Source organism: Lacrimispora sp. (genome assembly GCF_032078915.1).
In the GTDB taxonomy this organism is placed as follows: domain Bacteria; phylum Bacillota; class Clostridia; order Lachnospirales; family Lachnospiraceae; genus Lacrimispora.
The window spans coordinates 1-53,721 of sequence record NZ_DAMAUN010000038.1; the positions used below are offsets into that span (position 1 = coordinate 1).

General features: G+C 46.1%; 43 protein-coding genes, 1 pseudogene and 1 riboswitch. Of the genes and pseudogenes, 2 read left to right on the forward strand and 42 right to left on the reverse strand.

The features are described 5' to 3' along the window. From RT269_RS15550 to RT269_RS15605, 12 genes are all read right to left on the reverse strand, one after another. On the reverse strand, positions 1 to 708 hold a 708-nt coding region (locus tag RT269_RS15550; RefSeq protein WP_313183881.1), incomplete at its 3' end, for a glycerophosphodiester phosphodiesterase. Positions 709 to 884: 176 nt separating this feature from the next. Then, on the reverse strand, positions 885 to 1,247 hold the full coding sequence (locus RT269_RS15555; protein WP_313183883.1) for a DUF1667 domain-containing protein: 363 nt from the start codon (positions 1,245 to 1,247) through the stop codon (positions 885 to 887). A 1-nt stretch (position 1,248) separates the two neighbouring features. Beyond that, on the reverse strand, positions 1,249 to 2,514 hold the full coding sequence (locus RT269_RS15560) for an NAD(P)/FAD-dependent oxidoreductase (RefSeq protein WP_313183884.1): 1,266 nt from the start codon (positions 2,512 to 2,514) through the stop codon (positions 1,249 to 1,251). A gap of 13 nt (positions 2,515 to 2,527) precedes the next feature. Next, entirely contained in the window at positions 2,528 to 3,964 is a 1,437-nt protein-coding gene (locus tag RT269_RS15565) for an NAD(P)/FAD-dependent oxidoreductase (RefSeq protein WP_313183886.1), read from the reverse strand. A 195-nt stretch (positions 3,965 to 4,159) separates the two neighbouring features. Continuing rightward, complete coding sequence (locus RT269_RS15570; RefSeq protein WP_313183888.1) at positions 4,160 to 4,852, reverse strand: MgtC/SapB family protein; 693 nt, start codon at positions 4,850 to 4,852, stop codon at positions 4,160 to 4,162. A gap of 32 nt (positions 4,853 to 4,884) precedes the next feature. Continuing rightward, entirely contained in the window at positions 4,885 to 6,384 is a 1,500-nt protein-coding gene (gene glpK / locus RT269_RS15575) for a glycerol kinase GlpK (protein ID WP_313183890.1), read from the reverse strand. A 246-nt stretch (positions 6,385 to 6,630) separates the two neighbouring features. After that, on the reverse strand, positions 6,631 to 9,315 hold the full coding sequence (locus RT269_RS15580; RefSeq protein WP_313183891.1) for a calcium-translocating P-type ATPase, PMCA-type: 2,685 nt from the start codon (positions 9,313 to 9,315) through the stop codon (positions 6,631 to 6,633). 431 nt (positions 9,316 to 9,746) lie between these two features. Further along, a complete protein-coding gene (locus tag RT269_RS15585) occupies positions 9,747 to 12,353 on the reverse strand; it encodes a cation-translocating P-type ATPase (protein ID WP_313183893.1) in 2,607 nt (868 codons plus the stop codon). Positions 12,354 to 12,457: 104 nt separating this feature from the next. Beyond that, the gene (locus RT269_RS15590) at positions 12,458 to 13,207 is read right to left on the reverse strand and encodes an iron ABC transporter ATP-binding protein (protein ID WP_313183895.1); all 750 of its coding nucleotides are present in this window, start codon (positions 13,205 to 13,207) and stop codon (positions 12,458 to 12,460) included. Continuing rightward, a complete protein-coding gene (locus RT269_RS15595) occupies positions 13,204 to 14,244 on the reverse strand; it encodes an iron chelate uptake ABC transporter family permease subunit (protein ID WP_313183897.1) in 1,041 nt (346 codons plus the stop codon). The genes RT269_RS15590 and RT269_RS15595 overlap by 4 nt, the downstream gene beginning before the upstream one ends. Next, a complete protein-coding gene (locus RT269_RS15600; protein WP_331664171.1) occupies positions 14,241 to 15,251 on the reverse strand; it encodes an ABC transporter permease in 1,011 nt (336 codons plus the stop codon). The genes RT269_RS15595 and RT269_RS15600 overlap by 4 nt, the downstream gene beginning before the upstream one ends. A 22-nt stretch (positions 15,252 to 15,273) precedes the next feature. After that, positions 15,274 to 16,326 carry a siderophore ABC transporter substrate-binding protein gene (locus tag RT269_RS15605; RefSeq protein WP_313183899.1) on the reverse strand — a complete coding sequence of 351 codons (1,053 nt, stop codon included), beginning with the start codon at positions 16,324 to 16,326 and terminating at the stop codon, positions 15,274 to 15,276. A 326-nt stretch (positions 16,327 to 16,652) separates the two neighbouring features. Here RT269_RS15605 and RT269_RS15610 point away from each other — a divergent pair, with 326 nt between their 5' ends. Beyond that, positions 16,653 to 17,135, forward strand: a complete 483-nt coding sequence (locus RT269_RS15610; RefSeq protein ID WP_313183901.1) for an S-ribosylhomocysteine lyase — start codon at positions 16,653 to 16,655, stop codon at positions 17,133 to 17,135. 92 nt (positions 17,136 to 17,227) lie between these two features. Here RT269_RS15610 and RT269_RS15615 read toward each other — a convergent pair whose 3' ends face one another. From RT269_RS15615 to RT269_RS15680, 14 genes and pseudogenes are all read right to left on the reverse strand, one after another. After that, complete coding sequence (locus RT269_RS15615; protein ID WP_313183903.1) at positions 17,228 to 17,893, reverse strand: DedA family protein; 666 nt, start codon at positions 17,891 to 17,893, stop codon at positions 17,228 to 17,230. A gap of 214 nt (positions 17,894 to 18,107) precedes the next feature. Further along, positions 18,108 to 18,818, reverse strand: a complete 711-nt coding sequence (locus RT269_RS15620; protein ID WP_313183904.1) for a response regulator transcription factor — start codon at positions 18,816 to 18,818, stop codon at positions 18,108 to 18,110. A 2-nt stretch (positions 18,819 to 18,820) separates the two neighbouring features. Beyond that, on the reverse strand, positions 18,821 to 21,514 hold the full coding sequence (locus tag RT269_RS15625) for a sensor histidine kinase KdpD (protein WP_313183906.1): 2,694 nt from the start codon (positions 21,512 to 21,514) through the stop codon (positions 18,821 to 18,823). Between the two features lie 29 nt (positions 21,515 to 21,543). Next, positions 21,544 to 22,122, reverse strand: coding sequence for a K(+)-transporting ATPase subunit C (gene kdpC / locus RT269_RS15630; protein ID WP_313183908.1), 579 nt, complete (start codon positions 22,120 to 22,122; stop codon positions 21,544 to 21,546). A gap of 11 nt (positions 22,123 to 22,133) precedes the next feature. Continuing rightward, entirely contained in the window at positions 22,134 to 24,191 is a 2,058-nt protein-coding gene (gene kdpB, locus RT269_RS15635; RefSeq protein ID WP_313183909.1) for a potassium-transporting ATPase subunit KdpB, read from the reverse strand. A 15-nt stretch (positions 24,192 to 24,206) separates the two neighbouring features. Further along, positions 24,207 to 25,892 (reverse strand): potassium-transporting ATPase subunit KdpA, encoded by a 1,686-nt coding sequence (gene kdpA, locus RT269_RS15640; protein WP_313183911.1) that lies wholly within the window; start codon positions 25,890 to 25,892, stop codon positions 24,207 to 24,209. 317 nt (positions 25,893 to 26,209) lie between these two features. Further along, on the reverse strand, positions 26,210 to 27,157 hold the full coding sequence (locus tag RT269_RS15645) for a transketolase family protein (protein ID WP_313183912.1): 948 nt from the start codon (positions 27,155 to 27,157) through the stop codon (positions 26,210 to 26,212). Further along, positions 27,142 to 27,981, reverse strand: a complete 840-nt coding sequence (locus tag RT269_RS15650; RefSeq protein WP_313183947.1) for a transketolase — start codon at positions 27,979 to 27,981, stop codon at positions 27,142 to 27,144. Before RT269_RS15650 ends, RT269_RS15645 begins: the two co-directional genes overlap by 16 nt. Before the next feature lie 108 nt (positions 27,982 to 28,089). Further along, positions 28,090 to 29,442 (reverse strand): PTS ascorbate transporter subunit IIC, encoded by a 1,353-nt coding sequence (locus RT269_RS15655; protein WP_313183914.1) that lies wholly within the window; start codon positions 29,440 to 29,442, stop codon positions 28,090 to 28,092. Between the two features lie 23 nt (positions 29,443 to 29,465). Next, complete coding sequence (locus RT269_RS15660; RefSeq protein WP_025230422.1) at positions 29,466 to 29,747, reverse strand: PTS sugar transporter subunit IIB; 282 nt, start codon at positions 29,745 to 29,747, stop codon at positions 29,466 to 29,468. Positions 29,748 to 29,767: 20 nt separating this feature from the next. Then, positions 29,768 to 31,840: a BglG family transcription antiterminator gene (locus RT269_RS15665; RefSeq protein ID WP_313183915.1), complete on the reverse strand. Its 2,073-nt coding sequence runs from the start codon at positions 31,838 to 31,840 to the stop codon at positions 29,768 to 29,770. 204 nt (positions 31,841 to 32,044) lie between these two features. Next, positions 32,045 to 33,880 (reverse strand): alpha amylase C-terminal domain-containing protein, encoded by a 1,836-nt coding sequence (locus RT269_RS15670; protein ID WP_313183916.1) that lies wholly within the window; start codon positions 33,878 to 33,880, stop codon positions 32,045 to 32,047. A 65-nt stretch (positions 33,881 to 33,945) separates the two neighbouring features. Next, positions 33,946 to 35,805 (reverse strand): annotated as a pseudogene (gene abc-f / locus RT269_RS15675) (ribosomal protection-like ABC-F family protein). Positions 35,806 to 35,835: 30 nt separating this feature from the next. Beyond that, positions 35,836 to 36,591, reverse strand: coding sequence for an exodeoxyribonuclease III (locus tag RT269_RS15680; protein WP_313183917.1), 756 nt, complete (start codon positions 36,589 to 36,591; stop codon positions 35,836 to 35,838). Between the two features lie 157 nt (positions 36,592 to 36,748). On the opposite strand from RT269_RS15680, the gene RT269_RS15685 reads away from it, so the two are divergent. Then, a complete protein-coding gene (locus RT269_RS15685) occupies positions 36,749 to 37,651 on the forward strand; it encodes an ROK family protein (protein WP_313183919.1) in 903 nt (300 codons plus the stop codon). A gap of 88 nt (positions 37,652 to 37,739) precedes the next feature. Here the strand turns inward: RT269_RS15685 and RT269_RS15690 are convergent, their stop codons facing one another. From RT269_RS15690 to RT269_RS15765, 16 genes are all read right to left on the reverse strand, one after another. After that, positions 37,740 to 38,057 (reverse strand): energy-coupling factor ABC transporter substrate-binding protein, encoded by a 318-nt coding sequence (locus tag RT269_RS15690; protein ID WP_313183920.1) that lies wholly within the window; start codon positions 38,055 to 38,057, stop codon positions 37,740 to 37,742. A gap of 1 nt (position 38,058) precedes the next feature. After that, a complete protein-coding gene (locus RT269_RS15695; protein ID WP_313183921.1) occupies positions 38,059 to 38,808 on the reverse strand; it encodes an energy-coupling factor ABC transporter permease in 750 nt (249 codons plus the stop codon). A gap of 282 nt (positions 38,809 to 39,090) precedes the next feature. Next, positions 39,091 to 39,276, reverse strand: a riboswitch (cobalamin riboswitch). A 26-nt stretch (positions 39,277 to 39,302) separates the two neighbouring features. After that, a complete protein-coding gene (locus RT269_RS15700) occupies positions 39,303 to 40,139 on the reverse strand; it encodes an energy-coupling factor ABC transporter ATP-binding protein (RefSeq protein ID WP_313183922.1) in 837 nt (278 codons plus the stop codon). Positions 40,140 to 40,182: 43 nt separating this feature from the next. Next, positions 40,183 to 40,956 carry a cobalt ECF transporter T component CbiQ gene (cbiQ, locus tag RT269_RS15705; RefSeq protein WP_313183923.1) on the reverse strand — a complete coding sequence of 258 codons (774 nt, stop codon included), beginning with the start codon at positions 40,954 to 40,956 and terminating at the stop codon, positions 40,183 to 40,185. Positions 40,957 to 41,190: 234 nt separating this feature from the next. After that, entirely contained in the window at positions 41,191 to 42,831 is a 1,641-nt protein-coding gene (locus RT269_RS15710; protein WP_313183925.1) for an ABC-F family ATP-binding cassette domain-containing protein, read from the reverse strand. A 219-nt stretch (positions 42,832 to 43,050) separates the two neighbouring features. After that, positions 43,051 to 43,698 carry a hypothetical protein gene (locus RT269_RS15715; RefSeq protein WP_313183927.1) on the reverse strand — a complete coding sequence of 216 codons (648 nt, stop codon included), beginning with the start codon at positions 43,696 to 43,698 and terminating at the stop codon, positions 43,051 to 43,053. A 443-nt stretch (positions 43,699 to 44,141) separates the two neighbouring features. Next, a complete protein-coding gene (locus tag RT269_RS15720; RefSeq protein ID WP_313183929.1) occupies positions 44,142 to 44,693 on the reverse strand; it encodes a DUF3877 family protein in 552 nt (183 codons plus the stop codon). 466 nt (positions 44,694 to 45,159) lie between these two features. Further along, the gene (locus tag RT269_RS15725; protein WP_313183931.1) at positions 45,160 to 45,921 is read right to left on the reverse strand and encodes an amino acid ABC transporter ATP-binding protein; all 762 of its coding nucleotides are present in this window, start codon (positions 45,919 to 45,921) and stop codon (positions 45,160 to 45,162) included. Between the two features lie 12 nt (positions 45,922 to 45,933). Then, the gene (locus RT269_RS15730; protein WP_313183932.1) at positions 45,934 to 46,584 is read right to left on the reverse strand and encodes an amino acid ABC transporter permease; all 651 of its coding nucleotides are present in this window, start codon (positions 46,582 to 46,584) and stop codon (positions 45,934 to 45,936) included. A gap of 173 nt (positions 46,585 to 46,757) precedes the next feature. Then, positions 46,758 to 47,600, reverse strand: coding sequence for an amino acid ABC transporter substrate-binding protein (locus RT269_RS15735; RefSeq protein ID WP_313183934.1), 843 nt, complete (start codon positions 47,598 to 47,600; stop codon positions 46,758 to 46,760). Positions 47,601 to 47,690: 90 nt separating this feature from the next. Next, entirely contained in the window at positions 47,691 to 49,298 is a 1,608-nt protein-coding gene (locus RT269_RS15740) for a hypothetical protein (RefSeq protein ID WP_313183936.1), read from the reverse strand. Positions 49,299 to 49,331: 33 nt separating this feature from the next. Next, positions 49,332 to 50,621, reverse strand: coding sequence for a dihydroorotase (locus RT269_RS15745; protein WP_313183937.1), 1,290 nt, complete (start codon positions 50,619 to 50,621; stop codon positions 49,332 to 49,334). Between the two features lie 22 nt (positions 50,622 to 50,643). Beyond that, positions 50,644 to 51,099, reverse strand: a complete 456-nt coding sequence (locus RT269_RS15750) for a threonine/serine exporter family protein (protein WP_313183939.1) — start codon at positions 51,097 to 51,099, stop codon at positions 50,644 to 50,646. Then, entirely contained in the window at positions 51,096 to 51,908 is an 813-nt protein-coding gene (locus RT269_RS15755) for a threonine/serine ThrE exporter family protein (RefSeq protein ID WP_313183941.1), read from the reverse strand. Before RT269_RS15755 ends, RT269_RS15750 begins: the two co-directional genes overlap by 4 nt. A gap of 13 nt (positions 51,909 to 51,921) precedes the next feature. Next, the gene (locus RT269_RS15760) at positions 51,922 to 52,668 is read right to left on the reverse strand and encodes an MBL fold metallo-hydrolase (RefSeq protein WP_313183942.1); all 747 of its coding nucleotides are present in this window, start codon (positions 52,666 to 52,668) and stop codon (positions 51,922 to 51,924) included. A 275-nt stretch (positions 52,669 to 52,943) separates the two neighbouring features. Next, positions 52,944 to 53,721, reverse strand: a 778-nt coding sequence (locus RT269_RS15765; protein ID WP_313183944.1) for an S-layer homology domain-containing protein, incomplete at its 5' end; no start/stop codon positions are given.

Sequence of the window (53,721 nt, forward strand, 5' to 3'; positions counted from 1 at the left end):
CCGCTTGCAGATCTCCGGAAAGTTGCTGATGACACCGTCACAGCCCCATTCATAGACCTGCTCCAATGCGGCCATGTCATTCACCGTCCAAACATTCACCTGAATTCCGTATTTTATGCAGTTGTCCACTGCCTCTTTTGTTAATCCCTTTACTCCTGGGTGGTAGCACTCAACATGATACCGGTCACAATAGTATCCTGCATTTCCAAGGCCCGGATGATCAAGCAGCGCGCCGCAGAGGATCCCGGGAGCCAGCTCCTTTAAGCGGATTATGGAAGTATGGTTAAAGGAAGAAAAGATGACCTTTTTTTCAAGCCCGTATTTACGTACAAGTTCCAGAGTCTTCTCTTCCAGGCCTTCATAATAATATACGCCTGTCTTGATTTCGATATTTGTAACAAGTTCCTGATCCTTTGCCCATATACAGTATTCTTCAAAGTTCGGAACAGGCACAAATCCATGAATCCCACCGCAGACAGCATCTGCATTGAATTCTTTCAGTTCCTCATAGGTAAGATCCTTCACAAAGCCGGTTCCATCCGTGGTCCGGTCAATGCTTTCGTCGTGGATCACCACCACCGTTCCATCCTTTGTAAGCTGTACATCCAGCTCGATCCCGTCACAGCCGGTCTCTGCTGCCTTTTGAAAGGCCAGCATGGTATTTTCCGGATACCTTCCGCTGTAACCCCTGTGTGCAAATACCTTCATATCAACCCCTCTTTCCTTTCAGCCTTTCTAAAATATCTTTATTTCAGTATATCATCTCCTGGATAAATTTTCTATAGGTTGTCCCTGTTTTATGCAAAATAACCTCGTAAATCCGCAGGCTTCCAATAGGGCTTCCGTCTGCTTACGGCAATTACGAGGTTTTTTGTGAAATTATTTTACACTTTTTCAACATTCCTTGTCGCAACGATGGAAACACCGGTTCCTGCACAGTCAGGAATGATCACATCTCCAATGGAAACAGGTGCGGAAACTTCCATCTTTCGGATTTCCTCCATGCAGGCAAAAATCTTGTCCTTAGGTATGTCCTGCTTTGTTTTAACCGGCACCATTTCCAAGTCACCGCCCAGGACATGGACCGAGGATGTCACCACTCTGGTAGGGCTTAAAACCTCTTTTTTTCCGTATTCCTCCCCGCGGCCGCAAGAATTCCCTGTTACTCCCACCTGGTCCCCTTCTATGCGCACCGTCAACGGGCAGCCTAGAGGGCATCGGATACAGATCAGTTCTCTTACCTCCATATCATTCCACCTCCGTACAGACAACAATTCTCTTTAGCTCCGGATATTCCTTAAAGCTGTCCTTCTTTAATACAACCTGCTCCATCTCACCGGGAGCCAGGACTTTTTTCTTTTTGTGGGAAACCCTTACATCATCATAATAAACACTGATGAAGCGGTCCTTGTATACATCGGCCACGCGGAAACGGACTGTAACCTTATCTTTCATGTTCTCTACGTCAATCTTCTGAGGCACCGTATAGCGTACTCCGTTCTCAGCTGCCAGTTCTACTGCGCGAGCCGTCTCTTTTTCTCCATCTGCTTTTACATAGGCGGCAGCGTTTGCTCCTGCCAAGGAGGCTTCCTCAGATACATAATCAACCAGGTCATGAACATGAAGCACATTACCACAGGCAAAGATCCCAGGACTGCTGGTTTCCAGCTGGTCGCCTACCTCGGGTCCAAACGTCACCTGGTTCATCTTTACGCCTGCCCCTTTGGAAAGCTCATTTTCCGGAATCAGGCCTACGGAAAGAAGAAGGGTATCACAGCTGTAATATTCCTCTGTACCTGGAATCGGCTTTCTGTTTTCATCGACCTGGGCAAGGGTAATGCCTGTCAACCGTTCCTTTCCCTCAATGTTTATTACCGTATGGCTGAGCTTTAAGGGAATCCCATAGTCATCCAGGCATTGGACGATATTTCTCTTTAAGCCGCCGGAATAAGGCATAAGCTCTGCCAACACCTTCACCTTAGCTCCTTCTAGGGTCATACGCCTTGCCATGATGAGCCCGATGTCTCCGGAGCCTAAGATCACCACTTCTTTCCCCACGCTGAAGCCTTCGATATTCATTAATCTCTGGGCAGTGCCTGCGGAATAGATTCCTGCCGGGCGGTAGCCCGGTATGTTAAGGGCACCTCTGGGGCGCTCCCTGCAGCCCATGGCCAGGATAATGGCTTTTGCCTTTATAACTGCCAGGCCATCTTCCCTGTTGATGACCGTCACTTCTTTCTCTTTGTTAATATCAAGAACCATGGTATTTAATTTATACGGTATATGTTCCGACTCCGCCATCTCTATGTAACGGGCCGCATATTCCGGGCCTGTTAATTCTTCTTTAAAGGTGTGCAGGCCAAAACCGTTATGGATGCACTGGTTTAGGATGCCGCCAAGGCAAGCTTCTCTTTCCAGGATCAATATATCTGTAATGCCCGCCTTTTTTGCCGCTACTGCCGCAGCAAGACCAGCCGGACCGCCTCCGATTATCACTATATCATGCTCTGCCATGTTGCTGTCCTCCTTATTTATGACCGGTCACTATATTGGAGCCGGGTCTGTTCTTGCAGATATCTTCCAACTTCCTGTCTGTTTCCCTTGCCAGGATCTCCATGGTCTTAGGGGCACAGAAGCCGGCCTGACACCGTCCCATGCCGGCACGGACACGGCGTTTGATCCCGTCTAAGGAAACCGCACCAAGAGTCCTTGTAATGGCATCCACGATCTCTCCCTCACTGACCCCTTCGCAGCGGCAGATGATGGTGCCATACTGAGGATTCTTCTTAATAAGCTCTGCCCGTTCCTCAAAAGACAGCTTCTGGGGATCCAGGATTCCCCTTCGGGTGACCTTAAAATTCTCCTTTCGGGAAGCCTTTGCCTTTTCTGCAACCAGATCTGCTATATAAACACCAATGGCAGGAGCGCTTGTAAGACCCGGTGATTCAATGCCTGCCGCATCAAAGAAGCCGGCGGCATCGGAAATCTCGCCCAGAATAAAGTCATCCCCATCCTCATGAGCGCGAAGGCCTGAAAAGGAGGTGATGATCTGCCGGAGCGGAATGTTCTTTACTCCCCAGGCAGACTTTTCCATGATGTCAGACAGTTCCTTTGCGGTTGTCTGGACGCCTTCCTTATCCTCCACATTGATTGCCGTAGGCCCGATTAACAGGTTGCCGTGGACCGTAGGGGTCACCAGAACACCCTTTCCCATCTTTCCGGGAAGCTGGAAGATGGTATGGGACACATGGGTTCCTGCCTCCTTATCCAGCAGGCAGTAATCGCCTTTTCTCGTCGTGATGTGGATCTTCTCCCCGCTTATCATATTATGGAATACGTCGGCATAAACACCGGCTGCGTTGATCACATAAGTGGTATGGATGATCCCCTCTCCGGTTTTTAGGTCATAGCCTTTTTCCGTCTTTTCAATTTCTTTCACCTCAGAGTTAAATAAAAATTCTACACCGTTGTCACAGGCATTCTCCGCCAGTGCAATGGTTAAACCAAAGGGGCATACGATCCCCCCGGTAGGCGCATACAAAGCTTTCACTACCGTCTCTGTCACATTGGGCTCCATGGCTCTCACTTCATCGCCGGAAAGGATGGATAAGCCGGGGACTCCGTTTTTTATGCCCTTCTCATAAAGTTCCTTAAGAGCGGGCACATCTTCCTCTGAAAAACAGAGTACCAGAGAGCCATTTCGGACCATCTGGAAATCAAGTTCCTCTGAAAGCTCTCCCATTAAATGATTGCCTTCTACATTGAATCTCGCCTTTAAGGACCCAGGTACCGCATCGTATCCTGCATGGACAATGGCGCTGTTAGACTTTGACGTACCGGAACAGACATCTTCCTCCCGCTCAATAACACAAATGCTAAGGTCATAGCGGGCCAGTTCTCTTGCAATTGCACAGCCGATTACGCCGCCGCCAATAATCGCTGCATCGTAATTCATTTCCTTCATGTTCTTTTCCTCCATATCCGTAATGGTCACCCTATTTAATGGAATTCATACAAAAAAAGAGTAAGGAAAATAAACGGATCAGTCCGTTCAATTCCCTTACTCTTTCGTCTCAAAGGTTTTTCTATTTTATTAATTTAATGCTAGCACAATCCTGTCCGGATTGTCAAGATTTTTCTGACAGGGCATCCCCTTCCTCTATTCGCTGACTGCCATGACGGAATTCTCTTCTGCCAGTTTGGAAAGCAGGGCTCCCTTGTCAAAACCCGGCGGATAAATGACTTCAAATTCCAGTTTGATCTCATCTTTTTTATTCTTATTAATCTTCACAGAAGCGATCTCAACCTTTTCCTTTTCCAGAAATTCTTCCATGTTTTTAACCGCTCCGGATTTTTGTGCTATGGTCATCTTTAAGCAGCCGCAGGAAGGCGCCTGAGCAAAATAACTGATCCGGTGGGTCATGGTCTGCATGACGATGATGAGAATCGCAGACAATATGCCCACAATGTACTGGCCCGCCCCAAGAGCCAGCCCGACTCCTGCGGTCGCCCATATTCCGGCTGCCGTCGTCAGTCCGTTTACCAGATTGTTCCGCACAAATATAACCCCTGCACCTAAAAATCCTATTCCGCTGACCACCTGGGCCGCGACTCTGGATCCGTCGCTGTTTTGAATGTCCGGAAACCCATATTTTGATACCACCATCATGAGAGCGGAACCGATCGCCACGATGGCGTGGGTCCGGATTCCAGCCGATTTGTTCCGGTTTTTTCTCTCACTGCCGATCAAAAACCCTAACAGCCCAGCCGTTATAATACGCAGCATATATTCCAGCTGGATCATGACGTATGATAAGGTAATTCCCCCAAACAATAAATATGTACCCTCCAAATCTTACCCCTCCAAATCTACCCCTTCAAATTTTACTCCTCTTCTTCTGACCAGTAGAGCGAGCATTTTACCGCCCTCTTCCAGCCTTTTACCAGCTTCTTCCGGTGTTCCTCCTCCATCTGGCTTTCAAAGGCCCTGGATACCTTCCAGTTTGCCTTGATTTCTTCCCGGCTCTTCCAATAGCCCACCGCAAGTCCGGCCAGGTATGCGGCTCCAAGAGCAGTCGTCTCAATACATTCCGGTCTTACGATCTCTGTGTTTAACAAATCAGACTGGAACTGCATGAGGAAATTATTGGCACAGGCGCCCCCATCCACCTTTAACTGCTTTAAATGAATATCAGAATCCTGTTCCATGGCCTCAATGAGATCGTTGACCTGATAAGCCATGGATTCCACCGTAGCGCGGATAAACTGCTCCTTGCTGGTTCCTCTGGTCACTCCCACAATAGTCCCTCTTGCGTACTGGTCCCAATAAGGTGCCCCAAGCCCTGCAAAGGCCGGTACTACATAAACGCCCCCCGTATTCTCCGCAGCGCTGCAGTATTCCTCTGTCTGGGCGGCAGAACGGACCATCCGCATCTCATCCCTTAACCACTGAACGGCAGCTCCTGCCACAAATACGCTTCCTTCCAGGGCATACTGGATGTTTTCCTGGTCACTGGCAGCTATGGTGGTCAAAAGCCCATGCCCGGACTTTACCGCCCTTTCTCCGGTATTCATAAGAAGGAAACAACCGGTTCCATAGGTGTTCTTCACTTCCCCCGCTTCAAAGCAGCACTGGCCGAACAAAGCGGCCTGCTGGTCGCCTGCTGCTCCTGCAATGGGAATCTTTCCTCCCATGACATCCGAAGATGTATAGCCATAAACACAGCTTGATGGCTTTACCTCCGGCAGCATGCATCTGGGAATGCGGAAATAGTTAAGAATCTCTTCATCCCAACACTTTCTGTGTATATCAAAAAGCATGGTTCTTGATGCATTGGTATAATCTGTCACATGGATGCAGCCCTTGGTTAAGTTCCAGATCAGCCAGGTATCCACGGTGCCAAACAGAAGTTCCCCTCGTTCTGCCCGTTCCCGTGCCCCTTCAACATGATCCAGGATCCATTCGATCTTGCTTCCTGAAAAGTAAGCATCAGGGATCAGTCCCGTCCTTTCAGCAATAAGCCCCTCCAGGCCGTCATGCTTTAGTTTCTCGATTCTGTCCGCGGTCCTGCGGCACTGCCACACGATTGCATGATAGACCGGCTCCCCTGTTTCCTTATCCCAGACTACCGTCGTCTCCCTCTGATTCGTGATCCCGATTGCGGCTATATCGCTGTAATGGGCCCCGATCTTTCCCATGGCCTCCATGGTCACGGAAAGCTGTGAGGACCAGATCTCCATAGGGTCATGCTCCACCCAGCCCGGCTCCGGAAAAATCTGAGTAAACTCCTTTTGTGCTGCACTGCAGATGTTCCCCTGCTCATCGAACAGGATACATCTGGAACTTGTCGTGCCCTGATCCAGGGCAATGACGTATCTTCCCATAGTTCCTTCCCCTTCCAGTAAACGCCCCGGATTTTATTCCTTGTTAAATTTTTCTCAAGGGATAAAGAAAGAGCCATGGAAATGAACGGTTACCCGCACTCATTACCTGGCTCTGTCATCTCTTAGGCTAACTATTTATGTATACTTTTATGTATACTTAATAGTACCACGGAGCAAAAATTATGTCAAGATTTCCTGCATTTATTCAATCTTTATTCAGGTCTTGGAAGACACAGCTTCCTGCTGCTACTTCATTCTTTTTGTAATAAGCTTTGCAAGCTCCCCGCCCAGAGTAGGAACTACCGCAAAGCCGATTGCCTCGCTTAGCTGTGTGAGAGTAAGAGGCGCCGTGCTGAAAATTGTGTTTAAGAACGGCACATAAACCACAACCACTAAAAATGCAAAGGAAGCGATTACGCATTTATTCAAGAAGGAGTTTGATAAAAGCCGGATTCCAAATATAGACCTCTTTTCGCTTCTGTTTGAGTATGCACGGAAAAGTTCTCCTAAAATAAGGGCTACAAAGCACATGGTACGGGCGATGGTCTCTCCGCCTTCGACGCTTCTGTAGCTGATATGCCCGATATAAAATGCGGTCAGAGCGCCGATACCAAGGAAAAGACTCTGCATGGCAACAGCTACCCGCATCTTCTTATCAATAATGGATTCATTGGGATCTCTTGGCTTCTGGTCCATGATCCCCGGCTCCCTCTCCTCCATTCCCAGGGCAAAGGCCGGAAATGCATCGGTGATTAAGTTGATGGAAAGCAGGTGAATGGGCATCAACGGCATGGGCAGGTTAAAGAGCATCGCCAAAAATATGAGAAGTATCTCACCAATGTTGCAGGAGAGAAGGTAGCCAACCACCTTTCGGATGTTGTTATAAATGGTTCTTCCTTCCTCTACGGCATGAACAATGCTCACAAAGTTGTCGTCCGTAAGGATCATATCGGCCGCTTCCTTGGAAACATCTGTTCCAGTGATGCCCATGGCAACGCCGATATCCGCTCTCTTAAGGCTTGGCGCATCGTTTACGCCGTCTCCAGTCATAGCGACAATCTCTCCGTTTGCCTTGCATGCGGATACAAGCCGTACCTTGTGCTCTGGAGAAACCCGGGCAAATACGTTGACGGTTTTCACCTTTTCTCTCAGCTCTTCATCGGAAAGAAGCTGTATTTCAGCTCCTTCTAAAGCCTCTTCTCCAGGAGACATGATTCCCAGATCCCCGGCAATAGCGCTGGCCGTAATCTTGTGGTCCCCTGTGATCATCTTCACACGGATTCCGGCTTTTCTGCATTCTTCTACGGCCGGCTTCACTTCCTCTCTGGGCGGATCAATCATGCACATGAGCCCAAGATAGGTAAGAGAGTTTTCCTGGCTGTCAAAGTCATCGAGCGTTTCCACTGCCTTACTTGCAACGCCAAGCACGCGCAAAGCGCTTTTTGCAAAGCTTGAATTGGCTTCCAGGATTTTTCTCCGGTCAGCCTCTGTAATTTCTGAAACCACTCCATCCTTATATATGTGGGTACACCGTTTTAAAATTTCATCGGGAGCACCCTTTGTATAAAGGGTCAGTTCTCCGTCTTTTTCATGGAACGTGGACATAAGCTTTCTGTCGGAATCAAAGGGTATTTCCTGAACCCTCCGGTATTCTTCATTCAACCGGTCTTTGCTGAGACCGGTTTTTTCTCCTAAAACCAGCATAGCGCCTTCCGTAGGATCTCCGATGATTTGGCTTTTCTCTATGTCATAGACCGCGTCATTACAAAGTACGGCGCCCTTTATGAGTTCCGTAATATTGGACGATAGCCTGCCGCCTTCTTCTACGGTGACGGAGCCTTCCCTGCTGTAGCCTGTCCCTGTCACATCATAAGCTTTCTCATGGTCAAATACCTTGACCACGGTCATCTTATTCTGAGTGAGAGTTCCCGTCTTATCGGAACAGATAACCGTTGTGCTTCCCAGCGTTTCGACAGCGGAAAGCTTCTTTATGATGGCGTGGGACTTCACCATCTGCTGCATGCCCAATGCAAGAATTACGGTAACGACTACCGTAAGCCCTTCCGGTATGGCGGCCACGGCCAGAGAAACGGAAACCATGAAAATTTCCATTAGCTCATCCCCCTGGAGCAGTCCCAGGACAAAAATTATGGCGCATACGGCGATGCAGACAATTCCCAAAACCTTACCCAGGCTGTCAAGCTTCTTTTGAAGTGGGGTTGTCTCCTCTTCAGATTCATTTAACATGGCGGCAATATTGCCCATTTGGGTTTCCATTCCGGTCGCGGATACGATGCCCTTGCCTCTTCCATAGGTGATCACAGTTCCCATAAAGGCGGAATTGACACGGTCGCCCAGAGGCGCATCATCTGGAAGAATGCTTTCGCAGTTCTTTTCCACCGGAACTGATTCACCGGTAAGCGCCGCCTCATCGATCTTTAAGTTAAAGCTCTCTACAAGCCTTATATCCGCCGGTATATAATCTCCCGCATCGAGGATTACCACATCGCCTGTTACAAGCTCGTCGGAAGGCATCCTTACGATGTCTCCGTTTCGGATGACTTTTGCCTGCGGGCTTGACATTTCCTTAAGAGCCTTTAGCGCATTGTTCGCTTTTGTTTCCTGATTTACACCGATAACCGCATTGACAATGACGATCGCAATGATGACGAGACTGTCAAAAATCCCTTCTCCCTGCACGATTCCCACAACCATGGAAATGATGGCTGCAACAATCAGAATAATTACGAGAAAATCCTTAAATTGTTCGGCAAACAACTGTAACAGGGTCCGTTTTTCCACCCCCTGCAGACGGTTGTGGCCGTTTTCCTCAAGCCTTTTTTGGGCTTCCTGCCCGGATAATCCTTGAAGGAGGTCGGTTTTTAACTCCCTGACAGACTCCTGGATCCCCTTACTGAAATAATCCTTCATATAATATCCTCCATTTAATTGTGCTATGCAGATCTTCATGATCTGGCTGAATGCATGGGAGAAAATAAAACAATAAGTTTATGTTAAATCTTTTTGCCGCTTCTGTCAATAAACTCATTTGGGGTTATCGTTCACTCCGGACAAGAAACAGGTAAATATTATCTTTTTCCCGCATCAGACATACCCAAAGGGGCCGGAAGTTTATATCTTCCAGCCCCTCTGCCTTGTTGTGTAAACATTTCTGATTGTCCATAAAAAGATTAAGCCACCCGAATCCATGCAAGTAAATCACTGCATGCTTTGATTAGATACTTTGATTGGATTTCTGCGAAAAAGTTTTCTTTTATTACACTTCTTTTTCGCAGAAAGTCTTGTTCTTTATGTAAAATTCGTTGGTAAAATTTTCACCCTTCATTGCCGGCTTTATGTTCCTAATGAAAACTCTCTCTTATGGTCTTAAATGCCTGGATTACAAGCGTAGGAATCATTGCAAATATGAAAATGGTGATAAACTGCCTTGCGGTCAAATCTGCCACGTAAAAAAAGGTATGAAGCCTTGGTATGAACAGAACCGCCGCCAAAAGAATGGCTCCTGCCTCAAAGGCCATAATGCTCCATAAATTGCTTTTAAATCCTATCTTCAAGATGGAATGACCGCTTCTGCAGTTAAAGCCGTGGAACAGCCTTGCAAGGGTCAGGGTGGAAAATGCCATGGTGCTGGCGGCAGCCTCGCTTCCGGTCACCATGCCTGTGTGGTAGGAGGTCATGGTACAGCCCGCTATGAGGGCCCCCTGAAGCAGGATCTGAAGTACAAAACGCTTTGTTAAGATTCCTTCCTTGGGATTCCTGGGCTTTTGGGCCAATAAGTCCGCCTCCGCCTTTTCCATGCCAATGGCAATGGCTGGAAGAGAGTCGGTCAGAAGGTTGATAAACAGTAAGTGAACCGGCGCAAAGGGAGGGGGCAGAGCCAGAAAGGATGTATACAATACACATAGTATCCCAGCCATATTTCCTGATAAAAGAAATTTAATGGCATTCCGGATGTTCCGGTAAACATTACGGCCATTGGCAACCGCCTTAATAATGGTTGCAAAGTTATCATCCGTCAGGATCATGGCAGAGGCATCCTTTGACACTTCTGTCCCCATTTTTCCCATGGCAACCCCGATGTCGGCCTGTTTTAAGGCCGGAGCGTCATTGACCCCGTCTCCTGTCATGGCTACGATGTGGCCTTTTTTCTGCCAGGAGCGGACGATCCGTATTTTATGCTCCGGCGAAACCCTGGCATAGACGCTGATGTGCTCCAGCTTTCGGTTCAATTCCTCCTCCGGCATATCATCAAGCTCCGGTCCGCTGATTGCCATATCATCGTCTCCCAGAATGCCTATTTTCTCCGCTATGGCAGATGCAGTGATCTTATGGTCTCCTGTAATCATAACCGTGCGGATGCCCGCTCTTTTGGCGTTTAACACCGCATTCCTTGTTTCCGGACGGGGTGGATCCATCATCGCCACCATTCCAAGAAAGGTATAGCCGGCCTCTGATTTTTCCGTCAGCCTTTCATCTTCATTCATTTCCCGGCAGGCAAAGGTCAAAACCCTGAGCCCCTGTTTGGAAAATTCCATATTCTGCTCCATTAGGTTCTGACGGTCTCCCTCCCTCATGTGGCGGATCCCTTCCCCTGTCCAAATATGGCTGATCCTGGGAAGCAGCACATCCACCGCTCCCTTTGTGAACAGAACCCTTTTTCCTTCGATCCTGTGCATGGTGCTCATAAGCTTTCTCTGGGAATCAAAGGGGATCTCCCCTGCTCTGGGGTAATAGGATTTCATGGCTTCCTCGTTCATTCCCGCCCTTTCGGCCATCTGTACCAGTGCCGCTTCCGTCGGATCCCCCAACAGCTTTCCTTCTATGTAAGCGGAATCATTATTTAAAACAGCATCATACAACAGATATTTATGTACGGGAACCTCTTTGTTTAGAAGCTCCGGAGGATAAAGACGGCTGTTTACGTAGATTTGCTGCACGGTCATGCGGTTTTGGGTCAGGGTTCCCGTCTTATCGGAGCAGACGACTGAAACACAGCCAAGGCTTTCCACTGCCTTTAAATCCTTTATGATGGCATTCTCTCCTGCCATTTTCTGTGTACCCATTGCCTGAACGATGGTGACAATGGAACTTAACGCTTCCGGTATCGCTGCAACCGCCAGGGCTACGGCAAACATCAGGGAATCTAAAACCGGCATCCTCCGGTAAATGCTAAGGCCGAAAACCACTGCACATATAAACAGGATCGCTGCCGCCAGCCTGCTTCCGAACTGGTCTAAGCTTACCTGGAGAGGTGTCTTTTTTTCCCCGGTGTCATTCATAAGGGAAGCGATCCTGCCGATTTCCGTATCCATTCCGGTACCTGTGATCAGTATCTTTGCCCTGCCTGCTGCAACCAGGGAGCCGGAAAACACCATGTTCGTCTGCTCGGCCAAAGGTACCTTCTTTTCCTGGATCCTTCCCGTTAGTTTCTCCACATTAATGGATTCTCCGGTCAAGGAGCTTTCATTGACCAAAAGGGAATAATTTTCCAGGATTCGGCCGTCTGCCGATACCATATCCCCTGCTTCCAAGAGCAGGATGTCCCCAGGAACGATCTCCTTGGATAGAATCTCCTGCTTTTTTCCCTCTCTTATCACCTTTGCTACCGGTGACGACAAGGCCATAAGACTGTCTAAGGACTTCTCTGCTTTCTGGTGCTCCACGGTCCCCAACACCGCATTCAGCAGAAGCACTGCAAAAATCACTCCTGTGCTTTCCACGTCACCGGATATCATAGAAATCACTGCTGCTATAATCAGGATGATGACCAACAGGTCTTTAAACTGGTCCAAAAATACCTGGAAAGCGCTTTTGCGTTCCGCCTTCTTTAGTGTATTTGGACCATATATCTGCCTGCGCTTCAGGACCTCCCTGGAATCCAGGCCGTTCCTGCCTGCGCCGAGCTTAGCAAGGGCCTCATCCTCTGATAAACGAAACCATTCTTCCATTCTGACGCTCCTTCCTGTTTCTCATACTATGGTATGAGACAGGTAGTGAATTTCATGAATGATTTTAGCTTGCTGTTAACATGGACCAGATATCAGGCACTTACTCAATAAATTGCGATTGGCCCATACGGCCCATCAATAATTTCTATTTTCGTTTCAAAAATATCGGTTAAAACGTTTGAATCCATAATCTGATCTACCGTTCCAAAAGCGGCAATTCGTCCGTCTTTCATCGCACAAATCCGATCAGAATATTTGGCCGCAAAATTAATATCATGCATAACAGCCACAATTGTTCTTCCAAATTCATTGGCCGCATGCTTCAAATGCTCCATCATCTGAACAGAACGGGCAACGTCAAGATTGTTCAAAGGTTCGTCCAAAAGTACATATTCCGTCTCCTGACACAAAACCATTGCCACATATGCCCTTTGCCTTTGGCCGCCGGAAAGCTCATCCAAATATCTGTTTTCCAAATCAGTCAACTCTAAAAAATCAATATATTTAGAAATAATGGCCTCATCCTCTTTCGTTAATCTTCCTTTTGAATAAGGAAAACGGCCAAATCCAGCCAGCTGCCTGACAGTAAGCCTTGTTACAAAATGATTTTCCTGCCGCAAAATAGTCAAAACTTTTGCCAAGTCCTCTGATTTTGATTCAGTAACATCCATATCTGCCACCTTAATATGGCCTTCTTCCATATCCAAAAGCCTTCCAATCATCAAAAGTGTGGTGGATTTTCCTGCACCATTGGGTCCGATCAAAGAAGTGAGACCTGCTTTTGGTATTTTAATATTCAAAGGTCCTATTTCAACCTCATCATACGACTTTCTGGCATTATCGATTATTATCATAAAGTACCTTTCCTTAAAATCACGATTAAAAATGCTATTCCACCAAACATCTCAATAATAACTGAAACTACACCTTGAGCCCTGAATATATGGTACATAAAAAAGTATGAACCTGTTATTATCAAAAATCCAATCGCAAGAGCCATTGGAAAAATATATCTGTGATCATAGGTTGGCGCCGCTTGATAACTTAAAGTTGCAACTAAAAATCCATAAAAAGTAAGCGGCCCAACCAAAGCCGTAGAAATTGACATTAAAACTGATACTAAAATCAGGGCATAAATCACGTGAGCTTGATGTTTGACGCCCAATGAAGTAGAGCAATCCTTTCCAAGTGACACAACATTTAACTTCCTGGAATAAGCAAGAAGAAGCAGTGCTGCAATTATTACAACCGGAATTGCAATAGGAAAATATTCCGAATCCGCATTGTTGACAGAGCCAAACAATCTTGCCTGTAAAATATCAAACTCTGACGGTGCAAGAAGTCTTCTCATAAAAGATGATAAAGACTTCAGCCCGGTTCCCATAATAACGCCAACTAAAAGCATAAGCTGTAAATTTCCATACTTTCCGGAAAGCAGCCAGCCATAAAGGATCAGGCACATCAAGACCATAACAACCACTTGAAATACAAAGGATCCAATCCCACTAAAATTAATAAAGGCACTGGCACCAAAGAAAAATATGGTACTGGTATGAATGGTTGAGTAAAGTGCTTCAAAGCCTAAAAGGGAAGGGGTTATAATCCTGTTACTCGTAATCGATTGGAAAGTGACTGTCGATAAACTCTGACAAACTGCAGAAATGATCATTGCCGTAAGAGCGAATGTCCTTCTTCTGACAACCGGGAGAAAAGAAGGAGAATCAATTGGAACCGGATTATTATAAACCAAGAGTCCATAGGAAGCAAGAACGCCCAAAACAATCAATGTTATCAGCAAAATCCAATATTTTTTTTCTTCTTTCTTAGAACGAAAAGCTCTCGCTGATCTGTGTTCATGATGAAGACCGGTATTGTATTCTATTCCGTTCATCTTAGCCTCCTTTGCCTCAACAAGATAACAATAAATACGATTGACCCCACTGTTCCAAGAATCAAAGAGACAGGTACTTCAAAAGGCATTATAATCGTTCGGGAAATAATGTCACAAAGAGTTATTACACCCATTCCCAACACACATACCCAAGGCAAATTACTCCTAAGATTATCTCCTCTGTACATGGAAACAATATTGGGTACAATTAAACCTAAGAAAGGTAAATTTCCAATAACAGCTGTAACAATTCCAACTGCAAAAGAAATAAGGCCAGTCCCCAAAATAATTATCATATTATAGTTTACTCCAAGACTTGTAGCAACATCTTCCCCCAGACCGGCTAACGTCAGCTTATCAGCGCAAATAAAAATAAGGCCGGTAACTATGATAATCAGCCATAAATATTCGTATCTTCCGACTTGAACGGCTGCAAACGAACCTACAAACCAGCTTTCAATATTTTGCGTCATTTGAAAGGTAAGTCCTAGAAACGTAGAAAATGCAGAAATAACCGCTCCAAGCATCATCCCAATGATCGGTACAATCAAAGATGAACGAAGTTTCACTCTTCTTAAAAATAAAAAGAAAATCATAGTTCCTATAAAAGAAAACATGATTGCCCCGGTCATTCTTAGAACCAAAGTTGGCGCCGGAAATAATAGATAGACAATAAGAAGTCCCAAACCCGACCATTCAATCGTCCCTGTTGTAGTAGGTTCAACCAAACGGTTTTGTGTAATAAGCTGCATGACAAGTCCTGACATTGACATTGCAGCTCCAGTAAGCATGAGTGCAGCTGTTCTAGGTACCCGTGTTATGAAAAACATATCCCTTCCATCCACTTGACCCTGTATATCATAAACTCCGGTAAACAGTGATATAATACCTAAAATAATAACAACGATAATCGCTGATATAAAAGGTTTTGTCCATTTCTTATTGTTATAATAACGTTGGGGCTGAGAATTCCCAGCCCCAATCATTTTTTTTGCTGTATTTTTCAACTCTAAGCTATACTCCTATATACTATTCAGCCAAAGCCTTTGCAAGGTCTCCAAATAACTCCAGATAGGTTTGTATGGATTCATTTGTGTAAGTATCAGCTGGTGCATAAACGATATGTCCTTCAGAAACAGCAGTTACGTTTTGAAGAGCAGGTGATTGATCGATAACGTCCTGAGCAGGAACCGCATCCGTTGTAGAAGATACTGCGGCATCACGGTCTAATACGAAAATCCAATCCGGATTACTTTGTGCAATTGCTTCAACAGAAATATCATCCCCTTGATGATCGGAGGTCGTATTGTCAATTTCTAATGCCGGAACCCATCCGAACACTTCATACATGGGTCCCCAAACTCGTCCGGAATGAGGCGCTGAAAAGCCAATATTTCCACCGGAAACCACAACACTCATAATGGTATCCGTTCCGTTATATGCAGATTTAACAGCTTCGATCGCCTGATCAAAGTCAGCTGTCAATTGTTCAGCTTCTTTATTTTTATCAAAAATTTTTCCAAGTGCAACAGTGGAATCCTTAAGTCCGTTTACTAAGTTTTCTCCAGGTGTATCCGCTTCCTCAGAAACATCAAAATTTAAATCAATCACAACTGCATTTGGCACTAATTTTTTTATTTCTTCATAATAGGACGCAAATCTTTGACCGACTATTACGAGGTCAGGGTCTGCAGCTGCTATAATCTCAAGATTCGGTTCGCGGTGATTTCCGATATCCAGAACAGACTCATCGGCAACATATGGGGAATCCGCCGGCATTACACCCTTTGGAGCTGCGACTAATTCAATTCCCCAGTCTGATAATGTTTCATAAGTTCTGTTATCCAGAGAAATTACCTTTTGAGGATTTACAGGAACTGTAACCAGACCATGAATATCTTTGATTTCAACCGTTAAAGCTTCCTCACTCTTAGCAGCTTCAGTGGTTTCAGCAGCTTGAGTCGCTTCAGTGGTCTCAATGGTTTCAGTTGTTTTTGAATTGCTTGGACTTGAGCAGGCTGTCATCATTAAAACAGCCGCTGCCATAATGGCAGTTGTTTTTAATACATTATTTTTTTTCATTTCATCTCCTCATTAAATAAATATATTAAGTTAGTTAACACTAACTTTTTTCATTATATTATTATAAATGGTTATTGTCAACAGCATTACTGATTTTTCCGTGACAAACGCATGAATGTTTTCTATCAGACCGGTATTCAGACCAGTTAAGCGGAGGGCAGCGGCAGATGGCAGATATTACCGTAAGGCCCTTATGAAATACAGCTGCAAGCTTAAGAATATCCATGATTCCTATTGCATGGGACCGTTTTATTTATTATAATTTTACCATGGGATAAGCAACCCGCAAATCGTAAGCAACCATGTTAAGAAAGGACATGATAACCATGGAAAAAATAACAAGCTTTACCATCGACCATTTAAAACTTCTTCCAGGCATCTATGTCTCCCGCAGGGATCAGGCCGGGGACTCTGTCATTACCACCTTTGATATCCGCATGACCCGCCCCAATTTTGAGCCTGTTATGAATACAGCGGAAATCCACACCATTGAGCATCTGGGAGCCACTTTCCTGCGCAACCATGAATTTTTTTCTTCCCGGATCCTGTACTTTGGCCCTATGGGCTGCCGCACCGGCTTTTACCTTCTGCTGTCCGGTGATTACAAGTCCAGAGATATTGTTCCATTGATCACGGAAATGTATGAATTCATCCGGGATTTTGAAGGCGAGGTACCAGGCGCAGCCGCAAAAGACTGCGGCAATTACCTGGACATGAATCTTGGAATGGCAAAATACCTGGCTGGAAAATTCCTTGATTCTGTGCTGTACGGAATCGATGACGACCAGCTTATTTATCCTGAGGACTAAGGGACGTTTATACCTGGAAGCCGCGCTTCTTTATGAAAAAGGCACCCTGCCTGACAATATTAAAATGTCAGGCAGAGCGCCTTTTTCCATAATCATATTCGTTCTTCTCTTCGGTCTTCTCTTTGCTTCATTTTCTCTTTCAGTAATCCCAAAACTGCTGGTATGACGGATATAAATATGATGCCAAATATAACAAATGTAAAATTATGCTTTACCGCAGGCAGGTTTCCAAAGTAATAACCGCCCAAAGTAAACAGTGTGACCCAGGCCAGTCCGCCGACTATATTATATGAAATGAATCTCATATACCTCATTTCACCTATTCCGGCTACAAATGGAGCAAAGGTACGGATAATGGGTATGAACCTTGCAATGATAATAGTTGCGGCACCGTATTTTTCATAGAAGCTGCGGGTTTTTATGAGATGCTCTCTCTTTATGAATCTCAAATTCTCTTTTTCATATATCCTGCGTCCAATGGTTCTCCCAAGCGTATAATTCATAGTATCTCCAAGTACTGCTGCTAAACCATTGATCAGAAGCAATAGCTTAATATCAAGGAAACCCAGGGCAGCAAAAGCACCAGACGCAAATAACAGGGAATCGCCTGGAAGAAACGGAGTCACAACCAGTCCTGTTTCACAGAAAATAATAAAAAATAAAATCAAATAGGTTCCAGCCCCGAAATGTTGGATTATCAAGTTCATATAGTTGTCTAAATGAAGAATTACATCAATACAGTATTTCATAATATTCATTATTTTTCCGCCTTAAGTTTCGTATTCTTTTTTATTTGACTTGCCTGTTCATGTTTTTGACTTCCAAATAGTCAATTGGATGTTCCCAATCCATTTCGCTGCCTGATGAGGGTCTATCCTTTATTCGTCAAAATTCTCCTCATTTAGAAACATTAGAATTTTATCACAAAATCATTTGCAAATCAAACCATTTAGACTCAAACGATATGTCTTTTTACCCTTCCTCCAATTCCTCCACCATCCGGTACCCGACGCCCATTTCCGTTAGAATATACTGGGGCGCTCCTGGATTTTCCTCTATCTTACGCCTTATATTCGCCATGTTGACGCGAAGGGTATGGCTTTCATCGGTATAGACTCCCCATATTTCCCGTATGATGAAATCATGGGTAAGCACCTTTCCGGCATTTTTAGAAAGTAAAACCAACAGCTTATATTCAATAGGTGTTAAATGGATTTTTTCTCCATCTTTGTATACGACCCGTTTGTTATAATCGATTTCCAGCTTCCCAGTGGTAAACATTTCATCCCCCACAGCTCCCGCTGCAGCCGATTGAGGGCTGTGCCGCATTGCCGTCCGGATACGGGCAAGGAGTTCTGAGGTTCCAAATGGTTTTACAATATAGTCATCAGCGCCAAAGTCAAGGGCAGCCACCTTCTCACGTTCGTGGCCACGGGCGGAAACCACAATCACAGGAGTCTTTGACCATTGACGTATCGTTTTAAGGATCTCTATACCATCAATATCCGGCAGGCCAAGATCCAGAAGGATGATATCAGGAACACGGGAGGTAAACAGGGAAAGCCCTTCCTTCCCTGTTTTGGCTTTAACCACCTGATAACCATTTGAGGTCAGAATGGCAGATATAAAATTGCAAATCGCATCTTCATCTTCAATGATCAGCACCATTGGTTTTATATCCATATTTATTCACTTCCTTTCAAAGGCAGAGTGAAGCAAAATACCGTTCCTCCGTCCTTTCTGTTTTCAGCCTCTAAGTTTCCCTGATGAGCATTGACAATGGTTTTGCAGATGGACAGGCCGATCCCCATTCCTCTTGAGGAATCCGCGCTCCTGCTTTCGTTTGGCTTATAACCTGCAAACAGACGGGGAAGATCTTCACTTAGAATTCCCCTCCCCCTGTCCAGCACTTCGAATCTTGCCCATGTTCCTTCCCTCTCCAAACGGACCTCAATGGAAGAATCGGCCGGAGAATATTTTATAGCGTTCTCAAGAAGGTTTATCAGCACCTGCACTATTAAGGTTCCATCCATTGGGACCTCTAAAAATTCCTCCGGGACATGAACATGAATTTTACTCTGGGGAAATCTTCGTTTGATACGGCTGACAGCCTCCCCTACGACCTCCTCCGCTGCCTCCGGGCTTTTCTTAAGATTGGAAGCATCTTCACTGATCCGTGTCACGGAAAGCAGATTTTCCACCATCCGTATGAGCCATTGTGATTCCTCCTGTATGTTGGCGATCAGGCTGTCCTTAGTATTTTCATCAAGCATCTTTCCGTTTTCCCGAATCACGGAGCTGGCACCCAGGATGCCTGCAAGAGGCGTGCGCAGATCATGGGATATTGCCCGCAAAAGGGTGCTTCGCATCTTTTCCTTTTCCGACTCCACCATCATGTTCCGCTGCTCATCGGAAAGGCGCTGCCGCTCCAGGGCCATAGCCACCTGGGATGCGATCATGCGTAAAAACAGGCGGGTATTATGGTCAAGGTTTCCTTTCCCACAGGAAATTCCCCAGACGGCAAGAACCTTTCCCTGAGAGATCACCGGCATATAAAACGCTGCCGCTCCCATCAGGGTATCGGTCCCTGCCCCTGCCCGCTTCTGGTTTAAAAATACCCAATGTGCAACCGCCTTCTCACCGGCGGAGTTTAAGACATCGGAACCGATATCATCTGCCGCCTGCACTGCTTCACCATTCGCCCCATGTTCAGGATCCGTGGTAAAAAAAATGATCGAACGTTCAAACAGCTTGACCACATAGTCGTTTGTAAGAGCCACGATCCGGTCAAGTCCCCTTGTGGCAAGAAGCTTCTTATTGATCTCATACAGGATTTCAGTGCGGTGTTCTCTTTTCACGGCCAGCCGGGCTTCCGCTTTCATGCGCACGGTCAAAGCGCTGGTAATTAAAGCGACTAACAGCATAATGACAAAGGTCAGGGGGTAGCCGGATTGAATCGCGTCTAAAGTGAAATAAGGCTCTGTAAAAAAGAAGTTAAAGGTCAGTACGCTTACTGCAGAAGCAAAAATTCCGTACCAATACCCTTCCGTCATTCGGGAAACCAGCAAAACGGAGAAGATATAAACCATAATAATATTCTGGTTCATAATATTGAGTCTGTTAAGCCAAAGAGACAGCAGGGTGGCACCGCCCAGAATAGAGAGTGTTTTCACGGTGTCCGTCCAGGAAAAATGAAAACTGTCATGTTTCACTTTTTTTCTTGGTTCCTTATAGTTGCGTTTGGCGACGCTCCCTGGTATGATGTGGATTTCTATGTTGGGTAAAAGAGAGATAAGCTTATCTTCAAAATCCATGTCAAACAGATTTTTCAGCGTTTTCTTATTTCTGCTTTTGCCCACCACGATGTTTGTGATACCGGAAAGCTTGGCATATTCCGATACGGTGGCAGCAATATCATGTCCGCTTAAGTTGACGATCTCAGCCCCAAGCTTCTCTGCCAGGTCCAGGTTCGCCCGGATGGTCTTTTGCTGTTCAGCGCTAAGGCCCTCGCTTTCCGTACTCTCCACGTATAAGGCGGCCCAGCTGGCGTGAAATGCTTCCGCCGCCCGCGCTGTCCAACGGATGCATTTTGCCGATGAAGGAGAAGCGCCGATGCAGACAAGCAGCTTGGTGTTAGCCATTTTATCGGATAAGCTCCGCTCACTCTGATTCTCCGAGCTGATCTTATCCGCAGCGTAGCGCAGGGCGATCTCCCGCAAGAGCCGCAGGTTATCCTGTGTAAAAAAGTTCTGCATGGCCGTTTCCGCCCGGTCAGTGCGGTAAATCTTACCTCCTTCCAGGCGGCGCAGCAGCTCGTCCGGTTCAATATCCACCAGTTCGATTTTCTCCGCCCGGTCAAAGATATAATCCGGTACCGTTTCCCGGACCCTTACCTTTGTGATGTTCTCGATCACATCATTCAGGCTTTCCATGTGCTGAACATTCACGGTTGTATAAACATCGATCCCTGCTCCCAGAAGCTCTTCAATGTCCTGATAACGCTTTTTATTCCTCCCTCCCTCTGCATTGGTATGGGCCAGCTCATCCACAAGAATCAATTCCGGTTTAAGTTCCAGAGCCTTGTCTAAGTCGAATTCCTTTAGCTCCATATTGCGGTATGATACGGTTTCAGGCGGAAGCACCGGCAGACCATGCAGTTTCTGCATGGTCTCAGGACGGGTATGAGGCTCGATATAGCCGACTAAAACGTCGATCCCGCTTTTTAGGCGTTCCTTTGCGTCGTCAAGCATTGCATAGGTTTTTCCCACACCGGCAGCATATCCAAAAAATATTTTTAACCTGCCCGGCCTTTGATCCCGGTGCGTCTGAATATCCTCTAAAATCGCGTCAGGGTCAGGTCTGTAATCAAATGCTTCCATCCATATGCCACCACCTTACTTTTTAGATATCATACCACTTTTTTTATCTGCAGCAAACCATCAAGAGCCAAATTCACCTTTAAAACATTGACGCCCGGTTCCCCGATAAATCCAAGAAAGCTCCCCTTTGTACAGGTCTTGATAATGCCTCTCACTTCATCCTCTGTCAAATTCCTGGCGGCTGCAATCCTTTTCACCTGGTATTCTGCCGCTTCAGGGGAGATATGAGGATCAACGCCGCTTCCTGATGCCGTAACCAGATCCACGGGAATATCTTCCTGATTACCGAGGTCAAAGGAATGCCACCAGTTTATGCGCTCTAAAACAAGGGTTTGCTGCTCTTTGCTGACAGGGGAGAGGTTTGACACGCCGGAGGGCCTTCCAACAAGATATTGGGGCTTTGTAAACTCCTGGGCCAGCAGCTGGGATCCATATATCTTTTGTGTTCCGTCCTCTTGGGTGACAACGATCATGCTGCCGTTTGCCTGATCCGGAAACAGCAGCTGGGCAGCCCCCGTAACTGCAGCCGTATAAATGATACCGCACAATATGGTCATTATGCCAAAGCATACAACAGCGGTTCTGAATAATTCTATGATTTTTATCATTCTTATTTACCTCACGCAAGACCGCAAGCGGTCAGAATCATATCTATCAGCTTGATTGCGAGAAAAGGCGCGCAGATTCCGCCCAGGCCATAGACCAGCAGGTTTCTTGTCAGCAGCTTTTCAGCCGGCAGCTCCCGGTATTTAACTCCTTTAAGAGCCAGGGGAATCAGTGCAATAATGATCAGCGCATTATAAATGATCGCTGAAAGCATGGCACTTTTGGCGCTGGTCAGGCTCATAAAATTCAGGGCTTCCAGCTGAGGATAAATGCCAAAAAACAGTACAGGAATGATGGCAAAATACTTTGCCACATCGTTTGCCACACTAAAGGTCGTCAAAGAGCCTCTAGTCATCAAAAGCTGTTTGCCGATCCGGACAATATCGATGAGCTTGGTAGGACTGGAATCCAAATCCACCATGTTTCCTGCCTCCTTGGCAGCCTGGGTTCCTGAATTCATAGCCACCGCAACATCTGCCTGAGCCAGGGCAGGAGCATCATTTGTGCCGTCTCCGGTCATTGCGACCAGATGGCCTTTGGCCTGGTAATCACGGATGAGGGCCAGTTTTGCTTCCGGCGTAGCCTCCGCAAGAAAGTCATCAACGCCTGCCTCTGCAGCGATCGCTGCCGCTGTCATGGGATTGTCGCCGGTGATCATAATGGTCTTGATGCCCATTTTACGCAGATCCTCAAAACGTTCTTTTACGCCGTTTTTTACGATGTCCTTTAAATAGACCACGCCCATCACCTGATTGTTTTTTGCCACCACAAGAGGAGTACCTCCTGCCTCGGCGACACGCTTTACAAGCTTTTCACATTCCTCCTGGTAATTGCCTCCCTTTTCCAGCACATAGGCTTTGATGGTATCAGCAGCACCTTTCCGGATCTCGTTTCCCTGATAGTCGATGCCGCTCATCCTTGTTTTTGCTGTAAATTCCACAAAGCTTGCCCCCAGGGACGAAAGCTCCCTGCCCCGTATCCCAAACCGTTCCTTTGCCAGGACCACAATGCTTCTTCCTTCCGCCGTCTGGTCTGCAAGAGAGGAAAGCTGGGCCGCATCGGCAAGCTCCTGCTCTGTGACGCCGGCCACTGGCAGAAATTCGCTGGCCTGGCGGTTTCCAAGGGTAATGGTCCCGGTCTTATCAAGCAGCAGTACATCCACATCCCCGGCTGCTTCAATGGCCCGCCCGCTCATTGCCAGAACATTGGCCTGATTTAAGCGGCTCATGCCCGCAATGCCGATGGAGGATAGAAGCGCACCAATGGTAGTAGGCGCGAGGCATACCAAAAGGGCAATGACATTGGTGATGGAGATGGCGGAGCCAGACCCTGCCTGGAGGCTTGCAAAGCCGGTAAAAGGCCGCAAGGCTGCCGTAACCACAAGAAAAATGATGGTAAGGGTTATGAGCAAAATCTGCAAAGCCACTTCATTAGGTGTTTTCTTTCTGGCCGCACCTTCCACCATGGATATCATTTTATCGAGAAAGCTTTCTCCTGCTTCCGCCGTTACTTCGATGATCAGCCAGTCAGAAACCAGGGTGGTTCCCCCTGTTACAGCACTTCGGTCTCCGCCGGATTCCCGGATGACCGGCGCAGATTCCCCGGTAATGGCACTTTCGTCCACAGAGGCTGCCCCATCGATCACTTCCCCATCCATTGGAACCTGCTCTCCTGCCCTGACATATACGATATCTCCTTTTTTCAGGGCATTGGAAAGAACCTCCGTATAATCGTCTATATTGGATGGCGTTTTCAGTTTTCTTGCCTTTACGTCCTTTTTGGCACTGCGCAGGCTGTCCGCCTGTGCCCGCCCCCGCCCCTCTGCAATCGCTTCTGCAAAGTTTGCAAACAGGACGGTAAACCATAAAATCAGGGATATGGTTAAGGTATAACCCGAATTTTCATCCTTAAGTCCTGCAAAGGAAAGAAAATATAAAACGCCGGTTAGGACTGCTCCTATATAAACGACCAGCATGACAGGATTTTTCACCTGCACCCTGGGAGACAGCTTTACAAAGGACTGTCTCAGCGCATCATAAAAGATGCTTTTATCAACACTCTTTTTTTCCATTCTAATCACCTTCTGTCACTGCATTGTAAAGAAATCGGCTATGGGACCAAGGGCCAGCGCCGGCAAAAAGCTAAGCGCACCGATGATAAGGATAACTCCGGTCAGAAGTCCTATAAATATGCCGTTGCTTGTGGACAATGTGCCCTCACTGACGGCTACGGCCTTCTTCTTTGCCATATTGCCGGCAAGGAAAATGACGGCTGTCATGGGAACGAACCGAACCATCAGCATAATGATCCCGCCTAAAATATTGGTAAACGGGGTATTCCCGTAAAATCCTCCAAAGGAACTGCCATTGTTATTCGCCATGGAAGAAAAGGCATACAAAATCTCTGAAAATCCATGGGCTCCTGAATTGGTCAGCCATGACCGGACACCAGGCATGGAGACGGCTGCGGAAGTTCCTATGAGCGTCAGCAGCGGGGGGACGAGGACAATTAAGCAAACCATCTTCATATCAAAAGGTTCTACCTTTTTTCCCAGATACTCCGGAGTCCTGCCAACCATCAAACCCGCAATAAATACGGTAAGAAGTACAAATGCAAGCATTCCATAAAGTCCGCTTCCCACGCCGCCAAATACTATTTCCCCAAGCTGCATAAGGAACATGGAAACCATTCCCCCAAGGGGCGTAAGGCTGTCATGCATGGCGTTTACGGAGCCGTTTGATGCCGCCGTGGTCACCACTGCCCATAAAGAGGAAGCACCAACGCCGTGAATTACCTCCTTGCCTTCCATGCTGCCGGAAGCTGCTGCATGTTCAAACACAGGGGCCGAGAACTGCTCGCTGACGGTCATGGCACCAAGAGCTGCGGCAAAGAAAATCATCATGGCAATATAAATTGACCGCCCCTGCCTGCCGTCTTTTACCGCCCTTCCAAAGCTTACGCAAAGCGCCGCAGGAATCAGCAGAATAGATAAAACCTGTATCAGGTTCGAGAAGGCAGTTGGATTCTCAAGAGGAAACGCAGAGTTCATCCCAAAGAAGCCGCCTCCGTTTGTTCCAAGCTGTTTGATCGCGATCTGGCTTGCCGCAGGGCCTAAGGGTATTGTCTGCAAGGCTCCATTTTCCAGCGTGGCAGCTTCTTTATAGGAGCCAAACGTCTGTACCACCCCCTGGGAAACAAGCAGCAAAGCCACGAGAAAAGAAATCGGGATCAGGATATAAAGCGTGGACCTTATTAAATCTGCCCAGAAATTTCCAATGGTTTTTTTCTGTTTCAGGACAAAGCCTCTGATCAAGGCAAAGAGTACGGCGATCCCCGTTGCCGCCGACACGAAGTTCTGGACAGCAAGACCTGAAAACTGGGTGAAATAAGACAGGGTGGATTCGCCTGAATAGGACTGCCAGTTGGTGTTGGAAACAAAGCTGGCGGCTGTGTTAAAAGCCAGATGCCAGCTGGCTCCTTTCATTCCCTCCGGATTAAATGGCAGAACCCCCTGCAGCATCAGTAAACTGAAAAGAAAAACAAAGCCTGCCCCGCTGAATAAAAAAACGGAAAGCGCATACTTGCCTGCGTTCATCTCATCCTCGGCGGCAATGCCCATAAGCTTATAAACCCCCTTTTCCACAGGAGCGAAGGCAGGTGTTAAGAATACCCTTTGCCCTGTCATAACCTTGTATATATAAATGCCCAAAGGAAGGGACAATCCAACTAAAACAGCAATATAAAATATATCCTGCAAAACAATATGGCTCATAGCTGATCACCTCGAAATAGAATGTAAAATAAATAAATTAACAATGAAACACCGATAATGCTTACCAGCATCAAAATAGCTCCCATGATTTCCTCTCCTGATCCTTTTATTTTCCTTCTCCCTATGCTCACAATCATATCAGAGAAAAAATCAAGACGGTGTTAAAATGAAATGGTGCCATGTCAAGAAGTTGTCAAGATGATACGGCTCCCCTCCGTCCAACGCTTCCATGCAGCCTTCCCTGAAAAACTGCATAAAAAACACACCAGGGTCCATTTTCCTCCATGGTGTGTCTTCTTTAAATATTGTAAAACGTATTATTTCCGCTTATAAAAATCAAGAATGCGATTTGCCAGGCTTTCTGAATCCAGCTCATGCTCTCTTAGCAGTTCCCTTGCAGATCCGGATCTTCCATAGACGTCATTTACACCTATTTTTAAAACTGGGACCGGATAATGCTCAGACAGGGCATCACACACCGCGCTTCCTAATCCGCCGATAATGGAATGCTCCTCCACTACTGCTATTTTTCCTGTCTTTTTTGCTGACTGAATCACTAAATCCTTATCGAGGGGCTTAATGGTATGGATATTTATTATTTGTGCCTGAAGCCCATTTTCCGCCAATACCTTCTCTGCCTCCAGCACTTCATTTACCAGGATTCCATTTGCAATGACAGTGATATCCCTGCCCTCTTTTAATACGACTCCTTCCCCAATTTCAAAATGATAGTCTTCCCTCTCATTAACAGAAGGAACAGGGACTCTTCCAAATCTTAAATAAACAGGCCCTTTATGGTTATACGCTGCCTTTACCGCCGCTTTTGTTTCTATGTCATCCGAAGGACATATGACAACCATTCCCGGTATGGTCCTCATGAGAGCAAAGTCCTCATTGCATTGATGTGTGGCCCCATCCTCTCCTACAGAGATCCCTCCGTGAGTGGCTCCGATTTTTACATTTAAACCGGGGTATCCAATGGAATTGCGTATCTGTTCAAACCCACGGCCTGCCGTAAACATGGCAAAGGAACTGGCAAAGGGAATCTTACCTGTTAAAGACAAGCCCGCGGCAACCCCCATCATATTGCACTCTGCTATCCCGCAGTCGATATGTCTGTCAGGAAATGCCTTTTTAAAATAAGCGGTCTTTGTTGCAGAAGCCAGATCAGCATCCAATACAAGTAAATCTTCATGGATATTGCCTAATTCCACTAATGCTTCGCCATAACTGTCCCTGGTTGCCTTCTTTATGATCCCTGACATAACAACTTCCTTTCCCTTTCCAATTCGTCCATAGCAAGCTGATACTGTTCTTCATTCAGTACGCCGCTATGCCAGGACAAATTATCTTCCATAAATGAGATGCCTTTTCCCTTTATTGTCTTCGTAATAATGACCGTTGGTTTCCCTTTCACCTGCTTTGCCGTCAGAAAGGCTTCTTCCAGTTCCTCAAAGTTATGGCCATTGACTGTCACGGCATGAAACCCAAAAGCCTCAAACTTCTTGTCAATGGGATAAGGAGAACAGATCTCCTCAACGGTTCCGTCTATCTGGAGTTTGTTATTATCTACAATCACCACCAGATTGTCTAATTTCCTGTGGGCTGCAAACATGGCAGCTTCCCATACCTGCCCTTCCTGTATTTCCCCGTCACCTGCCAACGCATAGACGCGGTAGTTTTTTAAAGACAGCTTCCCTGACAAAGCCATCCCGGCAGCAACCGAGATACCCTGTCCCAAAGAGCCGCTGGACATATCCACGCCAGGCGTTTTCTTCATATCCGGATGCCCCTGTAACCTGGAACCTATTTTCCGAAAAGTCGATAATTCATCCACAGGAAAGAATCCACGGTTAGCCAGTACTGCATAGTACCCTGGCGTTATATGACCCTTTGATAAGATAAACCGGTCCCGGTCCTCCTTTCCCGGGTCTTTTTCATCAATATTCAACTCTTTAAAAAACAGATACGTCAGTATTTCCGCTGCGGATAAGGACCCTCCCGGGTGTCCGCAGCCTGCATGATATACGGCATCAATGATTCCCTTGCGGATATCATTGGCTATTAATTGCAGCTCCTTATACTCCATTCCAATCCCTCTTTCTTTAATCTCTGACAGAAAATCCTGTCTTCCGGTGAAAGAAGAGCTGTAATGCTTAAACATACCATCAAGCATTACAGCCTTCCTCTTTATGTATCATGATTCCGTTTCTTTTCTCCCAGGTTTCTTAATTGAGACAGCAATCATGACTGCCAATACCCCAAATACGAATATGGCAGCAGCTATAGGCCCTAATTGCCCTGCTTTACCGATTAAGAATCCGGAGGCTATAAAATCCAGATCAGAGAAGGTTGTTCCCTGGTAACCCAGATCACCAAGCAATGGCATTAAGAGAAGGGGAGCAAAGGTCAGCATTAAACCGTTTATAAAGGATCCGAATACAGCTCCTTTTACCCCTCCGTTGGCATTGCCGAAAACTCCTGCCGTAGCGCCGCAGAAGAAGTGGGGCACAACTCCCGGCAATATGATGATTCCTCCGGTAAGAATAAGCATTATCATACCTACGATCCCGCCTACAAAACTGGAGAAGAAACCAATTAATACAGCATTTGGAGCAAAGGTATACACAATCGGGCAGTCTAACGCCGGTTTCGCATTGGGAATCAGCCTTTCCGAAATACCCTTGAATGCCGGCACAATTTCTGCAAGGATCAGACGCACTCCCTGTAAAATGATAAATACTCCTGCCGCAAACTGAATTCCTTTTGTAATGGAAAACATAATGTAATTCGTTCCGTCCGACCAGTTGTTCTTTACATAGTCCGGTCCGCAAAAGAGTGCAAGGATCAGATAAAAGATAACCATAGTCAGGGAAATAGAAACGGAACTGTCTCTTAAAAATGCAAGTGATTTCGGGAATTCTATCTCTTCCGTGGACTTAGAATTTTTCCCTACTAATTTACCGATCATTGCAGAAGACCAATATCCGATGGTGCTGAAATGTCCGAAAGCTACATCATCGGATTTCGTTATCTTTTTCATCGTTGGCTGTGCCAGGGCAGGGAACAGCACCATAACAATTCCAAGGGCAACCGCTCCCACAACTACTGTCGCAGCGGTAGACATGCCGATGGTAATTAAGATAACACCAATCATACAAGCCATATAAAGAGTATGATGTCCTGTGAGAAAAACATATTTAAACCTGGTAATACGGGCAATTAAGATATTGGCGAACATACCGAAAAACATGATCAGGGCAGTAACCTGACCATACTCTTTTAATGCCACCGCAATAATTGCCTCGTTATTAGGCACAACTCCTGCCGTATGAAATGCCTCCTGAAACATTCCTCCCAACGGGGCCAGGGATGTGACGATCACATCTGCTCCTGCGGATAACACGATAAAACCAAGAAATGATTTTATCGTACCTCTGATGGTATCTGCCGCGGGTTTCTTTTGCAGCAATAAACCAATCAATGCAATTAATGCCACTAATACTGCAGGGGTCGAAAGAATTTCCTGTATTATATTTAAAACAGCCATTGTCTTCTCCTCTCTTTGCGCAATTAGATTACATTCAGTTTCCTTAAGGACTCTTCCAATTTTTCCTTCAGTTCTTTTTTATCCAGCAGGTTATCAAGCTCTACGACTCCTTTCAAATGGGTCATTGCCATTGCGATGTCTCTTCCTGCAATAAAGATATCTGCCGCCCCAGGTGTCGCACCCCCTAAATCACTGTGATCCACCTCAATTCCTGCTGCCCCGATCTCCTTTAACACATTTTTTATATTCATTTCCATCATAAAACTGCTTCCAAGCCCTGAACCGCAAACCGCCAATATCTTCATATGACATTTACCTCGTTTTTTTATTCTTCATCAATATCAAGCAATTGGAGGACCTCCTCCACTGAGTTACAAGCTAAAAATTGTTCCCTGGTATCTTCATTGGTTAAAATATTAGATAGTTGGGCAAGCGCTCTTAAATGCGTGTGATTATCAATCGCTGCCATGGTAATGAAAACCTTGACTGGCTTTTGGGGATTATCCAGCACGCAAACCTCTTCTTCCAGCTTTAAAAAACTCATTCCCAGTTTATTGACCCCTGTTTGATTCTGTGCATGGGGGATCGCTACATAGGGGCATATTACGATATAGGGACCATAGCCCTTTACATTGTCTATCATTGCATTGATATAAGCTTTTGTTATGGAACCATTCTCCAATAAAGGCCTTGCCCCCAGCCAGATTGCTTCCTCCCAACTGTTCACACGGGAAGCAAATTGTATGGTTTCCTTCGTAAGAAGGTCTTTTATCACAGGTAATCCTCCTTCTCTGCCGCTTTCTTTTTTATACTTCTTCTGCAAGAGGTTCTTTAAGTCGCTGCTTAATCCCTTCTGATCATGAATCACTGCGTATTTCTCTACGACTTCCAAAATGGAATGAACTGTTACATTAGCTTCTGATTTGATTCCGAATACCGAAGAATATACCGCTTCACTCATTATAAATTTTTCTTCCACCGTTAAAATGGGGGAGGAGAGGAACAAATACTTCTCTTCAGGCACATCGATCCCCTCGGTAGTGGAAAAAACCATGTCATAGGTTTCAACCGGAATCCTTTTAAACTCTTCTGCATTGCAGGTGGCCACAAAGTGTATTTCGGGAAATACTTTTATTAATTGGTTTTTCATCATAACAGAGCTTGCAAGTCCGTTCTGGCATACGATGATCGCTCTTTTTCTGATCTTATCCTGATCCGGCAAATCCATTACCGTCATAAAATGCAAGGCAATATAGGCAATCTCATCATCGGGAATCAAGCAGTCCAAATAGTCCCCAAAAGGCTCCAGCACGAATCTGCATATGTCAAATACCTCTCCGTACTCTTTTTTAACCTGCATCAATGCCGGATTCACTACCGGTATTCCATACTTCAGCCGAAAATAGGCCAAACGTAAATGCATCAGCATGTTTTCTGTTATGCCCGCCTTTTTCTGCACCACGGTACCTGTGATAACTTCAAAACGGTTGATCAGGCTTTGGCACATCTCCTGTAAAAATATGCTCTCCTGATCGTAAAGCTGGAAATACATGTTATCTCCCAAAGTCACGCTTAACAAAAGTACAAATAAATAGTCAATCTCTTCTTTGGACAAATGAAACGTCAGTGACTCATAAAAAGCTGTTACAGCTGCATAAAGAGGGAGGTGGTTCCACATGGGTTCATGGATCAGGGGGGATACGTATGTAATTGACTGACAGTGATAGGGCAGTAAGCTGATAAAATAGATCACCAGGGTTCGATATTCCTTCATGATCGGCAGATTAAATTCCTTAATCAAGGACTCTGTCTTGTCTTTTGTTTCTTCAAATACAGCATCATAGGAATTGTCCGACACTGCCAGTGAGATCAGTTCTTTACATAAAAAGTTATCTTTCAGGTTAATAATTGACAGCAATACCAGAGATCGGATTTTAATGGGCTCACCTTCAAAGTAATAGCCCGATTTTCGTGAGTATTTTAATTCCACCTTGTACTGACTGCCTATCCTTGCAATCTTTCTTAAATCACCTAAGACCGTATTCTTGCTTGATTGCAGCTTCGTAATAAAATGATTCAACCCCAAAGGTTCCCTTGTACAAAAAATCTGAATACAGATCAACCAGATTTTATTTTCCCCATTAACAATGAATTTCTGATGGGGCAGGTTTAGCTTCGTTACTTTGTCAATTGTCTCCTTATTAATCAGAAATCTCCCTCTCGACAATCTGATTAATTCAATCTCATTTTCTTTCAGCAGCTCATTGATCTTACTCACATCATATTCAATCTGCCTTTTGGAACATCCTAATAAATCCATGGCTTTGCTAACAGAAAAATTTCTGTCACTCAGTAAATACTGCAATAAATTGAACGCGCGCTTTTCAATAACTTGCATTGCCCCACCTCTTTTATGCAATATATCACTGGCTTTCATGAATTATTATAATTAAACTTTATTTTCTACCTTAATTGATACCTAAATTTGTCTTTTAAAAACAAACAAAAATGTGCTCATAAAAAATACATAAAAAATAAGGGCAATCCATTGATTGCCCTCAAAAACATCATAACCGTAAATAACTTTTTCAAATACCACGGATCATTTCTTGCCCATGAGCACCACGATGGACCTGGGCGGAACCAGAAACCGTTTCCCTTCTGCCACAGGCTCCTTACCTTCCGGGTACATGCCGTTTTCTTCCCCCTCATCTGTATGAAAGACCACATGCCATTGCTCCTTCTTAGGCAGATTAGGGAGATCAAATTCGTGGGGCTCCCAGTGCATATTATAAGCCACATAAAAGTTGCCGTCAGCAGTCCCATCCGGTTTTCTTCCATATTCCCCATAGTAAAAGATTCCAAGCTGGCGCCGGAAATTATCAAATTCCGGGCACCATGCCTTTACTCCATGATAGGAAACATCAGGGAACCCACACGCCAGATAGTCCATGATCCTTGGCTCCTTCGGCATATGGAACACTGGATGAGCCTTCCGAAATGCGATCACTGCCTTTACAAATTCCAGGATATCCTGATTGGTCTTAACCAGATTCCAGTTCAGCCACGACACTTCATTATCCTGGCAATATGCATTATTATTGCCTGACTGGGAATTGCCGAATTCATCTCCAGCCATAATAAGGGGCGTTCCCTGGCTTAAAAGCAAAAGAAGGAATGCGTTTCTCAGCTGCTTTTTCCGAAGTTCCACCACCTTTTTCCGCTTTGTCGGCCCTTCGACGCCGCAGTTCCAGGAATAATTATAGGGATTGCCATCCTGGTTTTTCTCTCCGTTTTCCTCATTATGTTTGGTATCATATGATACCATATCCATCATGGAAAATCCGTTGGTATTGGCCATATAATTAATGACGCCGCATCCTGCCGGATTACTTCTGGTGCGGAAAGCAAGGTTTTTCATCTGTTCCTCGTCACCCTTTAATACCCGGCGCATATCCACCTGAAAGCCGTCGTTATACTCCCCTAAGTGCTTAACCTTTCCTTCAAAGGCCGGGTCCCAGGAAACCGCAAACAGCTTGATCCGGCTTAGATAGGGATCCCGTTCAAGAAGGTCCAGGGGCGGGTTTCCCACAAGATGGATCCCGTCCACATGAAATTCATCCGCCCAGAACCGTACTGCATCAAGAACAAAGGAGGGCGGTTCCTTTCCGGTAAAGAAAAGCTCCACAATCAACTCAAGACCCTCCTTATGAAGAGCCTTCACAAGACCTTTGAACTCCAAAACCGGGTCCTTTATAGAGGCGTAGGAAGCCTTTGGAGCAAAATAAAAGCCTGATGTATATCCCCAATAATTCAATTTTCCAACCGGTTTATCCACACCAAACGGGTTCCCTTGCACAGATTCCTGCATGATGACCTCGGAAAATTCATTCACCGGCATAAGCTCCACCGCAGTAATGCCCAGTTCCTTCAAATAAGGGATCTTTTCCCGTATGGCATCAAAGGTCCCTCTGTTCTTTACTTTGGAAGAGATGTGCTTAGTAAAACCCCGGTTATGGAGCCGATATATGATACTGTCCTCATACGGAATCTGAAGAAGCTTATCCTCTTCCCAGTCAAAATCAGAAAACTCCATGGGAGTTCTTAAAATAGCGGAAGCGCGTTCAAGATCCCCCCATTCCTCACGTCCGGTAAATCGCTTTCCATAAGGATCAGAAAACAGTTTTCCATCGATTTCAAAGCAGTATTCCAGGTTTTCAAAATCCTCTCCCAGAATGGTCATGCTCCAAACATCACCTTTTCTGGACTCTGCAGGAAAAGTGAGGGTCTGGACCGGCGTTTCTTCTCCGGCCTTATACATCAGGACCCTGCACTCCTCTCCTTGCGCAGCCACACACAGGCGGATTCCGCCGGATACCCTTGAGAGCCCCATAGAATAGGTTCCCATCTCATGCTTTGCAATCCTGTACTGTACCATATCGCTTTTCTCCTCCGTCTCTTGGTCCGATCCCGGAATGGTTCCTGCTGAATTTTATCGTGCTTCTATTGGTTCTCAATCTGTTCTGCCAGGTCGTTTAGATACATCCAGCGCTCCATTTTTTCTTCCAGCAGCCTTTCCTGCTCTGTCTTTTCTTCCATCAGCGCATTCAGCCTGCTGTAATCGCTGGCAGCTTCTCCCATCTGACTGTCCAGGGCTTCGATCTTTCCTTCCAGGGCCGCTAAATCCTCCTCTATGGTTTCCCACTCCCTTTGTTCCTTAAAGGAAAATTTTAGCTTTCTCTCTCCCTTTGGCTTTTCCTTGGTCTTCTTTTCCGTGGCTTCCGAACTTTTTGCAGCTTCCTCATCCTGACCTGGAAGACCTTCCGGATACTTCTCCTGAAATGCCGCCTGCTACTCAGTAAAGCCTCCGTCATACTGGGTCACCCGGCCCTGGCCCTCAAAGGCAAAGATCCGGCGCACTACCCGGTCAAGAAAATACCGGTCATGGGATACCGTGACTACAATCCCCTGAAAGCTGTCAAGATAATCCTCTAAGATCGTCAGCGTCTGGATATCCAGATCATTGGTCGGCTCGTCAAGCAAAAGCACATTCGGCGCTTCCATCAGGATCCGGAGCAGATAAAGCCTTCTTTTCTCCCCGCCGGACAGCTTGCTGACGGTGGTGAACTGAACGCTTGAAGGAAACAGAAAGCGTTCCAGCATCTGAGAGGCGCTGACACTTCCATCCTTTGTCTTTACATACTCTGCTACGTTCCGGATGTAGTCAATGACCTTTACACTGCCATCCACGTCTTCGCTCTCCTGAGAAAAATATCCCATTTTCACAGTCTGCCCTATGGTGACCGTCCCGGCGTCAGGCTCCAGCCACCCTGCTATGATCTTCATCAGCGTGGACTTACCGCTTCCATTCGGCCCGATGATGCCGATGCGGTCATTTTTTAAGAACACATAGGTAAAGTCCTTCATGAGAACCTTTTCCCCAAAGGCTTTGTTGATCTCATTAAGTTCCACTGTGGTACGCCCCAGACGGCTTGAAACAGAATCCAGTTCCACCGTCTGATCGATCTTAATCCCCTCCTGGTCACGAAGGTTCTCATAGCGCTGGATATGGGCCTTCTGCTTGGTAGAACGCGCTCTGGCGCCCCGCTGCATCCACTCTAACTCCACTTTAAGGATGGACTGGCGTTTCCGCTCTGTGGCCGCCTCCATGTCCATACGCTCTGCCTTCAGCTTTAAATACCCTTCATAACACCCCAGGGTGCCCTCTCTGTCGGCTCCACCGCCATTCACCTTGTTCTCCTGATAGTTGTAGAGCTTTCCCTTATCCAGCTCTACAATCCGGTTGGTAACGCTGTCCAAAAAATACCGGTCATGGGTTACCATCAAAAGTGCCCCTCTAAAACGCTTTAAATAGTCCTCCAGCCACTCCGCCATGCTGCTGTCTAAATGGTTGGTCGGCTCGTCAAGAACCAGTAAGTCGGTATTCCCAAGAAGAACGCTGACTAACGCCACTCGTTTTCTCTGTCCTCCTGATAAGGTCTCCACCTTGGAATCAAAGTCCGAAAATCCCAGTCTGGTCAGCATGGCCTTTGCCTGGCTTTCCAGGTCCCAGACATGCTCATGCCCTTCATTGTCCCGGACAATGCTCTCTAAAATGGTATCACCTTCATGGAAGATTGGATTCTGAGACAGAAAACGGATATCTAAATTCCGCCCCTTGACCACAGTCCCCTGATCCGGCTCCTCAAGACCTGCCACGATCCGGAGCAATGTGGATTTCCCGGTTCCATTAATGCCGATCAACCCGATCTTTTCCCCTTCATTGATGCTGAAGCTGGTATCATCAAAAAGCAGACGTTCCGTATATGATTTTGTTAAATGTTCAATCGTCAGTAAATTCATTCCTTATCGTTCTCTCCTGTCTGGTACTCTCTAACGGATCACAAGCTCCACAGGGCAGTGGTCGGAGCCTAAGACCTGGGTATGGATGTCCGCGCTTAAAAGCCTGTCCTCTAAGCTTTCAGAAACGCAGAAATAGTCAATGCGCCAGCCTGCATTTTTCTGCCTGGCGCTAAACCGGTAAGACCACCAGGAGTATACGCCTTCCAGCTCCGGATAGAAATAACGGTATGTGTCAATAAAACCATTTTTCAAAAGGAAGGTAAACTTCTCCCTTTCTTCATCGGTAAAGCCTGCATTTTTCCGGTTGGTTTTCGGATTCTTTAAATCAATTTCCTTATGAGCCACATTTAAGTCTCCGCAGAAAATCACCGGCTTTTTCTCCTCCAGCTTCTTTAAATAGGAAAAGAAAGCATCCTCCCATGTCATACGGTAAGGCAGACGAGCCAGCTCATTCTGGGAATTGGGGGTATAGCAGGTAACTACATAGTATTCCGGATATTCAACTGCGATCACCCGGCCCTCCCTGTCATGCTCCTCTACATCGATTCCATAAGCCACTGACAAAGGCATCTCCTTTGTAAATATGGCAGTCCCTGAATAGCCTTTCTTTTCCGCATAATTCCAGTACTGATAATATCCGGGAAGATCAAGCTCGATCTGTCCCTCCTGGAGTTTGCTTTCCTGGATACAAAATACATCCGCATCCACCTCATTAAAATAATCCAAAAAGCCCTTGTCCACGCAGGCGCGAAGGCCGTTTACATTCCAAGAAATCATTTTTTTCATTGTTTTTCACCTCTTATAAAAGATAGGAATAGTATATCATTTTCCCGTTGACGAATCCACTTCTTTTGAGATATTCTAATAATAATGAAAGGAAAGGCGTTTCCATCGTATTCGTTTCACAGAATATAAGAATAATCAGTGAGCTAAGGAGAGGGATATGGAATATTGTTTAGGGATTGACATAGGCGGAACATTTATTAAATATGCATTAGCAGATGAAACGTATCATATTGTTGACCGGTGGAAAGCTAAGACCAAAAAGTTTGACAACATACATGAGTTTTATGATTACATATGTTCAAATATCAAAGACCTCGACTCAATAAAAAATATAGGAGTAAGCGCTCCAGGGCTCATTGATGAAAATTCCAATGTAAAATCTTATGCTGCGGCAAATGTATGTATTATGAAGGAAAGCAATGTTAATTGTGAAATAGGAAAAAGGACAAATAAGAAGGTGGCAACAATCAACGACGCCAAAGCCGCCGGCCTTTGTGAACTTAAAATGGGAAATGCAAAAGGGAGCCGCTCTTCTGCATTTTTGATCATCGGAACAGGCACCGGTGGGTGCTTATGTGATGAGAAAGGGGTTATATATGGTAAGGATGGCTATGCAGGAGAATTCCACCACCTGCCATTCATGAATTTTAAAACTGAAGCCCTTGACTGTCAAGGGGATTATTGCTCCATGACAGCTCTGATTAAAATATATAACAGTAAGTTAACGAAAGAAGATAAGGCTGTATATGGAAACGAAGTATGTGATAAATATTTAAATGGGGACAGAACCGCCATAGAAACAGTTGATGAATGGATCAATAATATTTCCATTCAATTGCTGACAATCGCTGTATTTTATAATCCGGAAATCATATGCATCGGCGGAGGGATATCAGAAGAAGCCTGGTTTATTGAAGCTGTCAGAGAAAAGTTTCAGAGCACATGCAAGAGCTATTTTAAGGGTGAGGAATTTATAACAACTAAAATTGATAAATGCAGCTATAACAATGATTCTAATATATTAGGCGCAATCATTCATGTAAATGAAATGCTTATATAACATTGTAATTTGAGGGTGTCTTAAAGGTGTTTTACCTCTAAGACACCCTCTATCAGGTTCTTATCCTATAAATTCTTATCCTATTTCATTATTTCCCTTTTTCCTGCCACTTCTTCCGTTCCACGAACCGTCCCATGAAAAAGGCCAGAATTCCTACACCGATACCGGTCTGGATACAAAAGAGCAGGCTTTCCACTTCTCCGGGAAGCTCCCCGTCAATGAAGGTTTCCATGACCGGTGTAAACCATGGCTCATATTCCGTTCCCTGGATCTCTGATATCATCTGGCTTCCTGCATCATCAGAACCGCCGAATTCGGCTCCCTTTAAGGCAAAGAGGGGAACCGCTGCAATCAGGAAAGCTAAAATCAGGAGAGTTGCTACGATCGTTTTGTTTTTACTGGTCATATTACTGAACCTCCTTTGAAAATCCAATTGCCTTCAGTTCCGGAAGGGCATACGTTTCAAGGGTGATGATGATCACTGTGGTGAAGATTCCCTCAATGATTGCAAGGGGAAGCTGAGTCGGTGCAAATACCCCTAAAAACTTAACGGCAGAAGCAAAGACGCCGCCTGTTTCCGAAGGATAAGCCAGTGCAAGCTGAATGGCGGTCACACAATATGTAAACAAATCACCGATCATCGCTGCCAGGAAAATGCTGACCAGTTTATTTACCTTCAGCATTTTTAATAATTTATAAATTCCAAAAGACACGAACGGTCCTGCAATTGCCATGGAAAAGGTATTGGCGCCCAGCGTCGTAAGACCGCCGTGGGCCAGTAATATGGCCTGGAATATCAGCACGATCATTCCCAGAATGCTGACCGCGGACGGCCCGAATAAAAGTGCTCCAAGGCCGGTTCCTGTCATATGGGAACAGCTTCCGGTTACGGACGGGATCTTTAAAGATGATATGACAAAAATAAAGGCTCCCGACATGGCCAGTATGGTGATGGATTTCCTGTTCTCTTTCAGCTTCTTCCTGATGGAGAAAAATCCCGCTGCCAGAAATGGCACGCAAATGGCCCCCCAGGCGATACAGTATCCAACCGGCAGATACCCCTCCATAATGTGCATTCCATAAGCGCTTGGAACAATTCCAAAGGCCAGAGCAAATGCAACGACAAGTTTCATGACTCTTTTTTCTTTCTTACTCATTTTCATTCTCCTTTCCGTTTTCCCACACAGCGTTCTGGGTAGGTCCCACCCCGCTTTATCGGATGTAAAGGTATACCCAAAGGGTATTCCAATAAAATAAGCACCAAATTCCGATGATTCCCACTCATCAGACCGGCGCTCACAGGGTAAATCTTTATACAACAAAAAGACTTCCCGGCATCTGATCATCGCTCGTAACCAGATGCGTCGCAGGCATAATTTACTAAATGAAGGCGTAGCCTGAATTTAGTAAATTAGCCGTTCGATGAGCCAAAGGCGAATCGAACTTCCTTATGAAAGGCAGGTCTTCTGACTCGTGTATCTTCACAGCAGCTCCTCTTCCCGGTTTCCCAGTGATTTCTTGAGCCCTGCTCCACACTTACAGCGGCGGGACCGTAAGGGATTTACACCCTTTTCCCTATTATCCTGCGGAGAATTTTCACAGGCACCTTTCACATGATACGTTAGTATTGTAGCTGTTTATTACATTTCTGTCAATTTCTTTGTGTTTGCAAGAGCATTTCCAGTTCTCCGGCATCTCTGGGAGAGCCCCCGCCTTCTTCTAAAATGCGGTGCTTCACCAGGCTGTTATAAACCTCCAAAAGAATCGGCCTTTTTAAATTGGCCTGATGTAATACTTCATCATCCCCGAACACTTCCCTCACCGGACCGTCTGCTATGATGCGCCCCCCGGCAAAAATCACTGCGCGGTCTGCAAAACGGTAGGCGAAATCCACATCATGGGTTGAAATCAAAAGAGTTTTCCCCATTTCATTCATCTTATCCAGAACACCCTCTAACATTTCCACATTGACCGGATCCAGAGAGGCCGTAGGCTCATCAAATATGACCACCTCGGATTCCATGGCAATGATGTCCGCTATGCTGACACGCTTTTTCTCTCCCCCGCTTAAATAGTGGGGCGGCCGGTCCCTCATCGACCCTAAATTCATGTATTCCAGGGCATCCTCCACCCGTTTCTTCACTTCCTCTCTTGGAAGCTTTAAATTCATAGGGCCAAAAGACACCTCCGCAAACACGGTGGAAGCGATGATCTGATTGTCTGCATCCTGAAAGACGATCCCTACATTTTTTCTCAGCTCATTTAAATCCTTTTTCCCAATCTCTTTCCCACGGTAAAGAATCCTTCCGGAATCCGGGCGGTATACCCCGTTTAAATTGAGAAAGCAGGTGGATTTTCCTGCACCGTTAGAACCGAGAATCACGAGTTTCTCTCCCTTTCTCACGGTAATATTGATATCCATTAATACCTGCTTGTCCTGTCCATATGAATAGCACAGGTTTTCTGCCTGCAAAAGTATTTCCTCCATCTTCCCTCACCTCCTTCTTTGCTGTTTCTGTCCCATCAGCCGGTTAAGCCAGCAGACGCACCCATAACAGGACCATAAAATAACCGGCTGCCACCCAAAGCTGCCACCCTTTCACCCTTTTTTCCTCCTCCAGAAACAAAAGCTCTCCGTCATAGCAGCGGGCGGTCAGTGCATCATAATAGGTATTGGCCTTTTTTAAGGAAACCACGAACAGATTTCCGGCCGTGTTTCCAAAGGAGCGGCAGGAAGTCTTAAAATCGCAGTAACCCAGCCTTGACTCGGCGGCCTGCTTCATGAAGCATTGGGTATCCATCATTACGAAGATAAACCGGTAAATCATGTTCATCAGTTCCAGAATTAATTTGGGAACATGAAGCCTTCGGAACACACAGATGATCTCGCTTGCCGGAGTGGAAAGCACCAGCATATACATGGCACTTAAAGCAGCAAGCGCCTTTAAAATCAGTCCTAAAGCCAGTTCCGGTCCGCCTTCTGTCAGATACAGGGAAACTCCCTGAACAGAAACAAGCACCCGTCCATGTGGTACCGATGATATGTCGATGACAATGGCTGCTGTCCCCAAAAAGAGAAATGCAAGAGGGATCTTAAGAAGGGACAAATAACTTTTCCAGGGAACCCCGCCTGCCAGTATGGTGATAGCGGACATAATGAAAAGCACCAGTACCGACACCTTCCTGTCATTGGCTCCGATACAAAAGAGCAGGGAAGCTGCCGCTGTCACCGCCTTAAACTGGGGGTTCCAGCCTCTCATACGGGAGGCATAGGCATAATAATCTATGGTATCAATCGTTCTCACCTCCTTTCCATATTCCTGCCCATGCTTTTTGGGCAGGGCACACCCCGTTTTACCGGGTGTAAAGGGATACCCGAAGGGTGTTTCTTGTTTGATTATACGTCATAAGAAAAAAATGCGCAATAATTCCCGAAAAACCGGTAAGTGCCGTTATATCCGCGTGAAACAAAAAACAGACGCTGAAGTTCCGGCCTGATACTCCTTTTGCCAGAACTGCGGCGTCTGCCTGAATATTTATTATTCGTTTTCCTCGACTTGTTCTTCTGATAAGGTAAATACCTGTCTCTTACGAGCCATTTCATCACTTGCCAGATACTCGTCATAAGTGGTGATCTTATCGATCAGCTGTCCGTTTACGATCTCCATAATACGGTTAGCCGTTGTCTCAACGATCTGGTGGTCACGGGAGGAAAAAATCAGAACTCCCTGGAATTTTACCAGACCATTATTGAGTGCCGTGATAGACTCCATATCCAAATGGTCCGTAGGCTCGTCAAGCAACAGCACGTTAGCGCCGGAAATCATCAGCTTGGAAAGCATGCAGCGCACCTTTTCTCCACCGGACAAAACCCGTACCTTTTTTACGCCATCTTCTCCGGCAAACAGCATACGGCCAAGGAATCCGCGCACATAAGTGGCTTCCTTTTCCGGAGAATACTGAGTCAGCCAGTCAACGATAGTGTCATCGTTAGCAAACTCCGCTGTGTTGTCCTTAGGGAAATAGCACTGGCTGGTGGTAAGGCCCCATTTGTAATCGCCCTCATCAGGCTCCATTTCCCCTGCAAGTATCTTGAAGAGAATGGTCTTTGCCATCTCATTGGGTCCCACCAGAGCCACCTTATCCTCACGGGTTAAGGTAAAGGAGATATTGTCTAAAATCTTTACTCCGTCAATGGTCTTTGATAAATTATTAACACTTAAAACCTCATTGCCGATTTCACGGGCCGGGCGGAAATCAATGTATGGATATTTCCGGCTGGATGGTTTGATGTCATCCAGTTCGATTTTCTCCAACGCACGCTTTCTGGAAGTCGCCTGCTTGGATTTGGAAGCATTGGCGGAGAAACGCTGGATAAATTCCTGCAGCTCCTTGATCTTTTCTTCCTTTTTCCGGTTGGCTTCCTTCATCTGCTTTACCATCAGCTGGCTGGACTCATACCAGAAGTCGTAGTTACCTGCATAAAGCTGGATTTTACTGTAATCAATATCTGCGATATGGGTGCAGACTTTATTTAAGAAGTAACGGTCATGGGAAACCACGATTACCGTATTTTCAAAGTTAATAAGGAATTCTTCAAGCCATGCAATGGCATCCAGATCCAAATGGTTGGTAGGCTCGTCAAGAAGCAGGATGTCCGGGTTTCCGAACAGAGCCTGGGCAAGAAGCACCTTAACCTTTTCAGCACCATTTAATTCGCTCATATATCTGTAGTGAAGATCTGTATCGATTCCCAGGCCGTTTAAGAGGTTCGCCGCATCGGATTCTGCCTCCCAGCCGTTCATGGTAGCGAATTCACCTTCTAAGTCCGCTGCCCTAATACCGTCTTCATCGCTGAAATCTTCTTTCATGTAGATGGCATCTTTTTCTTTCATGATCTCATAAAGCCTGGTATTTCCCATAATAACGGTGTCAAGCACCTGGAAGCCATCATATTTAAAGTGGTCCTGTTTTAAGAAGGAAAGTCTCTGTCCCGGCGTTATGACGATATCGCCGTTAGTCGGCTCCAACTCACCGGAAAGAATTTTAAGGAAAGTGGACTTTCCCGCGCCATTGGCGCCAATCATCCCGTAGCAGTTGCCTTCAGTAAACTTAATGTTCACCTCTTCAAACAATGCTTTTTTCCCGAGTCTTAATGTTACGTTATGTGCACTGATCATCTTAAATTCCCTTTCTGCAATCTGGTTATCGTTCGCTAGCCAAAATCATCAAAATAGGGGTCCATTGGCCCCTTCTTCTGTCATCTCTATTATTGTACATGAAAATCCCGAATTTGCAAGCTTTTTATCTTGGAAAAAGAAGTTCATTACGCCTCCGGCTTATGAAATGCTTGTCTCCATGGAATAAATTATGCCTGCATATTCGGGATTTTAATCATTTTACTTTGCGGCTTCCACCCTTAAGGGAAAGTTGGATTTGCTTCCTGCGTCATAGTCAACGGTCACATAGGTCACCTTTATCATGGCCCCGCTTCCATTGCTGTCATCAGTGGCGGTCCCGAGCACATCCGTGTCCAGACCCTCGCAGTTGTCCTTGATAAAACCTATCTCTTCGCCGGATTCCGTCTTAATGGTAAAGGTGCTCATGGCCTGGTCCATAACGCTTCCGGTCACTTCCTGCACCTTCATGTTCTCCTGCCCGTCCAATACCAGGACAGGCTTGGCATTCGAGGCATCCGAACCGGAAATTTCCCCTTTATAGATAACGGAAACTGACACCTCCGGCTCCAGCGCGTAGGAGGTCTCCACCACCGTACCGCTTAAGTCAAAGGACATTTCCTTGCCGTCGTTTACCACGGTCATGCTTTCTAAGTTGTCCCCAACCTTTTTGACCGTGCCGGCCAATATCTTAAATTCTGCCCCATTGCCCGGCGCTTCCTGGCTTACCTCTCCCGCACTCTCAGAGCTGGGGGCCGTACTTTCCGTTACCGTATTTGCCACACTTTCTGTATTCTTTGTAGATTTTCCACAGGCCGTAAATAAAACTGCCGCACAAACAGCGACTGCCATAATCCATGTTTTTTTCATAAGCATCCTCTTCTTTCTTTCCTAAATCACCTATGATTCCACATTTAGTATATCATCCGATTGTGAAAATTCTTTATCTTTTTCCTTAATTATTTAACAAATTTCCTAAAATTGGTAATTTAGGGGCGGAATACTTAGCAGTATGTGTACCTCATCTGGCATGATATGTCCCTATGTCATTTCTGCACCTTTATAGTTACACAACTACTTTAATGTATCACGGAGGATTTCTAATCGTATGTACAAGTCTATTGCTCTCGTTTGCCATTAAAATCACTTTTTTCTATTTCACACACTTCGCGGATTCAACAGGATCAGGCCCCATATTATAAGAGGTAGGGATATGGCATCCCTACCTCTTCTCAGTCACTTATTTATATAAATACAATCTGCTGGAATTAACACAAACGAGCTATCTAAATGCAGCCTAATTAAGTATCAATCTAAAATCCAAAACTCTCATAATCTGCTTCAGTGAATCTATGATAGATAATATGACAACCCTCAAACTTTACACAATACCGGTAAGCGTCCGGTATACCATCTTTAAAGTATATTAAATAATCAAATTCACCATTGTTCATTTTTTCACAGACAACCTTGTTGGAATACTTATGAAATATTTTCAACAGTTCATCCAGCGAGCAATCATGTGCACTGATTTTTTCAATAAAATCTTTTAAAAAATAATTTTCCCCAATGTCTTCATGAACGTAGTCAACTCCTTCCGGGGGAATAATAAAGCAAAACCTTGTCTCTAAATTGGAGTACTCTACAATTCCTAACCGTTCCTTCACAAATTCACAAAACTGGTCTAATACTTTACGTAATTCTATAACAGTGTAAGATTCGCCTAATAGATTACAAATTGATTCTATTGGATAATATAATCTTATGGTTTCACTTCTATAACCGATTTTAATCTGTTCTTCCTTTATAACTTCAATAATATTATCTTCTAACTCTTTAAAGGCTGATTGATGCTGAAACTGCATATCGTTCCTCCTCATACTAAATTTTATCGAATTAATCTGATTCGTAAATGTTATAAGTAATAGGCAAAGGCTAAAACCACAAGTTTTTATGCTTGTGGCTTATTATATTGAAAAAATGATATAAAAGTAATGTTATATTAGCACAATAAAATTTATCATGCAAATAGAAAAAATACTCGCCCAGCCAGATTTCGATATTATAGTACTTGTCTTGTTCTTTTGTCACCGGTTTAAATTTCAGCTGGTATGTGCGCTCCACTGCTATCCGTTTTGTACATTGCACATTCCAACGGGTGCCTGGCCCTGGGCTCAAAGTAAAACTCTTTGCAGCAATTACCTGCCAGCCGGTTTACAATGCAGTCAAAGTAATACCCCTGAAACATGCATAAGCAAAGGGTTTCAGGGGCTTAATAAAAATATTTATTTCTTGATTTTTCCAAATTCTATCGTTGAATACTGCTTTTCTTCACCCTTCGCCATACCTTCCAAGAAAGCTCTGGGTCCGCACATTGCTGGAGGAAAATACCTCTTCCGGAGTTCCCTCCTCTACGATCACGCCGTCAGCCATAAAGATGATCCTGTCTGAGATATCCCTGGCAAAGGCCATCTCATGAGTCACAATGACCATGGTGATATGCATATCCGCAAGGGATTTAATGACCTTTAATACCTCTCCCGTAAGCTCCGGATCCAGAGCGGAAGTCGGTTCATCAAAAAACAGGATCCTGGGATTTAGGGCCAGTGCCCTTGCTATGGCTACCCGCTGGCACTGCCCTCCGGAAAGCTGGCAGGGATATGCTTCTGCCTTATCCTCCAGTCCCATCTTCTTAAGAAGCTTCATAGCCTCGGAAAAAACCTCTTCCTTATCCCGTTTCTGTACATGAACCGGCGCATCGGTAATGTTTTTTAAAACCGTCATATGGGGAAATAAGTGAAAGTTCTGGAATACCAGGCCGTAATTCTTCTGTATTTCCTTTCGTCTTTCCCCTTTGGCATAGATGGCCTTTCCATCTGGCCCGTTCCATGCGGCCTTTTCTCCCAGATAATTAAGTTCTCCCCCATCCATCTCTTCCAGCATGGTAGCGCACCGAAGCAGGGTGGATTTTCCCGAACCGGATGGACCGATGATGGAAACGATCTCGCCTTCCTTTACCGACAGGGAAATATCCCGAAGCACGCCCTGGCCATCAAACGCTTTTTTTACATGGTTCATTTCCAGTAAGTACATCTTTTCTTCCTCCTATTGATAATAGTTCATCCGCTTTTCTATGTATTCCATCCCGATTGCCACGATAAGGTTAAAGATATAATAAAACAGGCCTGCTGCCACAAAAGGAATAAGGCTTGTCTGGGACGAGGCCAGGGCCTTCGCAGTTGCAAACATCTCTAATACGCTGATGGAAAAAGCCAGAGAGGTGTCTTTGACCAGGGTAATGACCTCATTGGTCACAGACGGCAGGATCCGCTTCACCACCTGGGGAAAGATAATACGGAAAAAGGTCTGGGTCTTTGTATAGCCTAAAAGCTTTGCCGCTTCATACTGCCCTACCGGCATGGATTGGATCCCGCTCCGGTATATTTCCGCAAAATACGCTGCGTAGTTGATGACAAAGCCAATAAATGCGGCCCAGAGACGGTACCCGTTCCCAACCTTTATGCCGAATAAATAGTAGGGTCCGAAATACACCACCATCAGCTGCAGCATCAATGGAGTTCCCCTCATGACTGAAATATAGAATTTAACAATGGCCTGTATGACAGGGTTTTTAGACATCCTTCCAAAGGATACCAAAAGTCCCAGGGGCAGAGAAAAGACCAGCGTCACTACAAATATCTGGATGCTGACCCACATTCCCCCTGCCAATTGTAAGAATATCTTCGTTAAAGCCATGATTTCTCCTCCATGTTCTAAAAAATAGGGTCCGGCCCATGGCTGTGGAACCGGAACCCATTATAAAATCTTTATTTCTGCAGGCAATGAGCCAGGTGCAGGAATGCTTGCATTCTACATCCGGCTAATGCAGTAAGGGCCAAATACTTCCTGGCATTTTACAAAGTATCTGATTATTTAACTGTGGTTACATCCTTGCCAAACCATTTTTCTGAGATCGTTTCAAGAGTTCCGTCAGCTGCCATGGCCTCTAACTGTTCCTGGACCTGATCCCGTAAGGCGTCATTGCCTTTCTTAAATCCAACGCCGTATTCTTCAGCAGCAAGGGCCTCATCCAGTATAATAAAATCCGCCTTCCTCTGCTCGATCTGGTATCCTGCCACAATCACATCCATTGCAATGGCATCTACGGCTCCCATCTCCAGGTCCATAAATGCGGTGTTGTAATCCGGCGTTGTCTGAAGGGTTCCAAAGGTTTCGGCCAGCTTTCCATCCGCCTGCAGTGCCTTTTCCGCGGAGGAATCCGCCTGAACCTCAATGATCTTTCCTGATAAGTCAGCTAAGGTCTTAATGCCGGAGTCCTTTCCCACTACAAACACCTGACTGTTTTCCATATAGGGCTTTGTCCAGGTATAGCCGTCTTCACGGCCTGTAATGGTAAAGCCATTCCAGATGCAGTCAATATTTCCTGCTTCCAGCTCCATGTCCTTGGCATCCCAGGCAATGGGCTGGGGAACATATTTCCTGCCAAGGCGGTTTGCCACCTCCTGTGCCAGTTCTAAGTCAAAACCGGTATATTCTCCGTTGTCTCCGACAAAACCCATGGGCGGGAAATCCTGGTCAAATCCAACGGTAAATGTATCAGTGCCTGATTCTGTTTCTTTTCCAGTCTCTTTTGCTGTTGCTGCAGTGGTATCGGAAGACGCAGAAGCCGTAACTCCGCTCTTTTGCCCGGAACAGCCCCCAAGCAGGACCGCCGCTCCTAACACTGCTGCTATTAAAATTCCTTTTTTCATAATTGCATCCTCCTCTTGCTTTTCATGTGTTACCATGGTAGCACAGTAAAGTGCTTCTGTAAAGAAGAAATTTGCAATTATAAATCAGTTTCAAAGAAAGAACAGAAATAAAACCAGGATGAGAATTGCAATCGCAGCTCCCGCCAGGAAGACAGGACTTTTGGTACCTCCCCTTCCTCTGGAAGACAGCTCCGGCTCCGCAAGCATTCCCCAGGGACTTAATTCCAGGATTCCTAAGGGAATCCCGCCTAAATCCTCTCTTCCCATAAAGGACAGAAATTCCTTCCAGTCCCGTTCTACTATTTTCTTACCCTCTTTCCAGTCCTCCCTTGGATCCTTTTTGTCCTTTGTAAAAAAGGATCCGGAATCATCCTTGCCTTCCGGACATTCCTTATCCTTTAAAAACTGCTGATAGGCATGTTTTATCCCCTTATTTGCGGTCTCCCGCAGATCTCTGGTGGTCTGATAAAGGTTCATCATATAATAATAGATTTTATAAGCAGCTCTGGGCTGAAAGGGTATGTTCCTGCCCCCCAGCCTTTTCACGGCGCCCTCCGACTGCTTAAATGCTTCCTGTATGTAGTAATCGATCATTCGGTCAACCGCCTCCCGCAGATCAGCCGCCAGTCCTTTGTTGATTCCGGAATAAGTTCCAAAGGTTTGTGATTTAATCGCCATCAGCGCGGCCAGAAACCCATAAAGCTCCTTGCTTCCTCCTGAAAGCCCGGAGCCCCTTAACAAATTTCCCCTGTGGTTTATGTACCCGGCAAAAGCCTCCGCCGATTCAAGATCCGAAGGAGTATAAACCATATTTCTCCCCATGGAGGAAATGGAGGCCTTGGCACCATATGTCTTACTCCCCGAAAAGCCGCTTCCTTCCAGGGCGGACAGCGGAACCTCCCTTCGCATCCGCCAGGCATACCTGGGATCATTCTTTATCCGTCCCTCCCCGGCAGGCTGATAGATCATTCCCTGCTCTGATTCATTTCCGGATTCATTTACCGGGATTCTAATGCTGCCCGAATTTAATTTAACCGTATCTCCGGCATTCTCCTGCTCCTCAAAAATCCGTTCCAGCTCTCCGCTGCTTAGCGTATTTCCTGTGACGCTGCGGTAAAGCGCAGCCTTTAAGGCCGCCATGGAGCTTTGGGACCCGAAACTCCCAAAGAGGATTTTCACTTCCCCCATGCGTGACTCAAGCACCTTCATAAGGATATCCGATAATACGATTTCCAGTGCAGCAAGCTGATCCTCCTGCACTCCTGCAGTCGTGTTCTCAAGGATTGCCTGCAGCAGATCCTTATAAATCAAGGCAAGATACTCCAGTTCCTCAGGGAAGGGCTTTAAGGCAGACGGACTCCACGACAGAATATCCTCCCATGCCAAATCAGCCTCTTCCTTTCCCCACATTTTATCAAGATCAGAAAGCTCATCAGTGCTTAGCTTATAATAGGCGCTTTCATCAGACAGGGCGGCGGTATCCCGGGCAGATCTTGTTTCCCTCCTGTCTTCCCCTCCTTCCTCACTCCTTTTTTCACGGTTTTCCTCTTCACTCCGGCTCAGTTCTTCCATAAACCGCTCACTGGCCTCGATCCTTCCCTTTATATCAGCTTCCATAACGGCCCGCTGAATGTCCACGGCCGCAGGTTCGCCTTTGGGAGCCGCTGCAGACGGCGGATCCTGTGCCTTTATCTCCATGTTATCACTCCCTTTTGGCTCCTTTCACATCAATCAGTCTTTTTCATCCTGATAAACGATCCGACCGCCGCAGATGGTATATTTCACCTTTCCAAACAATCTTTCTCCTGTAAACGGGGAATTGGAGGACTTGGAGGCATATTCTCCTACTGTCCATTCTTCATTGGGGTCAAAAATCACCAGATCCGCAGCACATTCCTCCTTTATGCAGCCAAAATCCAGCCGGTACAGCTTCGAAGGATTTAAACTCATCTTTTCCATCAGCTCCATCATGGTCAGATGTCCGGGACGGACTAAGTTTGTCACACCAAGTCCCAGCGCGGTTTCAAGCCCGATGATCCCGCTTGGGGCCTCAGTCAGTTCCTTTGACTTTTCCTCGGCACTGTGAGGAGCGTGATCCGTGGCAATGATATCGATACTTCCGTCCTTTAGTCCCTGAATTATGGCTTTACGATCCTCTTCCGTCCGAAGGGGAGGATTCATTTTTGCCAGAGTCCCATGCTTTAATACCGCTTCCTCTGTCAGAGTAAAATGATGGGGCGTTACCTCCGCATACACATGAGCCCCCAGCTCCTTTGCAAGCTTTACCATCTTAACGGATGCGGCGGAGCTGATATGCTGGATATCTACCGCCGCGCCGGTGTGAAGGGCAATCATACAGTCCCGGGCAACCAGACAGTCCTCTGCCAAAGCCGGGGAACCAAAGATTCCAAGCTGCTCGGATACTTTGCCATGGTTGATGCCATTGTTTGCGATAAAAGCAGGGTCTTCCTCGTGAAAGCTCAATGGAACATTAAGCTTTACCGCACGTTCCATCGCTTCCTTTACCAGCTTCTCATCAAGGAGGGGAATCCCGTCATCGGTAAATCCCACCGCCCCCTGGTTTTTTAATTCCTCCATATCCGTCAGTTCCCTGCCAAGAAGTCCCTTTGATACGGCTGCAGCCTGCAGCACATGGATGCCTGTTTTCTTCCCTTCCCTCATCACATACTGAAGGGTTTCCACATTATCCACGGGAGGCCTTGTATTTGCCATACAAACAACCGCTGTAAACCCACCTTTTGCCGCAGCTCTGGCTCCGGTCTGTATATCCTCCTTATAAGTAAGACCAGGATCCCGGAAATGAACATGGACATCCACAAACCCAGGGGCAACGATAAAACCGGAAGCATCGATTACTACATCCTCCTTTGAAACGGGAAGGGCATCCATCTTAAGCTGTTCTCCCATACCGGCGATCTTCCCATCTGCAATGCAGATATCCATAGTTCCTTCCACCTGATTCCCAGGGTCCACTACATGAGCATTTTTAATCCAAATCATCTTCTATTCCTACCTTTCTCTCTTATCTATCGTCCACTTCCTCCTGCTTCTTTGCAGCAAATGTAAAAAATTTCTGGGGCAGCTCAAAAACAAATACAATGCCAAGTACAATGGCAACCGCCACCTTACATGCAAGAAAACCGGTCCGAACAGCCAGCGCCAGTTCATCCGTCACAATATAATAAGCCGTCCAGTATATTCCCGCCCCAGGCACCAGGGGAAAAATACCGGATATTAAAAATATAGTGACAGGACACCGTTCTCTTACAGCAAAAGTCCTGGAAAGAAAAATCACCACAATGGTGGCCGCCAAAGCGGCCGACGGAGCCGTCATCCCATTCATGAGCCCCCCATAGACCAGCCAGCCTGCTCCTCCGATCAGCCCACAGTATGGATAAAACCTGGCGGGAACCCCAAACAAAAGGGAAAAGGCAACCGTACCAACAACCGCAGCGGCGGTTTCCATAAACACACTCATAGAAACACACCTCCCGTCAGCCGGTGGAACAGGCTGAAAACCAGACCAACACCCATAGCTATGCAGAAAAATACCAGCAGTGCATCAATCATCCGGACGGAACCCGAGATATAATCTCCATCTGCAATATCCCGTATGGCATTGGTAAAGGCAACTCCTGGAATCAAGGGCATGATGGAACCCATGATCATAAAATTCAAATTCTCTCCTAAACGAAGCAGATATAGAACTGTACACAAAAAAGTGACCAGGGCTCCTCCCCCGATATTTCCTACGATCTTTGAGAGATGGGGGCTGCTTAGAAAAATCACATATACATATAGAAGAATCCCGGAGCCAAAGGCAGATAAGCTGTCTCTTAGGGTTCCTCCAAACAAATAACAAAAGCAGGCGCTTCCAATGCCGGAGGCAAGGATCTGCATGGTTCTTGGTTTTCCCGGCATGACCCGAATCTGGTCCAGCCGGTGCCTCACATCACCAGGACTTAATAAGCCTGTCTCAATTTCCCTGGATAGCTGGTTTACCGCCGCAACTTGGTCCAAATGGGTTCCGCTCACCGGAATATGCTGGACCTTTGCAAATATTTCCTCTCTTTCATTGCCTGAGGTCGTAAAAATTCCATTGCTAAGAACAAAGGAATTCCCGGACCGGATTCCATAGTGACAGCAGATCCGGTCCATGGTCTCCTCTACCCGGAAGATCTCCGCCCCGTTTTCCAGTAAAATATGCCCTGCCTGCATGGCGGCCTCTAAAATCTCCCTCTGCGCCTCAGGGGTCAGCTCCCCTGGCTGTTCCTTCTCGTTTTCCATAAAAACCTGTCTCCTACCTAATTTCAAAGCATTCCCCGTCTTCATGGATCTCCACGATACGGTCACGGTAAGGCGCGGAAATATCCATGTCCTTTAACCTGCCGATCACAGAAAAATCTCCCCAGAAGTGCATGGGAAATGCATGGATTACCCGGGTCTTTCTCATGAATTCGTCAAAGCCGAGAGAAAAGGCCTTCTCCTGTCTGGGATCAAGCGGGAGAAACGCTGCATCTATGTGCATCTCTGACAGCTTATCCACTTCCCCGGAATACTGCTTTGCCATCCGGTCATTCCAGCTGTCCGGTTCCCCTTCCCATCTCCAGTTGTTTAGATCTCCGGCATGGTAAATGACCTTTCCTTCCGCTTTCACAAGAAACGCAACGCCTTCATCGGTGGAACGGAGGGTCAGAACCTCTGCATCTGCCCTTTCTTCTGCAGGGATGGGTCCTGTGAGATTTCCTTCTGAATTAGAAAAACAGATCCTTTCCCCGGGCTTCATAAAGACCACCTCATCGAGAAGTTCTTTGGGCAGGCGGCTCTTTGGGATATCATCGGAGAGAATGTACCTGGTCTTCTCATGCTCCTTTATAAGCTCCAGAATTTTTTCAGAATAATGATCCCCGTGTCGGTGACTTGCAAAAACAAGCAGAGGTTTCTTATCATTGATTATTGGCAGAGAACCCTCTGTATAATCGAACAGCAGAGTTACTGTCTCAAGCTCCGCCAGAAATGCGCTGTGATGGATATAGGTGATTTTCATTGGAAAAGGCCTCCTGTTTAAGGTTATTTGGAAAAATTATATCACAACTGCTATCACTCTGCATAGCAGGCGAACGCAAAATATATCTTTCCTTCAACCGCTGGCGTGATTGAATCCTGCACTCCTTTGGATATGGTCCCTTGAAATGTACGAACTGCGGCATAACCTCCCTATTTCATGATACAATCAGGGGATCCCGCTTTCGGCACCCACTTGGAGCAGCCATGTGAAAACCGACCGCTTTTCACATGGCTGCTATTTATAATAGGGATTTCCTATTCCTTTCTCGCGCCGTTTTCATCCGCCTCATACTCGTCGATCTTGGTATTCACTGCAAGAGAACCGTCAGCATAGAAGTAATACCACTTGCCGTCGATGTGAAACCACTTGCCAGATACCATATTACCGTAGGTGTCGAAGTAATAGCGCTTGTTGCCGCCGTTCGCGCCCATATCCTGCCAGCCGGTAAGAGCCTTGCTGTCCTTGTAGTAGAGCCACTGTCCGGCGTCGTTTTTCGCCCAACCCTGTGCTGTGGCAGGATCAATTGTCAGCTTGATATAACGGTGGAGCATGGCGGAAAACTCGGCGCGGGTGGCGCTGGCCTTGGGATTGAATTTATTTCCGCTGCCGCCCATCATAATGCCCGCCTGCTGCATAGCCGTTACTGCTGTTTTGCAGGTGCTGCCGATACTGGAAGCGTCCGCATAGGTAGTGGCCTCACGGGTCACAGGCAGCTTGCTGCCGGTAGATTTTGCATAGTTTGCGAAGATGACCGCGATTTCTTCACGGGTGATTCCCCGGTCAGGTGCAAACTGCTGGCTGCCAATACCCTGAATGATACCTTGTTCGTATGCCCATTCGATATAAGGACGGATGGCACTGTCGGCTTTCACATCGGTAAAGCTGTTTGTAGTGTATGCTTTCACATCCACGCCTGCCAGTCTGCCGAGAGCCGTTACCAGCATTCCCCGTGTCATAGCGGTGTCAGGTGCAAAGGCAGTTTCCGAGATGCCGGAGAGAAGTCCTCTGCCGATCACATAATCAATGGCTTCC

Coding starts and splice junctions, on each gene's coding strand:
- RT269_RS15555 (WP_313183883.1), bottom strand. CDS start 1,247: ATGGAGGTAAGAGAACTGATCTGTATCCGATGCCCTCTAGGCTGCCCG.
- RT269_RS15560 (WP_313183884.1), bottom strand. CDS start 2,514: ATGGCAGAGCATGATATAGTGATAATCGGAGGCGGTCCGGCTGGTCTT.
- RT269_RS15565 (WP_313183886.1), bottom strand. CDS start 3,964: ATGAAGGAAATGAATTACGATGCAGCGATTATTGGCGGCGGCGTAATC.
- glpK (WP_313183890.1), bottom strand. CDS start 6,384: ATGGGAAGATACGTCATTGCCCTGGATCAGGGCACGACAAGTTCCAGA.
- RT269_RS15580 (WP_313183891.1), bottom strand. CDS start 9,315: ATGAAGGATTATTTCAGTAAGGGGATCCAGGAGTCTGTCAGGGAGTTA.
- RT269_RS15585 (WP_313183893.1), bottom strand. CDS start 12,353: ATGGAAGAATGGTTTCGTTTATCAGAGGATGAGGCCCTTGCTAAGCTC.
- RT269_RS15590 (WP_313183895.1), bottom strand. CDS start 13,207: ATGATAATAATCGATAATGCCAGAAAGTCGTATGATGAGGTTGAAATA.
- RT269_RS15595 (WP_313183897.1), bottom strand. CDS start 14,244: ATGAACGGAATAGAATACAATACCGGTCTTCATCATGAACACAGATCA.
- RT269_RS15605 (WP_313183899.1), bottom strand. CDS start 16,326: ATGAAAAAAAATAATGTATTAAAAACAACTGCCATTATGGCAGCGGCT.
- RT269_RS15610 (WP_313183901.1), top strand. CDS start 16,653: ATGGAAAAAATAACAAGCTTTACCATCGACCATTTAAAACTTCTTCCA.
- RT269_RS15615 (WP_313183903.1), bottom strand. CDS start 17,893: ATGAATATTATGAAATACTGTATTGATGTAATTCTTCATTTAGACAAC.
- RT269_RS15620 (WP_313183904.1), bottom strand. CDS start 18,818: ATGGATATAAAACCAATGGTGCTGATCATTGAAGATGAAGATGCGATT.
- RT269_RS15625 (WP_313183906.1), bottom strand. CDS start 21,514: ATGGAAGCATTTGATTACAGACCTGACCCTGACGCGATTTTAGAGGAT.
- kdpC (WP_313183908.1), bottom strand. CDS start 22,122: ATGATAAAAATCATAGAATTATTCAGAACCGCTGTTGTATGCTTTGGC.
- kdpB (WP_313183909.1), bottom strand. CDS start 24,191: ATGGAAAAAAAGAGTGTTGATAAAAGCATCTTTTATGATGCGCTGAGA.
- kdpA (WP_313183911.1), bottom strand. CDS start 25,892: ATGAGCCATATTGTTTTGCAGGATATATTTTATATTGCTGTTTTAGTT.
- RT269_RS15645 (WP_313183912.1), bottom strand. CDS start 27,157: ATGTCAGGGATCATAAAGAAGGCAACCAGGGACAGTTATGGCGAAGCA.
- RT269_RS15650 (WP_313183947.1), bottom strand. CDS start 27,981: ATGGAGTATAAGGAGCTGCAATTAATAGCCAATGATATCCGCAAGGGA.
- RT269_RS15655 (WP_313183914.1), bottom strand. CDS start 29,442: ATGGCTGTTTTAAATATAATACAGGAAATTCTTTCGACCCCTGCAGTA.
- RT269_RS15660 (WP_025230422.1), bottom strand. CDS start 29,747: ATGAAGATATTGGCGGTTTGCGGTTCAGGGCTTGGAAGCAGTTTTATG.
- RT269_RS15665 (WP_313183915.1), bottom strand. CDS start 31,840: ATGCAAGTTATTGAAAAGCGCGCGTTCAATTTATTGCAGTATTTACTG.
- RT269_RS15670 (WP_313183916.1), bottom strand. CDS start 33,880: ATGGTACAGTACAGGATTGCAAAGCATGAGATGGGAACCTATTCTATG.
- RT269_RS15680 (WP_313183917.1), bottom strand. CDS start 36,591: ATGAAAAAAATGATTTCTTGGAATGTAAACGGCCTTCGCGCCTGCGTG.
- RT269_RS15685 (WP_313183919.1), top strand. CDS start 36,749: ATGGAATATTGTTTAGGGATTGACATAGGCGGAACATTTATTAAATAT.
- RT269_RS15690 (WP_313183920.1), bottom strand. CDS start 38,057: ATGACCAGTAAAAACAAAACGATCGTAGCAACTCTCCTGATTTTAGCT.
- RT269_RS15695 (WP_313183921.1), bottom strand. CDS start 38,808: ATGAGTAAGAAAGAAAAAAGAGTCATGAAACTTGTCGTTGCATTTGCT.
- RT269_RS15700 (WP_313183922.1), bottom strand. CDS start 40,139: ATGGAGGAAATACTTTTGCAGGCAGAAAACCTGTGCTATTCATATGGA.
- RT269_RS15710 (WP_313183925.1), bottom strand. CDS start 42,831: ATGATCAGTGCACATAACGTAACATTAAGACTCGGGAAAAAAGCATTG.
- RT269_RS15715 (WP_313183927.1), bottom strand. CDS start 43,698: ATGAAAAAAACATGGATTATGGCAGTCGCTGTTTGTGCGGCAGTTTTA.
- RT269_RS15720 (WP_313183929.1), bottom strand. CDS start 44,693: ATGCAGTTTCAGCATCAATCAGCCTTTAAAGAGTTAGAAGATAATATT.
- RT269_RS15725 (WP_313183931.1), bottom strand. CDS start 45,921: ATGTACTTACTGGAAATGAACCATGTAAAAAAAGCGTTTGATGGCCAG.
- RT269_RS15730 (WP_313183932.1), bottom strand. CDS start 46,584: ATGGCTTTAACGAAGATATTCTTACAATTGGCAGGGGGAATGTGGGTC.
- RT269_RS15735 (WP_313183934.1), bottom strand. CDS start 47,600: ATGAAAAAAGGAATTTTAATAGCAGCAGTGTTAGGAGCGGCGGTCCTG.
- RT269_RS15740 (WP_313183936.1), bottom strand. CDS start 49,298: ATGGAGATAAAGGCACAGGATCCGCCGTCTGCAGCGGCTCCCAAAGGC.
- RT269_RS15745 (WP_313183937.1), bottom strand. CDS start 50,621: ATGATTTGGATTAAAAATGCTCATGTAGTGGACCCTGGGAATCAGGTG.
- RT269_RS15750 (WP_313183939.1), bottom strand. CDS start 51,099: ATGAGTGTGTTTATGGAAACCGCCGCTGCGGTTGTTGGTACGGTTGCC.
- RT269_RS15755 (WP_313183941.1), bottom strand. CDS start 51,908: ATGGAAAACGAGAAGGAACAGCCAGGGGAGCTGACCCCTGAGGCGCAG.
- RT269_RS15760 (WP_313183942.1), bottom strand. CDS start 52,668: ATGAAAATCACCTATATCCATCACAGCGCATTTCTGGCGGAGCTTGAG.